The sequence below is a fragment of the Bradyrhizobium mercantei genome, assembly GCF_001982635.1.
Taxonomy (GTDB): domain Bacteria; phylum Pseudomonadota; class Alphaproteobacteria; order Rhizobiales; family Xanthobacteraceae; genus Bradyrhizobium; species Bradyrhizobium mercantei.
Genome location: NZ_MKFI01000003.1, coordinates 671,969 through 729,639 on the forward strand (window position 1 = coordinate 671,969; position 57,671 = coordinate 729,639).

46 protein-coding genes, 1 tRNA gene and 5 pseudogenes (2 of these 52 running past the window's edge) are annotated in these 57,671 nt (G+C 61.8%); 42 read left to right on the plus strand and 10 right to left on the minus strand.

Annotated elements, in window-relative coordinates; translation table 11 throughout:
* Positions 1–722, minus strand: the 5' portion of a protein-coding gene (locus BI327_RS16760; RefSeq protein ID WP_076861725.1) for a LysR substrate-binding domain-containing protein. It extends 139 nt beyond the left edge of the window; 722 of the gene's 861 nt are visible here — the first part of the coding sequence; the start codon lies at positions 720–722; the stop codon falls past the left edge of the window.
* Between the two features lie 103 nt (positions 723–825).
* On the opposite strand from BI327_RS16760, the gene mdcA reads away from it, so the two are divergent.
* The 4 genes from mdcA (at position 826) to BI327_RS16780 (ending at position 5,061) form a co-directional block, all read left to right on the plus strand.
* Positions 826–2,454, plus strand: coding sequence for a malonate decarboxylase subunit alpha (mdcA, locus tag BI327_RS16765; protein WP_076861727.1), 1,629 nt, complete (start codon positions 826–828; stop codon positions 2,452–2,454).
* A 15-nt stretch (positions 2,455–2,469) separates the two neighbouring features.
* Positions 2,470–3,729, plus strand: a complete 1,260-nt coding sequence (locus tag BI327_RS16770; protein ID WP_083742101.1) for a malonyl-CoA decarboxylase — start codon at positions 2,470–2,472, stop codon at positions 3,727–3,729.
* A 33-nt stretch (positions 3,730–3,762) separates the two neighbouring features.
* Positions 3,763–4,542: an alpha/beta fold hydrolase gene (locus BI327_RS16775; RefSeq protein ID WP_076861729.1), complete on the plus strand. Its 780-nt coding sequence runs from the start codon at positions 3,763–3,765 to the stop codon at positions 4,540–4,542.
* 231 nt (positions 4,543–4,773) lie between these two features.
* Entirely contained in the window at positions 4,774–5,061 is a 288-nt protein-coding gene (locus BI327_RS16780; RefSeq protein ID WP_076861731.1) for a hypothetical protein, read from the plus strand.
* Positions 5,062–5,389: 328 nt separating this feature from the next.
* On the opposite strand, the gene BI327_RS16785 is transcribed toward BI327_RS16780, so the two are convergent.
* Both BI327_RS16785 and BI327_RS16790 read right to left on the minus strand, forming a co-directional pair.
* Positions 5,390–6,106, minus strand: coding sequence for a flagellar hook assembly protein FlgD (locus BI327_RS16785; RefSeq protein ID WP_076861732.1), 717 nt, complete (start codon positions 6,104–6,106; stop codon positions 5,390–5,392).
* Positions 6,107–6,116: 10 nt separating this feature from the next.
* Positions 6,117–7,709, minus strand: coding sequence for a flagellar hook-length control protein FliK (locus BI327_RS16790; RefSeq protein WP_076861734.1), 1,593 nt, complete (start codon positions 7,707–7,709; stop codon positions 6,117–6,119).
* Positions 7,710–8,068: 359 nt separating this feature from the next.
* On the opposite strand from BI327_RS16790, the gene mnmA reads away from it, so the two are divergent.
* The 4 genes from mnmA (at position 8,069) to BI327_RS16810 (ending at position 10,541) form a co-directional block, all read left to right on the plus strand.
* The gene (gene mnmA, locus BI327_RS16795; protein WP_076861735.1) at positions 8,069–9,265 is read left to right on the plus strand and encodes a tRNA 2-thiouridine(34) synthase MnmA; all 1,197 of its coding nucleotides are present in this window, start codon (positions 8,069–8,071) and stop codon (positions 9,263–9,265) included.
* 25 nt (positions 9,266–9,290) lie between these two features.
* Positions 9,291–9,929 (plus strand): class I SAM-dependent methyltransferase, encoded by a 639-nt coding sequence (locus BI327_RS16800; RefSeq protein WP_076861737.1) that lies wholly within the window; start codon positions 9,291–9,293, stop codon positions 9,927–9,929.
* A gap of 53 nt (positions 9,930–9,982) precedes the next feature.
* Positions 9,983–10,348 (plus strand): hypothetical protein, encoded by a 366-nt coding sequence (locus BI327_RS16805; protein WP_076861739.1) that lies wholly within the window; start codon positions 9,983–9,985, stop codon positions 10,346–10,348.
* 116 nt (positions 10,349–10,464) lie between these two features.
* Positions 10,465–10,541: transfer RNA gene (locus tag BI327_RS16810), tRNA-Met, on the plus strand.
* On the opposite strand, the gene BI327_RS16815 is transcribed toward BI327_RS16810, so the two are convergent.
* Positions 10,498–12,186: a recombinase family protein gene (locus BI327_RS16815; protein WP_076862186.1), complete on the minus strand. Its 1,689-nt coding sequence runs from the start codon at positions 12,184–12,186 to the stop codon at positions 10,498–10,500. The two genes, BI327_RS16810 and BI327_RS16815, sit on opposite strands and share 44 nt — an antisense overlap.
* The gene (locus BI327_RS41700) at positions 12,125–12,406 is read right to left on the minus strand and encodes a hypothetical protein (protein WP_143271616.1); all 282 of its coding nucleotides are present in this window, start codon (positions 12,404–12,406) and stop codon (positions 12,125–12,127) included. The genes BI327_RS16815 and BI327_RS41700 overlap by 62 nt, the downstream gene beginning before the upstream one ends.
* Positions 12,407–12,973: 567 nt before the next feature.
* On the opposite strand from BI327_RS41700, the pseudogene BI327_RS41090 reads away from it, so the two are divergent.
* The 10 genes and pseudogenes from BI327_RS41090 to BI327_RS16890 all read left to right on the plus strand — a co-directional run bounded on the left by BI327_RS41090 (position 12,974) and on the right by BI327_RS16890 (position 25,722).
* Positions 12,974–14,146: pseudogene (locus BI327_RS41090) on the plus strand (lyase family protein).
* Positions 14,147–14,208: 62 nt separating this feature from the next.
* On the plus strand, positions 14,209–14,418 hold the full coding sequence (locus BI327_RS43170) for a hypothetical protein (protein ID WP_245334836.1): 210 nt from the start codon (positions 14,209–14,211) through the stop codon (positions 14,416–14,418).
* On the plus strand, positions 14,415–14,807 hold the full coding sequence (locus BI327_RS16845) for a hypothetical protein (RefSeq protein WP_076861749.1): 393 nt from the start codon (positions 14,415–14,417) through the stop codon (positions 14,805–14,807). The genes BI327_RS43170 and BI327_RS16845 overlap by 4 nt, the downstream gene beginning before the upstream one ends.
* Before the next feature lie 345 nt (positions 14,808–15,152).
* Positions 15,153–16,256, plus strand: a complete 1,104-nt coding sequence (locus BI327_RS16850) for an SMODS domain-containing nucleotidyltransferase (protein ID WP_083742102.1) — start codon at positions 15,153–15,155, stop codon at positions 16,254–16,256.
* On the plus strand, positions 16,253–16,762 hold the full coding sequence (locus BI327_RS16855; protein WP_076861751.1) for a hypothetical protein: 510 nt from the start codon (positions 16,253–16,255) through the stop codon (positions 16,760–16,762). Before BI327_RS16850 ends, BI327_RS16855 begins: the two co-directional genes overlap by 4 nt.
* 2,417 nt (positions 16,763–19,179) lie before the next feature.
* Entirely contained in the window at positions 19,180–19,896 is a 717-nt protein-coding gene (locus tag BI327_RS16865) for a hypothetical protein (RefSeq protein WP_143271617.1), read from the plus strand.
* Positions 19,897–20,294: 398 nt separating this feature from the next.
* A complete protein-coding gene (locus BI327_RS16870; protein ID WP_076861756.1) occupies positions 20,295–20,969 on the plus strand; it encodes a DUF6088 family protein in 675 nt (224 codons plus the stop codon).
* Positions 20,970–20,979: 10 nt separating this feature from the next.
* A pseudogene (locus BI327_RS16875) lies at positions 20,980–21,213 on the plus strand (nucleotidyl transferase AbiEii/AbiGii toxin family protein); the annotation flags it as partial.
* A 911-nt stretch (positions 21,214–22,124) separates the two neighbouring features.
* Positions 22,125–24,518, plus strand: coding sequence for a UvrD-helicase domain-containing protein (locus BI327_RS16885; protein WP_076861760.1), 2,394 nt, complete (start codon positions 22,125–22,127; stop codon positions 24,516–24,518).
* 7 nt (positions 24,519–24,525) lie between these two features.
* Complete coding sequence (locus BI327_RS16890) at positions 24,526–25,722, plus strand: PD-(D/E)XK nuclease family protein (RefSeq protein ID WP_076861762.1); 1,197 nt, start codon at positions 24,526–24,528, stop codon at positions 25,720–25,722.
* Positions 25,723–25,767: 45 nt separating this feature from the next.
* Here BI327_RS16890 and BI327_RS43760 read toward each other — a convergent pair.
* Positions 25,768–26,040 (minus strand): annotated as a pseudogene (locus BI327_RS43760) (Y-family DNA polymerase); the annotation flags it as partial.
* A gap of 110 nt (positions 26,041–26,150) precedes the next feature.
* Between BI327_RS43760 and BI327_RS16900 the strand changes: the two are divergent.
* From BI327_RS16900 to BI327_RS16935, 8 genes are all read left to right on the plus strand, one after another.
* Positions 26,151–26,648, plus strand: coding sequence for a thermonuclease family protein (locus tag BI327_RS16900; RefSeq protein ID WP_245334862.1), 498 nt, complete (start codon positions 26,151–26,153; stop codon positions 26,646–26,648).
* Positions 26,649–26,757: 109 nt separating this feature from the next.
* Entirely contained in the window at positions 26,758–26,949 is a 192-nt protein-coding gene (locus tag BI327_RS16905; RefSeq protein WP_076862188.1) for a hypothetical protein, read from the plus strand.
* Between the two features lie 552 nt (positions 26,950–27,501).
* A complete protein-coding gene (locus tag BI327_RS16910; protein ID WP_076861766.1) occupies positions 27,502–28,458 on the plus strand; it encodes an ArdC family protein in 957 nt (318 codons plus the stop codon).
* Between the two features lie 108 nt (positions 28,459–28,566).
* Entirely contained in the window at positions 28,567–30,684 is a 2,118-nt protein-coding gene (locus BI327_RS16915) for a ParB/RepB/Spo0J family partition protein (protein WP_076861767.1), read from the plus strand.
* 183 nt (positions 30,685–30,867) lie between these two features.
* Entirely contained in the window at positions 30,868–35,190 is a 4,323-nt protein-coding gene (locus BI327_RS16920; RefSeq protein ID WP_076861769.1) for a strawberry notch-like NTP hydrolase domain-containing protein, read from the plus strand.
* A complete protein-coding gene (locus BI327_RS16925; RefSeq protein ID WP_076861771.1) occupies positions 35,190–36,251 on the plus strand; it encodes a DUF7146 domain-containing protein in 1,062 nt (353 codons plus the stop codon). The genes BI327_RS16920 and BI327_RS16925 overlap by 1 nt, the downstream gene beginning before the upstream one ends.
* 342 nt (positions 36,252–36,593) lie before the next feature.
* Positions 36,594–37,517, plus strand: a complete 924-nt coding sequence (locus BI327_RS16930; protein WP_076861773.1) for a DUF2493 domain-containing protein — start codon at positions 36,594–36,596, stop codon at positions 37,515–37,517.
* 142 nt (positions 37,518–37,659) lie between these two features.
* On the plus strand, positions 37,660–38,220 hold the full coding sequence (locus tag BI327_RS16935; protein WP_245334837.1) for a hypothetical protein: 561 nt from the start codon (positions 37,660–37,662) through the stop codon (positions 38,218–38,220).
* A 55-nt stretch (positions 38,221–38,275) separates the two neighbouring features.
* On the opposite strand, the gene BI327_RS16940 is transcribed toward BI327_RS16935, so the two are convergent.
* Complete coding sequence (locus BI327_RS16940; protein WP_076861775.1) at positions 38,276–38,908, minus strand: hypothetical protein; 633 nt, start codon at positions 38,906–38,908, stop codon at positions 38,276–38,278.
* Positions 38,905–39,252, minus strand: a complete 348-nt coding sequence (locus BI327_RS16945; RefSeq protein WP_066503730.1) for a type II toxin-antitoxin system prevent-host-death family antitoxin — start codon at positions 39,250–39,252, stop codon at positions 38,905–38,907. The genes BI327_RS16940 and BI327_RS16945 overlap by 4 nt, the downstream gene beginning before the upstream one ends.
* A 1,521-nt stretch (positions 39,253–40,773) precedes the next feature.
* Here BI327_RS16945 and BI327_RS16950 point away from each other — a divergent pair.
* Positions 40,774–41,316, plus strand: coding sequence for a hypothetical protein (locus BI327_RS16950; protein WP_076861777.1), 543 nt, complete (start codon positions 40,774–40,776; stop codon positions 41,314–41,316).
* A gap of 190 nt (positions 41,317–41,506) precedes the next feature.
* Here the strand turns inward: BI327_RS16950 and BI327_RS43180 are convergent.
* Positions 41,507–41,750, minus strand: a pseudogene (locus BI327_RS43180) (DUF736 family protein); the annotation flags it as partial.
* Positions 41,751–42,148: 398 nt separating this feature from the next.
* Here BI327_RS43180 and BI327_RS16965 point away from each other — a divergent pair.
* The 6 genes and pseudogenes from BI327_RS16965 to BI327_RS16995 all read left to right on the plus strand — a co-directional run bounded on the left by BI327_RS16965 (position 42,149) and on the right by BI327_RS16995 (position 46,472).
* Positions 42,149–42,469: a DUF736 domain-containing protein gene (locus tag BI327_RS16965; RefSeq protein WP_066503735.1), complete on the plus strand. Its 321-nt coding sequence runs from the start codon at positions 42,149–42,151 to the stop codon at positions 42,467–42,469.
* 974 nt (positions 42,470–43,443) lie between these two features.
* Entirely contained in the window at positions 43,444–43,722 is a 279-nt protein-coding gene (locus BI327_RS16975; protein ID WP_076861784.1) for a helix-turn-helix transcriptional regulator, read from the plus strand.
* A 3-nt stretch (positions 43,723–43,725) separates the two neighbouring features.
* Positions 43,726–44,148: pseudogene (locus tag BI327_RS16980) on the plus strand (replication initiator protein A); the annotation flags it as partial.
* 460 nt (positions 44,149–44,608) lie between these two features.
* Positions 44,609–45,073 carry a DUF2840 domain-containing protein gene (locus BI327_RS16985; RefSeq protein ID WP_076861788.1) on the plus strand — a complete coding sequence of 155 codons (465 nt, stop codon included), beginning with the start codon at positions 44,609–44,611 and terminating at the stop codon, positions 45,071–45,073.
* Positions 45,070–45,582 carry a S26 family signal peptidase gene (locus BI327_RS16990; protein WP_083742103.1) on the plus strand — a complete coding sequence of 171 codons (513 nt, stop codon included), beginning with the start codon at positions 45,070–45,072 and terminating at the stop codon, positions 45,580–45,582. Before BI327_RS16985 ends, BI327_RS16990 begins: the two co-directional genes overlap by 4 nt.
* Positions 45,579–46,472: a lytic transglycosylase domain-containing protein gene (locus BI327_RS16995; protein WP_083742104.1), complete on the plus strand. Its 894-nt coding sequence runs from the start codon at positions 45,579–45,581 to the stop codon at positions 46,470–46,472. The genes BI327_RS16990 and BI327_RS16995 overlap by 4 nt, the downstream gene beginning before the upstream one ends.
* A 172-nt stretch (positions 46,473–46,644) precedes the next feature.
* On the opposite strand, the gene BI327_RS17000 is transcribed toward BI327_RS16995, so the two are convergent.
* Positions 46,645–46,863 (minus strand): hypothetical protein, encoded by a 219-nt coding sequence (locus BI327_RS17000; protein ID WP_076861792.1) that lies wholly within the window; start codon positions 46,861–46,863, stop codon positions 46,645–46,647.
* Between the two features lie 381 nt (positions 46,864–47,244).
* On the opposite strand from BI327_RS17000, the gene BI327_RS17005 reads away from it, so the two are divergent.
* The 9 genes from BI327_RS17005 to trbJ all read left to right on the plus strand — a co-directional run.
* Entirely contained in the window at positions 47,245–49,008 is a 1,764-nt protein-coding gene (locus BI327_RS17005) for a relaxase/mobilization nuclease domain-containing protein (protein WP_076862190.1), read from the plus strand.
* A 35-nt stretch (positions 49,009–49,043) separates the two neighbouring features.
* Complete coding sequence (locus BI327_RS17010; RefSeq protein ID WP_076861794.1) at positions 49,044–51,029, plus strand: conjugal transfer protein TraG; 1,986 nt, start codon at positions 49,044–49,046, stop codon at positions 51,027–51,029.
* 6 nt (positions 51,030–51,035) lie between these two features.
* A complete protein-coding gene (locus BI327_RS17015) occupies positions 51,036–51,461 on the plus strand; it encodes a CopG family transcriptional regulator (RefSeq protein WP_076861796.1) in 426 nt (141 codons plus the stop codon).
* A gap of 135 nt (positions 51,462–51,596) precedes the next feature.
* A complete protein-coding gene (locus BI327_RS17020) occupies positions 51,597–52,922 on the plus strand; it encodes an MFS transporter (RefSeq protein WP_076861798.1) in 1,326 nt (441 codons plus the stop codon).
* A 226-nt stretch (positions 52,923–53,148) separates the two neighbouring features.
* Positions 53,149–54,063 (plus strand): P-type conjugative transfer ATPase TrbB, encoded by a 915-nt coding sequence (gene trbB / locus BI327_RS17025; protein ID WP_174683050.1) that lies wholly within the window; start codon positions 53,149–53,151, stop codon positions 54,061–54,063.
* Position 54,064: 1 nt separating this feature from the next.
* A complete protein-coding gene (locus tag BI327_RS17030; RefSeq protein ID WP_076861800.1) occupies positions 54,065–54,391 on the plus strand; it encodes a TrbC/VirB2 family protein in 327 nt (108 codons plus the stop codon).
* Positions 54,391–54,654 (plus strand): VirB3 family type IV secretion system protein, encoded by a 264-nt coding sequence (locus tag BI327_RS17035; protein ID WP_076861802.1) that lies wholly within the window; start codon positions 54,391–54,393, stop codon positions 54,652–54,654. Before BI327_RS17030 ends, BI327_RS17035 begins: the two co-directional genes overlap by 1 nt.
* 10 nt (positions 54,655–54,664) lie before the next feature.
* Positions 54,665–57,106, plus strand: coding sequence for a conjugal transfer protein TrbE (trbE, locus tag BI327_RS17040; RefSeq protein WP_076861805.1), 2,442 nt, complete (start codon positions 54,665–54,667; stop codon positions 57,104–57,106).
* Positions 57,103–57,671 carry the 5' portion of a P-type conjugative transfer protein TrbJ gene (gene trbJ / locus BI327_RS17045; RefSeq protein ID WP_076861808.1) on the plus strand. It continues 160 nt past the right edge of the window, so 569 of the gene's 729 nt are visible here — the first part of the coding sequence; its start codon is at positions 57,103–57,105; the stop codon falls past the right edge of the window. The genes trbE and trbJ overlap by 4 nt, the downstream gene beginning before the upstream one ends.

The window sequence follows — 57,671 nt, forward strand, 5'->3', positions numbered from 1 at the left end:
AGAACCCGCAGACCGGCGGTGACGGCGCTCAGCGGCAGCGGGGTGACAGCGAGCCCGGCAACCGCCGCGGCGCGGACGCCGGTCAGGCTTGGGCTCGTGTAGACGATCTCCCAGCTCCATTCACCGTCACGCAGTGCGGAGAGCGCGGCGTCGCGCGACACCGATCGTTCGCGGTACAGCGCGAGCGGCAGCGGCGCGCCGGGAATGAGTTCGAACCCATCGGCTGCCGTCCACACCAGCGGCTCGCGCCACACCAGGCGTCCCTTCGACGTGCCGAGCGGCCGCTTGGCAAACACCAGATCGAGCCGGCCGGCATTGAGCTGTTCGATCAGTTCGGCGCTGACGCCGATCTGCACCTCGAGCTTGACGCCGCGATGCAGCGCGGCAAAGCGGCCGAGCGCCGACGGCAATGATCCGCCGGCGACTTCCTCGACCACGCCGAGGCGGACCGAGCCGGACAGCCGCGGCGCCACCAGCCGCTGCCGCGCCGCCTCCTCGAGTTGCAGCAGACGCCGCGCGTCGCCGAGCAGCATCTCGCCCTCGTCGGTCAGCGCGACGCTGCGCGTCGTGCGCCGGAACAGCGGCCGTTTGGCTTCGAGCTCGAGCCGCTTGATCTGCTGGCTGATGGTCGACTGCGTCAGATGCAATTGCTCGGCGGCACGGTGGAAGCCGCCGCAATCGGCGACCGCGACGAAGGCCCGCAGCAGTTCGAGGTCGAGCATCGATTAATCCATATTCGTAATCAATCATATTATAGAATATCGTTTCTATTATCAATGGCGGCCTTTTACCTTCGCTTCAGAGACGAAACGCGAGGAGGCCATCATGTCGAACACCACCCAGCCAACGGACCGCGCGGCACGGCTGGCCCGCGCACAAGCCATCTGCGGCACAGGCGGCAAGGTCTGCCCGCCCGAGCGCGCGACCGAACTGCTCGAGGCGGTCATCGTCTCGGGCGACCGGGTGGCGCTCGAAGGCGACAACCAGAAGCAGGCCGACTTCCTGGCCGCGTGCCTCGCCAAGCTGGACCCGGCACGCGTGCATGATCTGCACATGGTGCAGTCGGTGCTCGCGCTGCCCGATCACCTCAAGGTGTTCGAGCGCGGCATCGCCAACCGGCTGGACTTTGCCTTTGCCGGTCCGCAGAGCCGCCGTCTTGCCGAACTCGTCGCGGCAAAAGCGCTCAAGATCGGTGCGATCCATACCTATCTCGAGCTTTACGCGCGGATGCTGGTCGATCTGACGCCGCAGGTTGCGCTTGTCGTTGCCGACAAGGCCGACCGCAACGGCAATCTGTACACCGGTCCGAACACCGAGGACACGCCGACCATTGTTGAGGCTGCAGCCTTCCGCGGTGGCGTCGTTGTGGCGCAGGTCAACGAGATCGTCGATCGCCTGCCGCGGGTCGACATTCCCGGCGACTGGGTCGACGTCGTGGTGCCCGGTCCGAAGCCTTACGCGATCGATCCGCTGTTCACGCGCGATCCCGCCAAGGTGAGGGACGAGAACGTGCTGATGGCGATGATGGCGATCGCTGCGGTGTACGAGCCCTATTCTGTGACGCGGCTCAATCACGGCATCGGCTATGCCACCGCGGCGATCGAGCTGATCCTGCCGACCTTCGCGGCAAAGCGCGGACTGAAGGGCAAGGTCGCACGGAATTTCGTGCTCAACCCGCATCCGACGCTGATCCCGGCCATCGAGGCCGGCTTCGTCGACGGCGTCTATTGCTTCGGCTCCGAGCTCGGCATGGAACGCTATGTCGCCAGCCGTCCGGGCGTGTTTCCGGTCGGCGCCGACGGCAATCTGCGCTCCAACCGTGCGCTTGCCCAGGTCGCCGGGCAGTATGCCTGCGACCTCTTCATCGGCGGCACGTTGCAGATCGATCCGCAAGGCAACAGCTCCACTGCCACCAAGGATCGGATCACCGGCTTCGGCGGCGCGCCGAACATGGGTGCGGATCCGCGCGGCCGTCGTCACGACAGCCCGGCCTGGCTGCGCGCCGGCGAGGAGGCCGGCGAGCGCCTGCGTGGCCGCAAGCTGGTGGTGCAGATGGTGCAGACCCGGCAGCCGAACGGCGCGCCGAGCTTCGTCGAACGTCTCGACGCGTTCGACCTCGCGGCGTCGGCCGGTTTCGCGCTGCCGCCGGTCATGATCCATGGCGACGACGTCACCCACGTCATCACCGAGCACGGCGTCTGCAATCTGTTGCGCTGCCGCTCGCTCGGGGAGCGCGAAGCCGCTCTGCGCGCAGTCGCCGGCGATACCGATTTCGGCAAGCGCCAGGATGCCGCCACGACCGAGGCGCTGCGCCGCGGCGGCATCGTGATGCTGCCCGGCGATCTCGGCATCGACGCGAGGACTGCAACCCGCGACTGGCTCGCCGCGAAATCCATCGACGATCTCGTCACCGCATCGGGCGGCCTCTACGTGCCGCCGGCGAAATTCCGTTAGCTGAAGGAGGCTTCCATGACCCGGACAGAGCAGACATCTAGCAGCACGCAAGGCTCGCTCGATTCCGCAAGACAACTTGCCGCGGCATTGCTGTCGGAGCGCGGCGAAGCATCGGGCGCTTCGATCGCACGCGAGTTGCAGCAGACGCTGCGCAGGCTGGATACCGACGGCCGGCACGGTTTTCAGCGCTATCTCGCCACCACGTTCCAGCCCGACGCGACGAAGCTGCGCGACGCGGCAACGCGCTATCTCGCCGACGGCACCGCGGCGGCTGCGGCCGCGCTCGCGGAGGCCGCCGATCCGCCGCGCCAGGAGGTGCTGCGGCGGATGAACACGGCGCCGGGCGGCACTGCGACGCTGGTCGCAATGCGCAGCGAGATCGCAAGGCGCCTCGGCGCCGAGCCGGAGTTGAAGCTGCTCGATGCCGATCTCAAGCATCTGTTCGCCTCCTGGTTCAATCGCGGCTTCCTCGAGCTTCGCCGCATCGACTGGGACTCGCCGGCCGCCGTGCTCGAGAAGCTGATCGCCTATGAGGCGGTGCATGAGATCAAGGGCTGGGACGATCTGCGGCGGCGCCTCGCGCCGGACCGGCGCTGCTTTGCCTTCTTCCATCCCGCGCTGCCCGGCGAGCCCCTGATCTTCGTCGAGGTCGCGCTGGTCGACGGGCTTGCCACCGCCGTTCCGCCGCTCTTGGTGCAGGATGCGGATGAAGAGGCCGCGCGCAGCCGGGCCGCACGGGCCGACACCGCGATCTTCTATTCGATCTCGAACTGCCAGGACGGGCTGCGCGGAGTCTCGTTCGGAAACTTTCTCATCAAGCAGGTGGTCGAGGAGCTGCAGACGGAATTTCCGCAGCTGAAGCGCTTCTCCACGCTGTCGCCGATACCGGGCTTCCGGCGCTGGCTCGGCCAGCAGCAGGATCTTTCCGCCGACGACACCGCGATGCTGCATGCGCTCGACGGCAATGGCTGGTGGCGCGATGCGGCGACGCAGGACAGAGTGCGGTCTTTGCTGATGAAGCAGTGTGCGCTCTATCTGACGCGCTCGCCAGTGTCGGGAATGCGCGTCGATCCCGTTGCGCGCTTCCATCTCGGCAATGGCGCGCGGCTCGAGCGGATCAACTGGCTCGGCAACACGGCCGACCGTGCAATGGCAGAGTCCTTCGGCATCATGGTCAACTATCTTTACGATCACGACAGCATCGAACGTAACCATGAGGCCTTCGCGCGCGAAGGAGAGATTGTCCGTTCACCGCAGGTGGACGCGCTCCTGTAACGATCCAGCCCTCACAATGATGGAGTAGATGTCATGATGATGAATAGACGCACGTTCTCGACCGCCTTGCTTGCCGGCGCCGCGGCTTCACTGGTGTCCTCGCGCGGCATGGCCGCGACCACGCCGCCGGTCAAGGCGCGCAACGTTGTGCTGGTGCACGGCCTGTTCGCCGACGGCTCGTGCTGGACCGAGGTCATTCCGCGCTTGCAGGCGGCCGGGCTCAATGTGACATCGGTGCAAAATCCGCTGACCACGCTGCCGGAAGCCGTCGCCTCGGCGCAGCGTGTGCTCGATCGCCAGGATGGTCCGACGGTGCTGGTCGGCCATTCCTTCTCCGGTATGATCGTCACCGAGGCCGGCGTGCATCCGAACGTCTCAGCGCTGGTCTATGTCGCCGCGCGCGCCCCCGATGCCGACGAGGACTACACGGCGCTGGCAAAAACCTATCCGACGCCGCCGGCGAGCGCCGGCATCGTGTTCGATGGTGACGAAGGCCGGCTGAGCGAAGAAGCCTTCCTGCGCGATTTCGCCGGCGATTTGCCGGAAGCCAAGGCCAAGGTGCTCTATGCCGTGCAGCAGCCGTTCCACAAGCAACTGCTTGCCGGCAAGACCAGCCATGCGGCCTGGCGCAGCAAGCCGAGCTTCTACGCCGTCTCGACCGAGGACCGCACCATCAATCCGGATCTCGAACGCTTCATGGCGAAGCGGATGGGCGCCACCACGATCGAGGTGAAGGCCAGCCATCTCGCGCTGATCTCGCAGCCCCAGGCGATTGCGCAACTGATCCTCGACGCCGCCGGACAGTCGAAGTGAGCACCGGCGGCAATCGCTCCTCCTCGCGATAATGAAACGGCCCCGGAACGTAGAAACGTCCCCGGGGCCGCATTGCGTATTCCGCCGTAGGAGCGCCCCCGGGGCACGCTGCCGGCGCGGTTGCGCCGGTTGCAAGGCAGAGTGAGCTAGCTCACGGCGTGTGTAGGCGTCACGCATCAAAGTTGGGGCGTCGCATGGTGCGACGAATGGAAAACGAAGGACCCCAACGTCATGGCCAATATCGACCACAAGCAAGGAACCTACACGATCGCTGCCAATTCGAGCCAGCCCTTCACCTTCTGGTGGGGACGGGATTCGAAGGCGCCGAACGAGTTCTTCGACGTCTCGATCGCGCCGCATCTCGACACCAAGCATGCCTCGATGGAGCCCCTGCAGGAAACGGGCAAGGCCGTGTACTGGGATCATCGCGGCGGTGTCGGCGTCGTGCTGATCCTGACCTTGCAGAACCGCAACAATTTCCCGGTCACGTTCGAGGCCAATCACGTCCGCATCTATTGATGCGGCGAGGAGACGGAGCAGGCCGCGTCGGTTGCGCGGCCGGCGCCGGGCTTTCCCTGCGTCCTCTGCTTTCAGAGCGGCGAAACGAAAATGCGAAGCTCGGACGGTTCATGTGCGAGAATGAGGATGCGTGGCCACAAGCCGCGCCACATATTCAGTGTCGTCCCTGCGAAAGCACGGACCCATAACCACCGATGGTCATCGTCGTGCAATGCTGGAACGACGAGTCCTGTTTCACGACACCGGCCGCGGCGTATGGGGACAGGTGTATATGCGACGCACTCGCGATCAGCGACGCGCACGCGCGTAGAGCGCCGGCAGGCCGAGGTTAGCTCGAGCTCGTCGACCCGCGCACCACGCGCTTGATCTTGTCGGTGGTGTAGGTCTGGCCGCCGATCGAGAGCAGCGGCGGGGAGGCGGTGAGGTCGACGGAATCGACGACGCCCTGAATCTCGGTCGAGATCGCGAGGTCGTTGCCCTTGGAGTCCTTGCCGGTGGCGGTCAGCGTGTAGGTGCCGGCGGGCCATTGCGTGCCGTCATTGCCCTTGCCGTCCCAGACAAAGCTGGCGTTGCCCTGCTTCAGGTTGAAATTGCCGGAATAGGCGGTCTGGCCGGTCGAGCTCGTGATCGTGATCGTAGCGCTGGTGGCTTGCGGGGACACCAGATTCCAGGTCGCCGACTTGTCGAACTGCGTCTTGCTGCCGTCGACCGCGACCGTGTTGCCGACATAGACCAGCGCCTGGGTCGACTGCGCGCTCTTCTCGATCTCGATCAGCGACTTCAGCTGGTCGTTGGATTTCAGCTGCTGCTCGACGCCAGCGAACTGCACGAGCTGCTGGGTGAACTGGTTGGTGTCGAGCGGGTCGAGCGGGTTCTGGTTCTGCAACTGCGTGGTCAGCAGCGTCAGGAAGGTCTGGAAGTTGTCGGCGATGCCCTGCGACGAGGTGGTCATGCCGGTGCCGCTGGTGCTGCTCCCGGAGTTCGTTCCGCTGTTGGTGCCCGGTGCTGAGACGACGGGCGTCGGCATGGTTGCATCGACTGCCATGGTGAACTCCTTACACTCTGATATCGACGCCGCCGAGGGCGCCGGTTGCGCGGCCGTAGGAGCGGCCCGCCGCTGCGGCGGGAACGCTGTCCTCCTCGGTGACGATCAAACGATGGGCGTTCGGATTGGACTGGCCATTATTGTTCTGGCCCGACTGCGACTGGTCGCGCAGGCTGAACTGCAAGCCGCCATTGCCGGTCGACAGGCCGGCATTGTCGAGCGCGCGCTGCAACTGGTTGGCGTCCTGGCGCAGCATCGACAGCGTTTCCGGCCGCTCGACGGTGAGATGCGAGGTCACCTGGCCGTTGCGGTCGACGTCGATGCGGACATCGATGCGGCCGAGCTCGGCGGGGTCGAGCCGAATCTCGAAGCGGCTCTTGCCGCTCTTGGCGGAGGCCGCGATCTGCATCGCAAGGCCGCTGAGCGGCACGGCGGCGGCTTGCGCGGCGTTGGTCACGGTCAATTGCGCGGTCGCAGACGGCGTCGTCTGGCTGGTCGCGAGTTGGGCCTGGAATGTATTGGCCGCCTGCGCGCTGGGATCGGGCGTCGTGAGCTGAGGCTGCGCGGCCGCCTGGCCGCCGACTGCCGGCGCGACGTTGCCGTCGCCCTTCGCATCGGACTTGATGGCATCGGCTGCACCGTCGGTGGCGGCCTTCGCCTTGCCGGCAACCGCGGCCGACTGCGAGACGGCGGGAACGATGTTGGTCGGAGCCGCCTGCGCGGCGTTGTTGCTGCCCTGGACAGCGCCGTCCGGGTCCGCCGGCGCTGTCGCAGCCGCGTCGGTCGTGGCGACCTGTGCCTTGGCTTGCGTCGTCGTCTTGGTGGCGGGCGTTCCGGCGGCAACCGTCGCGGCGAGCGTCGCATCGCCGGTCGCTGTCGCTGCGCCCGGCACCGTTGTCGCATCGGCCGTGGTGACGATCTGCGCCTCGGTCTTGACGCCGGCGGCCTTGGCGACCTTGTCGGCATTCGCCGTGGTGGTCGCCGCCGTTGCGGTGTCAGTGCCGGCCGGCGCACCGGTGCCGGCAGCGGCACCCGTGCCGGCGATGGCCGAGCTTGCCGCGATGGCCGCAGCGGCGATCGCCAGCGGTGCGGCGGGCTGGTCGGACGGCGCGGTGGCTGTCGCGGCCGGGGCCGTCGCCGGTGCAGTGGCCGCGGTCGCGATCACGGCACTGACCGTTGCCGCGCCGGTCGGGTCCGGTTGCGGAGCGGCCTGGGTCGAGGCCGTCTTGTCATCGGTGGATTGCGCATCGGTGCTGGACTTGGAGTCGTCCGACTTCGATTTCGACTTGGTCTTGCGCGGCGCGCCGGTGTCGCTGTCGTCATCGACCGTCTTGTCGTCCCGCGAACTGCTGGACGTCCGGTCGGGAGCCGTGCTGCTGTCGCGGGAGCGCGTGTCGGTGGTCGAGGACGAATCGTCGGCACGGCGCGCGGGCGCCGGCTGGGAGTCGTAGCGGCTGCTGTCGCTGGTGGACGCAGTGTTGCTGTCGACCAGCGCGGCAAAGCCGTCGTTCCCCGGCTGCGAAGCGGGATCGGGCCGCGCCGACCGCTGGGTCGCGCCCTGAAAAGACCGGCCTGCCAATGCTTCCGACGTGACGCTGACCACTGCCAACCCTCGCAAATGAGACTTCCGGCGTTTTGTCAGCAAGGAGCGGGCCAATCAGGACGTGCAATAAATGGTGAGTTATTTCAGTCGGTTACGTGCGGTCCTCGCGGCCGGCAACGGGTTCCCGACAGGTCTCCTTTTTGCCCGGCGGCAAGATTTGCCGTCCGCGCGCAGCTGAGCCCGGCTTCGGCCGGATTGCCTCGCCGGAATACGGCCTATATTAAGAGTGGCCTCCGACGCGTCCGGAACCGACCGACCCGGCCTTGGACGCGTTCTAAGGCTTTCTGGACAAAGGCTTTTTCCAATTTCGTCGCGGAGCGCATAAGCTCGCCGCGACAGTGACCAATGACCGCTTAGAGATGCTCAACAGTCTGGATCTTGAAGGCCGCCCTGAAGACACACGGATCGTCGTTGCCATGTCCGGCGGCGTCGACTCGTCGGTGACGGCTGCGCTGTTGAAGTCGCAGGGCTACGACGTGGTCGGGATCACGCTGCAGCTCTACGACCATGGCGCCGCGACCCATCGCAAGGGTGCCTGCTGCGCCGGCCGCGACATCCATGACGCGCGCAATGTCGCCGAGCGGATCGGTATCCCGCATTACGTGCTCGATTACGAAAGCCGCTTCAAGCAGTCCGTGATCGACAATTTCGCCGACAGCTACGCGCTCGGCGAGACGCCGGTGCCGTGCATCGAGTGCAACCGTTCGGTCAAGTTTCGCGATCTGCTGGCAACCGCGCGCGAGCTCGGCGCGCAGGCGCTCGCCACCGGACACTATGTCGCCTCGCGCCGACTTGCCGACGGATCGCGCTCGCTGGTCTGCGCCGCGGATGCCGATCGCGACCAGAGCTATTTCCTGTTCGCGACCACGCCCGAGCAGCTCGACTTCCTGCGCTTCCCGCTCGGCGACATGACCAAGCCGCAGACCCGCGAGCTGGCGCGGCGCTTCGATCTCGAGGTCGCCGACAAGCAGGACAGCCAGGACATCTGCTTCGTGCCGACCGGCCGCTACACCGACATCATCGGACGGTTGAAGCCGAATGCGATCGCGCCGGGCGAGATCGTCGATCTCGCCGGCAATGTGATCGGCCAGCACCAGGGCATCGTCCATTTCACCGTCGGCCAGCGCAAGGGCCTCGGCATTGCGTCCGGCCACCCGCTCTATGTGGTCAAGCTCGATGCGGCGACGCGCCGGGTCGTGGTCGGGCCGCGCGAGGCGCTGCGGATGGATCGCATCGCGCTGCGCGACGTCAACTGGATCGGCGACGGTGCGCTGGATCGCGTGATCGGCGACGGCATCGAGATCTATGTCCGGGTGCGTTCGACGCGCGCGCCGCAGCCGGCATGGTTGCGCGCCACTGACGGCGGCTACGAGGTCGAGCTCGTCGCGGGTGAGGAGGGCGTGTCGCCCGGCCAGGCCTGCGTGTTCTACGATGCGGCGTCCGGACAGGCGCGTGTGCTCGGCGGCGGCTTCATCAAGAGCGCGACCGCAAGCCGCGCGACGCGTGGCGTGGCGCGCGATACAGTGGCGCCGCTCGCGGAAGCGGTGCGCGGCTAGGGATTAAGAGGCTTCGGGGCAGGGAATGGCTGGGGACATCGACCGCGAGGGGGTCGAAAAGGCGTATGGCCGCTGGGCACCGATCTACGATCTCGTGTTCGGCAAGGTGTTCGATCACGGCCGTCAGTCGACGATCGCGGAAGCCGACCGGATCGGCGGACGCGTGCTCGATGTCGGCGTCGGCACCGGATTGTCGCTGTCGGAATATGCGCGCACGACAAGACTGTGCGGCGTCGATATTTCCGAGCCGATGCTGCGGCGGGCGCTGAAGCGCGTGCGCGCGCAGGGCCTCTCCAATGTCGAGGCGCTGGCGGTGATGGACGCCAAGAACCTCGCATTCCCGGATTCGTTCTTCGACGCGGTGGTCGCGCAATACGTCATCACCGCGGTGCCGGATCCCGAGGCGACGCTCGACGACTTCATTCGCGTGCTGAAGCCGGGCGGCGAGTTGATCCTGGTCAATCACATCGGCGCCGAGAGCGGCCCGCGCCGCGTCTTCGAGCTCGCCTTCGCGCCGCTGGCGCGGCGGCTCGGCTGGCGGCCGGAATTTCCCTGGGAGCGGCTGACCAATTGGGCGGCGAAGCATGGTGGCGTCAGCCTTGCGGAACGCAGGCCGATGCCGCCGATGGGACATTTCTCGCTGATCCGCTTCCGCAAATCGTGAGGCTTGCTGCGATTTGAGCGGGAACATCGGCGCGTCGTTGCGGTTTTCTCCCCATGACGATGAACCGAACCCTCGCTTTATCCTGTGCCCTGATGCTGGCGCCGGTTGCGGCCGCGGCACAGGCGCCGCCGGCGCCCGCCACGCCGCCGGCACAGACGGCGCCGCCGGCGGCCTCGCGCACCGCCGCGAATTGCGCGCCGCAGCAGCCTTCGCATCCCGGCGTGGTGGTTCCGGAGGGAACCACCACCGGGCAGGCCGGCCGGCCGCTGAGCGACAAGCTCGCCAGATCGGACGGGGTGCTGTGCCCGCCGGCCGGCGTCGATCCCGAAATGCGTGCGCCGACCCCGCAAGGCGGCAACACGCCGGTGATTCCACCGCCCGGCAGCCCCGGCGGCGACCCATCGATCAGGCCGAAATAGCCTCTCGCTGCAATAAGTTGCAGCCCCGTCCGCGTTTGCTTGACAGGCGCGCATGCCACTCTTTATATGCCGCGCGTTCGCAAGTTGCGGCTCTACGCCGCCGATCGCGAACCCATGGCGGGGTAGCTCAGCTGGTTAGAGCACGGGAATCATAATCCTGGGGTCGGGGGTTCGAGTCCCTCCCCCGCTACCATGCGTGACCCACTATCCTCAAAAGTGGGTTTCGCGCTGTAGCGGTCTCCCGCTACCATGTATGACCCACTATCGCGGTGGGCCTGCGGAAAAGCGTCCCCGCCGATTAGTGCGGCGAGCTTGCCTTTCACTTCGACCTCGAACCTTTCCCGTGATCCCTTCGGATGTACCGTGACGCTGTGAACAAGCGCCCGAAAGTCGTCGATCAGGGAACCGCGGTCGTCCTTCGCCTCAGTGTGGCTGGCCATTGTCTCCGCAAGTGCGTTGACCGTGCTGATGTAGCGGTCCAGGGTCGCCGGATGGAGCGCGACGGGGACTGGAGCTTCTTCGAGTGCGGCCAGTTCGGCTTCGACGCGCAATCGTTCTTCCTCCAGTTCCGCAATCCGTTGCTTGGCGTCCTTCTCGGAAATTACGTACTTGATCACGAGGTCAATGTTGCGTTGCCGCTCGCCTTCGATCCGGTCACGCTTCGCCTCCAGTCGCGCGCGCACTGCGACCGCGTCCCCGGCAAGCCGCTCCCGTTCACTGTTGTAGTTCCGTACATAAGTCTCGATCAGCTGCGGGTCTTTCAGTTCTTCCGCCATGCCGCTGAGCACGAGTCTTTCGATGTCGCGCAGGTAGATGACCCTTCGATTCGAACAACTCCCGCTCTCTCGGACCACTGAACAGCGAATCCTGGTCTTTCCGGTCTTGTCGCGGTCATGAACGGACATCCCCGATCCGCAACAACCGCAGCGAAGGAGACCGGAGAGGAGATGCGGAGCCCGTCGCTTCACGTGGCTGGCCAAGTGGCTCTTCTCGGTTTTCAGAGCGCGAGCTTGCTCCCAAACGAGCTGTTCGACGATCCGTAGCTGAGGCGCCTCGATGCTCTGCCAATCATCGCGAGGGTTCGGTCGAGATAGTCGTTTGCCGGTATCAGGGTCCTTCACCATCCGGACTTTGTTCCAGACAATCCGACCAACATAAAGTTCGTTGAAGATGAGCCCAGCTCCACGTTGGGCGTTACCGTTGATCGTCGACGCGTTCCATCGCCGGCCCCTCGGTGGGCGAACGTTTTCTCGGTTGAGATCGTGTGCGATTTCCCGTGGCGTTCGTCCGGCGGCGTATGCCGTAAAAATACGTCGGACGATCGCAGCTTCGTCTTCGACTATTTCGAGTTCACCGGCTTTACCGGGAACAGCTCGATATCCGTAGGCACATCCCCCCGCGTGTCGACCGTCACGTATTACGCCGGCCATGCCGCGACGGACCTTCTTCGCTCCATCTTCGCGCTGCATCTGTCCAACGAGGCCGCGAATTCCAATCAAGATCGAGTCTGCGGTGCCGTCATGAACGGCTTGGATTTCGATGCCCTGGAAAGATAATCTTTTGTGGATGCCGGCCAGGTCTTCCATGTCACGAGAAAGCCGATCCAAAGCTTCCACAATGACAACCGTGAAGCGCTGTTGGCGCGCCGCATCCATCAGCTGCATCAAACCATCGCGGCCGAATACAGACGCCCCAGAACGGGCCTTGTCCTCGAAGGTTGCAACGACGTTGAGTTGATGACGGGCCGCATAGGCCCTACACAGAGCAATCTGATCTTCAGTCGACTTTTCGTTTTGAAGCTCGGTCGAGAACCGAGCATAAATTGCTGCTGGCTTCATTTTGAACACCACCGCTGATGCGCTTCTCGCTGGCGGCGTCAATATGAGTTTTCATCAGCCGCTCATTCTCGAAGAGATGATCGCGCCTCGCGTCGGCGATTGCAAGCGCTTCAACAAATTTGAACAAAGCAGGATCTATTTCAGGTTGGTTTGCACACTGTGGTGCATGATGAAAAACGCCTCTCGTCTTCGCACGCGTCATAACAGCAAGATGTTGCATGCAGTCCAAAAGGGGCAGGTCGCTTAAACATCGATCGCAAAATTGGATATGATTGAAAACAAAACGGATGGATTCTTTTTGGTCCGAAGCTCGTGCGGTCCGTGGTCATTTGTGGAAGCCGTAGGCGGACAAGATACCAGCCGGCTTGCCTTAAACCTGAGCGATGTGCTCCGCGGGGCTGATGATCTCTGAGGCGGTGTGGCCTTAATGTCCGCCTGGCGCGACCGAGCGCCACCTGAATGACGTAGACGTCGATGGTCTGCTCGAGCAGACCCGACGAGACCGTGGCGTTACTGTCCTTCGCCTTCTTATCGACGCAACTGATCATGCGCTCGCCTCGCGACGGAGAGGACCATCCGCTCCATGCCTCATCAGTACGGTTCGCCAAATGCTGATCAGCCGGCTCACGGGAATGTGCTGCAAGAAGATAAGCGTAGCTTATACAGTGCTTAAATTTGACTAATTCATTGATAAGTCGATTAATCTTCCTTTTTGATCTGCTTACTCTGACGGCGCGAATTGAGTTCGCGCAAATCACCCAAATAGCAAATCGAAAGTTGCGTCGTCATGAGTCAGACACGGATCGAGAAAGACAGTCTCGGCCAACGAGAACTGCCTGTGGACGCGCTCTACGGCATCAATACCGTTCGGGCTTTAGAGAACTTTCCGCTAACCGGCCGCACGATCGCGACACTGCCCGGATTTGCCGCGGCAATGGCGATGGTCAAGGAAGCGGCGGCGCGTGCCAATCGGGAGATAGGCGCGCTCTCGGCGGACCGAGCAGAAGCCATCATCAAAGCTTGCCAGGAGATTCTTGCCGGAAAGCACGATGCTCATCTTGTTGTCGACGTTCTCGAAGGATCGGGTGGCACCTCATGAAACATGAACGTCAATGAGGTGGTCGCAAATTTGGCTGCGAGGCTGGCCGGCAAGCCGGCGGGTGACTACGCGTTCGTCCATCCAAATGAGCACGTCAATCTCGGTCAATCGACCAATGACGTGGTCCCCACGGCCATGAAGCTTGCTGTCTTTCGTGCGCTGGAGGGGGCTTCCCTTGCCTTGACGCAATTGGCGGACGGCTTCTCGGAAAAGAAGAAGGAGTACTCCGAAACACTTCGCCTTGGGCGGACATGTTTGCAGGATGCCGTGCCAATGCTGCTCGGTCAGACCTTCGGGGGTATCAGCCCTCATAGAACGCCATGCCAAACATTTGGAGGATCTGCGCCGTAAACTGTTGACAGTCCCGCTCGGAGGAACCGCGGTTGGAACAGGACTGAATTCGAGACCGGGTACAAACAGGCGGTCTTCCGCCACCTATCGGTTCTGGTCGGCCATGAGGTCAGACCGACGCCCGATGCGTTCGACGGAATGCCGAACCTCGACACGTGCGCCCGTCTGTCAGCCGAGCTGCGAAATTCCGCAAATTCTCTCTGGAAGATCGCCAATGACCTCATTGTGCTCTCGTCAGGTCCAGGCGGCGGTATCGGAGAAATCGCGTTACCGGCCGTTCAGGCCGGGTCCTCGATAATGCCTGGCAAGGTCAATCCCGTTATTCCTATGGCGGTTTGCCAAGCTGCATTTGCCATCTGCGGGAACGATGCTGCGATCGCAATGGCGTGCCAGCAGGGAATGCTGGAGATCAACCATTACGAACTACTGATCTGCGATCGCCTGATCGATTCGATCACTCTCCTCCAGCGTTCGGCGACGATCTTCCTCGAACGGTGCGTGCGCGGCTGACGGCAAACGAAGAGCGATCCTGGCAGAACCTGCTGGGGTCGAGTGCGCTGGCGACTGCGCTAGTGTCCGAACTCGGCTATGAGCCCGTCGCCACGATCGTACGCGCGGCACTGGCTGAGCATCGATCATTTCTCGATGTCGCTGTCGAGCGCGGATTGCTGCGTCAGGAAGACGTGCGCTCGGCCATGCGCCGAGCCGCCGTTGAGCCGCCAGGCGCGTCGGGTGATGCTTTTCTGAAAGAGAAAAATCAAAATTCTGGGAGGAAGCGATGAGCGAGGTCCAAGAGGGCTCGGGGATTCGGTTTGAAGATGCTCCCCTGCGACAGTTCCATCTTCACGCCGGGTTTGGCGCCTGTAGAGGACGGTTTGCCGACGGCTTTGAACTCGGCATTATCGGGATCGCTGTTGCGATCGCGGCGACTCAGCTGCACTTGTCGGCGACCTGGATGGGCTTGCTGGGCGCCGGCGCCTTGGCCGGATTGTTCTTCGGCAGCTTGCTCACCGGCGTGATTGCGGCTAGTCGCATTTGCAGTTACACCACTTACCGGAACAGTCCCGTTCAAGACCGTTCGCGCGCTCTTGGGCGCTCGTCAGCACTCGTTCCTGTGGCGACTGACACGCGCGAAGAAAGAGACGTTTGCGGCAGATTTCTGCGCTTTTAGAAATTGGCACCGAGCTTGGGAGGTGCCGCTGCTGCCGGCGTGCCGGCAGTGAGAAGGGGGCCTTCCCGCGCCCATCCACCGGCCGCTTAGGGCTGCGCCTCCCAGCGGCCGGTGGAGCTCATGCGCTGCGCTCCACACCTCTTCGCGGCCATGGACATCCTGGCGACCCGATGCCGTCGGCACGATTCGGACGCCGACTCGCCAGCCGCGAAGCCCCAGCGTTGCCGAGTCAATTGGAAATTGCACGGTTTGCCTCGTTTGATTCTGGACGCGATGCCCTGGGTCGGCTTGCGGCAGCTATAGGCAATCACCATCTTTTGCCGAATTTAACCCGAAGGCGATCGCATGCCGTTGCCGACCGACAACCCGTTCAATGTTCTGCTGAGCCTTAGTACGGCTTCGTCTTCGCCGCTTGGAAGCCTCTACGGCGCGTCGGAGCAGTCCGCCAACGCCGGTATCTTCGGCTCAGGGCTCAACGGCCCGTTCGGCTTGCCGGCACCGACCAGTCACGTCAATGCCCTGACGCCGTTCCTCACGCCGCCATCCATTCCGCCGCACCTCTGGTTTTATGTGGTCCGTCGGTTTCAGCGGATCTTGAACAACATCGCCATCACCACCGCGCAGCGCGAGGACGGCGAGAAGAAACATGCCGGCGTGCGGTCTGCGCTGAACCGCCACTACTGGAACGTCGCGTCGGATACTGCGAATAGCTTGCTCATCGGGTCATGGGGCAAGGACACACGCGTTCGGCCCTCGCGCGACGTCGACATCCTCTTTCTGCTGCCTCCCAGCGTCTACCGTCAGTATCAGTCCCGCGCTGGCAATCGCCAATCGGCCCTGCTGCAGGAGGTCAAAGAAGTCCTGCGCACGACCTACAGTCAGACTGCGACCTTGCGTGCCGACGGGCAGGTGGTCCTCCTGCCGTTCAACACGATGCCGGTCGAGGTGGCGGTGGGGTTCCGCTGCACTGACGGCAGCATCATCTACTGCGATACGAATGACGGCGGCAGTTACAAGACCTCCACGGCCGAGGCCGAGGTGGCTGACCTGCGCACCGCCGATCTGACCTGCAATGCCAACGTGCTGCCATTGGCGAGGTTGATGAAGCAGTGGCAGCGCGAGTGCAACGTGCCGCTGAAGTCGTTCCAGATCGAGAGGCTGGCGGTCGAATTCCTCCGGAGCTGGAGTTATCGCCATCATTCGCTCTTCTACTACGACTGGATGGTGCGCGACTTCCTCGGCTTCATCATCGGTCGTGCCAACACCACGCTGTTCATGCCGGGCACCTTCGAAGCGGTGCCCCTCGGCGACGCCTGGCTCAGCCGAGCGCAGACGGCCTACAAGAACGCTGTCAGTGCGGCGGACAACGAGTACGGCAACTACGAGGCCCCTGCCGGTCAGGATTGGCAGAAGATTTTCGGCGCGGCGGCGCCGGTGTTGGTGTCATGACCGACCCTGCGCAGGCCTTGATTGACGAATGCCGGCGGCAAGAGGAGAACTGCTCCTACACGGCGACTAGCTTCATCATCTGGCTGCGCGGGCTTCGGTGGATGAGGACCTTCTGCCTTGCGGCGCCCGTGGTTTTCGGTGCGCTGGCGACCTGGAAGGTGCTTGAGCAGTCCTCCGTCTGGGCTGCGGTGTTCACGCTGCTGGCAACGGTGATACCGCCGACCTACAAAGCTTCCCGCCTCGATGACACTATCAAGGACTACGAGTTGATGTCGGGCGAGTTCACGAACATCAGGGATGGCTTCCGTCAAGCGGCGCTTGTCCATTCGCAGAAGCCCTACCCCGAGTTTGAGGCCATCACCAATCAACTGATTGGCCGCCTTGAGAAGGCACGGGCCCGCAGCCTCGCGCCGCCGCAGTGGTGCTTTAAGCTGGCGCAGAGGCAGATCCAGGCCGGTCATTACGTTCACGACTACGACCAACGTCGGCAAGGGGATGGCGCCTAGGGGAATGGCGCGCCGAACAGGCCGGGCTTTAGGCTGTGCCCGGAGCCGTTATTCGTCTCCGCCCATTCGGGCAACAATCCCTCACGCGAGCGCTGTTGAACTTCTCGCCGGAGACACTCGGTCAAGCATCTGCCTGCGGCACCGCTATCACTGATGCATCCGCCGGGTGCCGTTCCAGCCTGGCCTCGTCGTTGCAGTCGGTCCCGCATCCCGTTTCGCGGCGCCATGTTGGTGCTCTTGCGGCTGCATTTCCGCCGACCTTCGCTTTGCTTCGGCCTACTGGCCACACCAACCCGGCAGCCTCAAGGCCAAGCCCTGCGGGCGTTCCGTGGCCTTGACCCGTCAGGCTCGGTGCAGCAGGGGGCTTATCATTCGCCAGGCCGGAAACCGCCTAGCGAGATTAAAGCCGACAAGCAATAATCGGTTCGCCCACTAGCATTCGACGCGAGCATAGCTAGATATAACCCTTTAAGTTGTTGGAGGTTTTATGCCGCATAAGTTGAAAGGGCGCGACGGGGTCTCGGTCACCATTCCGGACGGGGGCCACGGGCTACAGGGCAACGACGGGCACATGGTGGCGATTCCGAAAGGTTATCACGGTCTACAGGGGCGCGACGGGCGGATGGCTGCCATCCCTCAGGGTGGGCACGGTTTACAGGGTCGGGATGGTCGGATGGTGGCGATCCCGAAAGGTTATCACGGTCTACAAGGGCGCGATGGACGGATGGCCGCCATCCCAGCCGGTGGTCACGGTCTTCAAGGACGAGACGGACGGATGGTGGCAATTCCGAAGGGCTGTCACGGATTGCAGGGGCCTGACGGGCGAATGGTGGCGATCCACCCAGGCAAGCACGGCGTGCCAGACGCGAACGGCAGAATGCGGAACAAGTAGCGTTCCGGGCTGGATTCTGTAGTCAGATCGCACGGTCGTCACGATCCAACGGTGGACGATCGCGTTTCTCGGCATTCACTCGCCGCAGAAACTTTATCGCGTCGCGGACTCAAGATTCCTAGTCTCAAGCTCTTCGCCGTTACCCTTTAGGCCCATGGATGCGCAAGGGTTACCGCACTTCTGCTTGATGACTTCTGCGATGCGCTCAGGAGGATCGTATCGGAAACGCATCTGCGTACCCAGGCACGTGCCGAAGGCTTGCGCTGTAAGCAAATAGGCTTCTTCCGCAAATGAAGCTGTTGCTGTGGCGTAGAGGAAAGCCACTGCTAAAATGTACCGCATCATCCCCTGCGGTCAATGGGGACACTAATGACAACCGATGTGGTCCTCAACGGTAGACTTCTCGTCGTAACGCTGCTGCCGTAAGTCTGGCGGCGGTGGCTCCCTTTAAGCTCGCTGAGTGAAGCCGGGGCCGGGCAAGGCGGGGAAATAGGGCCCGGTGTCGAATTAAAGGACCAATTAGGATTTGTACGACGTCTCTTTTCGAATCCCTGCGATTCCGTTTTGCATAGCTCGTCACGACGGTTGATAAGTGAGGGAGCCCTACTGCGGCGAATCGGGCTGACCGTCCTCGTGCCCGGGTGATCAGAATGAAGAGCTTGAGCGAGCGCTATAAGACAGACCAGCTCACCCTAGCCGCCGTGGCGCAAAGGGGTAGGCGCGCCGATACAGTACCAAGGCGATTCAGCCAGCGAGGATGAATATGGCTGCTGAAGGCGATCAAACACCGAGCTTGGGGATCGAGGTGCCCTTTCAAGTCGGCATCGCGGGTTCCGACATCGACCTCAGCAATGCTGACGAGCGTGAGCGATGGCTACACGGGCAGCCCATTGAAGTCGCGATGGTGATCGCGGCACGTGCGGCGCTGAGAGCAGTGCCAGGCCTTTCGTTAGCCCGAGGCTCAAGCGGAAGCCGATTGACGAGACGCAGGGTGATCTTACGTGTCTTTCGAGCGGTTGCTGCTGCTTGGGCCGTATCAGCGTTCCCGGGACGGCGAGATGTCTTAGCTAGTGCCGCGAGAAAAGCGGTGTCAAGGCTTGGAGATGTTCAGGCCCCACCGCCCGAACGTGCCGCAGCGTATGCAATAGCTACTCTGCTGGCTTCGAATATCGATGCTCCGGCACGAGCGACAACCTGTATCAGCTATGCTTTAGATATGGCGGGGGAGAGAGGACAACTGGCCTTCGATAGCATGTTGAACGCTATTGTGACTGACGCAAATCTGCTCCGAGAGAGGTACAGCTCCGTAACGATAGCCACTTCGAAGCTTTGGCCTAGTCGGCCGCCCGAGTGGGTGCGAGAGCCGTGGGAAGAACTAAAAAATTCGCTTATCGCAGAGAACGAAGGTTGGCATGTTTGGTCGCTCTGGTACGAGGCTCGACTATTTGGGCATGTGATACGGGAGCCGCTCGAAATCGCCCGCGCTTTGATCCCCGACGAGCTTTGGAACCAAGAGCCCCGCATCTTGAACACGCGCATTCAAGAACTGGTCGATGAGAATGGGGCCACAGGAGGCGAACCAAGATTACAAGGCGTGAAAGCTGTGGGCGCGGCGGGCACAATCAGGCCATTGGCGTCTAGTTCGACAAGTGCGGAGCGTTCGGACGCTGAGGTGGGCACGATCCGTAGCCAACTTGAAATTGCAGCGGCGGCAGAGGTCGTACCAAATCCGGCAGTCGAGGCGGTGGCTCTACAAATCAAGAGCAATCCGCGGATGTTCGAGGAGGCCGCTCGTTTCGCAGCTAAGTCGATAGAGCGGGAATTAGAGACTTTAGCTGCAAAGATTCCCAATGAGCCCGGTGCCCTTGAAGGATACCACGAGGTTAGAGATGCTCTACAAAGGCTTCAGAGTGGATTCGAGGACCTTGCGTCGTCCGTTGGGGAAGCCAGAGAGGTGGCGGACGCGTCTGAGCAGACGGCCTTATTAAGAAAGGTTGTGCGCACGGCTAGGGCAATGTGCGAAGGTTTTGTTGATTGGTTTGTTGAACACGGCAATAGGTCCGGGCGCGTCATCGCTGAACTCGGTCTCGCCGGTGTAATCTCGGGGACGCTCAGTTATTACACGGGTGTTCCGCCAATGATGACCTTTCCGGTTACGATAGCCGCAATGTCTGGGCAAAGTGTTTGGGAGGCGATCAAGGCCTTCGCTCCGAACAAGGACAAGACAGGCAAGAGCGACTAAACGGCCCTGCTTCGATTTCCTTTTCCATGCCGACTACTTTGACGTGCTGACGACCTATATGTCCGAACGGTCTTCTGCCATTACTTAAATCGTTCCTCGGCCCATCCACCTCCCTTGCGCCGATCGGCGAACCACGCGTTCCCCATCTTGGCGGGAGACCGAATTCCACGACTGCCCGTGAATTCAGGGAAATAGTGTGTTCCGTGCGCTTTGATTCCATCTCTGAAATGTTTTTGAACGGTTGGAACTGTATAAGTATTTGCAACGTATGTACTTTTGCCTTTCGTAAGAAATTTGCTGCCTTTTTCTTACGCGTGTAAGAAATTTACCGTATTTTTCTTGCACGCTATCGACATGTAAGAATTAAATTGCATATTTCTTACGGAAGGAGGGCCCCGATGGCCAGCGTTGCAAATCGCATCTACGACCGGATGAGCCAAAGCGAACAGTCCACCAAAGTGTGGACCGCACGCGATTTCGCGGACACCGGAACGCGGTCGGCGATCGACGTTGCCCTTCACCGCCTCCGGCACGACAACCGAATACGTCGCATCGATCAGGGTCTTTACGATCTTCCGCGCAAGAACCAACTCACGAAGAAGGTCTCACCACCAGACTACAGGTCAGTGATCCAAGCGGTCGCCAGACGGGATGGCGCCAAGGTCTTGGTCGACGGAATAACCGCAGCCAATAATTTGGGCCTCACCAACGCCGTACCGGCGAACGTCGTCGTATGGACGGACGCTCGCGTGAAACCGATAAAGCTCGATCAAATGGTTATCGACTTCAAGCAAGTCGCACCAAGCCGCCTTTTGTGGGCCGACCGACCCGCCGCTCAAGTCGTACAAGCTCTCATCTGGCTGCGCGATGTCCTCCCATCAGATGGGGCCAACATCATGAAGCGCCTGAAGTCCATTCTGAACCAGGGCGATACCGGCGACCAAATTCGCAAGGATCTGCAAGACCACCTAGGTGATCTGCCAGACTGGCTCGTGCCTGTCGTCAAAGACGCGCTAAAGCCAGACGATAAAACCCAGATCAGCGATCCATCTCAGTCTTCAGGCAGCCCTTAGAAAGTCGATCATGAACGACCTGTCGCAGATCACCCGTGCGAGTGCCGAGGATCGACGAGGACTGTTCCAACAGGCAGGACAGCGCTTGGCGTGCGCACCCGAGAACATCGAGAAAGACTTCTAGGTCTGCTGGACCCTCGACGCCCTCTACAACAAAGCTGGCATCAAGCCCCGATTGCTCTTCAAGGGCGGTACGTCCCTATCCAAGGCTTTCGATCTGATCCAGCGATTCTCGGAAGACCTCGGTGCGCCGAGACGGCGTGGGGGGACGATCATGAGTTAGATGGTCCTCTCTCAACTTGCTGATTTTCGACCGGCGGCTGCAATGCCGCCCGTCTACCGAGAGCAGTAGACAGAAGGGGGCTGCAAAGCTCGACCGGGTGTCGCCGGTGGGGTGTCATAAGCAGAGCAACCTCAACTGTAACCCTGAGCCCTCGTAGCACAGCCGGCATCGCGGACGACTTCAATATGATCCGTCGGCGACAGCCTTACCTGATCGGCCGGCGTGTCGCAGACGGAATGCCAAGCATCGAGTCCATATCCTGGTGGAGCGAGTTCTGTTCGAAACGCCGCGACGCTGGAGCGCAAAGAGCGAAATCTGTTGCGCCGGACCGGGAGGACCCGGGGGAGCGAGGAGCCACTGCGGAGGCCGTGGAGACAAAGGTCCAGCAGGAACTGCTGGAGAGACCGGCGGCACAGGCAGCGCGGGTGCTCCCGGATCATATGGAGATGTTCGCGGGTCTCCTCCAGGATGGTTGCGCAGATGAATATGGGCCTTCGACGGGTTCACCGTTTCTTGCCTGGAGCCGGACTAGGCGCCGGTGGGATTGCGGCTGGTGCGGTTGGAGGCGCCGCCTTGGGCGCGCCGGCGATCGAGGATTTGACGATGATCACGCTCGCGCCAGCCAGAAGGAAGAACCCCAACAAGACCCACATCGCGGCCTGCAGGACGTCCACACCCGGCTCCTAGAGGCGAAGTTTGACCGCTGGCTAATTGCGCAAGGCGCGTCCATCTGCAAATTTCATTTGCAGTTTTCGAGGCCATTTTCTCATTTCTTCCCGCAGTTTTCCGGGGACATAAACGACTGATGGATAAGGGACAACTTCGGATTGATTCGGTTATATTCTCCCTGAGAGAATCGGGGGAAATTGCACTTGGAAGTCGGGGATTTCGTTGACCTGATTGCACGGGTTCTGGGAGCGCGGCGGCGTCCGAATCAGGAGCAGCGCGCCTGCATCGTGGACGATGGCGCGTCTCCGCTGCTGATCGTGGCCGGTCCCGGATCGGGAAAGACGACGGTGCTGGTGCTGCGGGCGCTTCGACACGTCGTGGTCGACAGGATCTCTCCCGAGAACATCATGATCACGACATTCACCCGAAAAGCCGCGAAGGAAATCCGCACGCGGCTGATCGAGTGGGGCATCCCGCTTCTCGAGGCCGCCGCGTCCGATCCGCGTGCCGATGCTAGCCTGCGGGATTTCTTGGGCGATGTCGACATCAACAGGTTCGTCACGGGCACACTCGACAGTATCTGCGAAGAGGCGCTATCGGAGGCGAGAGGGCCGGCGGAGCGTCCTCCGGTCGTTGTCGAGGCCTTCGTCGCTAATCAGATTCTCGCGAGAAGGGGCGAGATCTACGACGCCTTCCAGACCATGGGGACAGAATTCCAAGATTATCTCGGCAAATATAGCAGTTCGGGCGACGCTCCCAACACGCTCGGCGACATGACGCGCGTGGTCAGAACGCTCGTCGACCGTTTCGTGCAGGACGAAGTGGACGAGCGCGGCTACGTGGCGCGCGGTCGCGATCTGAACGCGCGGCGTGCGGTTGCCGAAATCTATCGAAAGTACAGGGACTATCTGCAGTCGACCAATCAGATGGACTTCCCGACCCTCGAACGGGTCTTTCTGGATCGGATCCGCGGGGCGTCTCCGCCCGGCCTGGTCGGCAACCTCCGGGCCATGCTCGTCGACGAATACCAGGACACCAATCCCTTGCAGGAGCGCATCTATCTGGAGTTGGCCGCCCGATCGGGGGCGGCGCTCACGGTGGTCGGCGACGATGATCAGTCGTTGTACCGTTTCCGGGGAGCGACCATCGAATTGTTCAGAGACTTCTGCGCCCGTGCAGGGCAGGCTCTTCCGAACACCGCGCCTCGCATGCTCTACCTGATCCAGAACTACCGCTCGACGCCCGAGATCGTTGCGTTCTTCAACGCCTTCGTTCAAAACGATCCGGACTTCGCCGGCGCCAGAATTCAGCCGCCCAAGCCCGGCATCGTGGCGAACAGGCCATCGGAGAATGTACCGGTTCTGGGCATGTTCCGAGACGATGCGGCGACGCTCGCCACGGATCTGGCCGATCTTCTCCAGGCGGTCTTCCGCGGCGGTGGCCGGCCCGGCGATGCGCAGCTTGCGGAAGCGATCAGGGCCGCGCCGAATGGCGGCGATCTCGGAGACGCGGTATTCGTCGCCCATACCGTCAACGAGTATCGACGCGCGTTCATGGGAAATCCGGCGTCGGAGCGGCTGCCGTTCCGCCTTCGTGGAGAGCTGGAAAGCCGCGGGATGTTCTGCTTCAACCCGCGCGGTCGGGCGTTGAAGGACATCGACGAAGTCCAGCGCATACTGGGCCTCTCCCTCGAGGCGCTCGACCCCTCCGACCAAGCAAATCCCGACGGCAGGATCGTCGGAGCGATGCGGATCACGAATTCCGCGAAGGACGTCCTGCGGCGTTGGCGCAGCGCCGCGCGGGCGTTCGTCGCCACGAACCCACGCGCCGCCATCCAGGGAGGCGACAGCCTGCGTCGCGTCATGCAGCGCTGGCAGGAGCGGTTTTCGATCGGCACGCGCGAGGCAACGGAATGGCCGGTGCTAGACATCCTCTACAGCTTCCTGCCCTGGATGCCCGCGTTCCAGGATGACCCGGAACATCAGGTCTATCTGGAAGCGGTTTCCCGGGCCGCCGCGCAGGCCGCCACCTTCTCGCCCTACCGGTCGCTCGTCTTGATCGATGAGCCGCACCGGACACGCAGCATCGAGTCCACCATCCGCGACATCATCGCTCCGATCGCCGACGATCTCGTCGAGGTGGACGAGGACATCATGGCCAGCGTCCCACGCGACCGGCTGAACATCATGACCATCCATCAGGCCAAAGGGCTCGAATATCCGTTGGTCATCGTCGACGTGGCGTCCGACTTCAAAACCAATCACCCGAAGCAGCGCTTCCGGAGGTTTCCGGATTCGCCCTCGTCGGTCACCGAGATGGAGGATGATCTGGCGCGATGCACGCCGATCGGAAATCTGCGGATGGCAAGGACCGCCATCCAGCGGAGCTTCGAGGATCTGATCCGCCTGTATTACGTGGCCTACAGCAGGCCGCAAAGCGTTCTCCTTCTGGTGGGATGTCTGCCTTGCCTCCGCTACAATACGACCATCAAGAACATCGCCACCTTCTGGACGCGCGGCAGCGATTGGGACTGGCGACGACCGGTGCGCGGCAGCGCTCCGTCGATGGCGAACAACATTCCTCTTACTTTGATTTGAGCAGAGCATGGAGCTTCCGATCAAACCGCCCGACCGGGTCGTCCCGGAATACAGCCTGACGGGAGACCTCCTGTCCTACCGACGCTGTGCCATGCAGTACCGCTACTACAATGGCAGCGCATTGCCGCCATCCCGTCCGGTCCAGATGTGGTACGGCGAGTTCATCCACGGTGTTCTGGAAGGTGCTTTTGGGATGTGGCGGGCGAATCCCGGGCGATATCCATTTCCTTGGCCGTCCACACCGATTCCGGATACGGGCGCGCCGGCGCCTCCTCCCGATGGTCTTGAGCCGAACGACCTTCGTGTCATCGGATGGCCGATCGAACAAGCGCTCGCCTACGAGGGAAAGCGCGCGCGAAGCCGCCGGGCGCGCGTCTCGGCATATCGGCGCGCGGAGGCGGCGGTCAACATGCTCGGGCCCCACCTGTTTCCGTTGATCGCCGATGCTGAACAGAAGGTGATCGGCACGCGTCCGCTTCCGAGCCCGACGCCGGGCACGATGCTCCGATCCGAGCGATATGCGCTTCACGGAGTCATCGATGTGCTGACGAATGTCGAGTTGGCGAGCGTCGGCGAGGGAAACATCATCCGGGATGCCGTGAGAGCGGCCTGTCCCGACTTGCAGGGGATGTTCGAAGTCATTGTCGACTACAAGGGGTCCCACCGGCCGGGGCTTGCCGAAGACTACTGGCAACTCGGCGAATGGCAGGTCCAGACCTACGCCTGGCTGCGCCAACGGCAGCAGTTGGGTTATCCGGTCGCTGCCGGGATACTCATCTACGTCAACGAACTCGCGCCCGGGTCAGACGACATCAGAAGGATGAGGAGCGCGATCCAGAACCGGCAGACCGACGTCGCTCCGACCCGCGGCGACCCGGACTACTATGCATTGAACACGTGGACGGCGGGCGCAGCACCCCGCCTGAGCGCCGCCTTCCGGTACAGGCGCGCGATCCGGGTCATTCCGGTGACTCAACAGAGCATCGACAACGCCACGCAGCAGTTTGACCAGATCGTCGCGGAAATCGAAGGACGCGTCCGGGACGAGGAGATCAGAGGAAGCATTCGCAATACATGGCCGCCGACATGCGACTCGCTTGAGACTTGCATCGCATGCGACTTCCGGCATTTCTGCCCCAGGCCGGCGGGAACACGGCAACAACTCGCCACGGCAGAGGCCGCCGGGGACGATGACGACGTCTGATCAAGCCTTTTGCTTCTTCGCCTTCGTGGCCCCTCGGGCGGAGGAGCAAAGTCGGTCCTTCGTTCGGCTAGGTCGATCAAGCTGACGTGTTCCCACCATTGCCAACCGAACCCCGAACTTGCGCGCCTCGTAGCTTGCAGCGGCAACCACGCCGCGCTCCTTGGATTCGCACACAGCGACCGGTTTGCCGCGCAAGTCCGGATTGCCCCGCTGCTCGACTGACGCGTAGAAGGCATCCATATCGATATGGATGATCTTGCGGTCTCGAACCTCCGCGGTCTTTTGATCCCGATCCGACGATCTCTGCGCTAATTGTATGACCAATCCGCTGGCGCTTCGGAGGACAGGAGCGAAAACAAGTACTGGTCTTCGCCGGATGGTCAGCTTGCTGCAAGGTCCTTAGCATGCGTCGAATCCCCGTGGCATTGATGCTCGTCCATCTTTCGAGCATGGCGTTGGCCGATCAGTTCGTCGGGCAGGCCAGCGTTATTGACGGCGACACCCTGGAAGTACATGGAACGCGCGTCCGGCTTTGGGGCATCGATGCGCCGGAGAGCAGCCAGCTGTGCCGCGGCGAAGACAGTTTAGAGTATCGTTGCGGTGCGCGGGCTGCGAATGACCTGAATTCCTTCATTGCGCGGCGTGTCGTCCACTGCGTCCCCATCAACCTCGACCAATATGGCCGCACGGTCGCGACCTGTTCAGTCGGTGGGGTGGACCTTGGCAAATGGTTAGTGCTTAACGGCCTTGCGCTGGATTGGCCTCAATACTCGAAAGGCAGATATGGGGCAGTTCAGCGCGACGCCGAGCGAGCCGGCCGCGGGATTTGGAAGGGCAGCCACGTCGAGCCTTGGCTCTATCGCGCCTGCATCCGCTTGAACGGAAACCCGTCTGCCTGCTCAGATGACACAAACTCGCGTCCCTGATGGATGGAGGCGGACAATCCGGTCGCTACCAGAAGTGACGCTAGCTTGGTTGGGGCGACTCACGCTACCAAATTGCTCTCGATTGCCTTCACTGCACGACGGGGACGACATGGTTGCAGCCACTCCTAGATTGCCAGCTTCGGGTTATGCACTTGAAGTGGATGGCCGGCTGAAAGTTGAATTTACCACCAGGGACGGCGCCATGGCGGGTGGAGAAGAGCTCAAGAAGCGTTTTCCAAGGCTGCAGATTAGAATCTATGACGCGGAAACCAAGGCTCGGGAGGAAATCCGGATTCCCTGAACTTGCGTGTTTGTGCGGGTGCGGCTGACGCCGCACTCGGGCTCTCGTGAACCGAGCCGCTTTGCGTCTCGGCCATCCGGCGTCGATCCCTCGCGCAGAGACTGCGGAGTTCCTCGCCGGGGGCACTCGGGAAAGGGTCCCGCCGTCATGAAGTATGCCGGCGTCGCTATCACTGCCCCGTTCCCGGGTGCCCTCTTGACCGGTCTCGTCACTGCACTCGGTCCCGCGTGCCGCCTTCGGCGTCGCTATGCTCACGCTCCTACGGGTGCCATTTTCCGTTGAAGCGATGCGCCATTGGCGCACGCCTGATCGGGGCCTGCGGCCTGCATCTCAAGGCCAAGTCCCATGAAGAAATGGGACCGAAGCGGCCCGCGTCGCAGATCTCTCATTCTCACCGCTGTGTGCGTGCGGCGAGGGCCAAGCCGGGCTCTCGTTCGTCCACGCCGTCGTATCCTTCCGTAAGAGACCGAGAGTAAGAGTGCTGCCCGGGTTTTGCCGTGACGGGTTACAGGCTGCGAGAGAGGCTCGCGGCGCCCGTCGTGGAGAACCGCGATGTCCAGACGTTATCCTCGGGCGCGCTCCGGTGAAGACCGGGCGAACCTTTATGACGAAATCACCAACAAGATCATCAGCGAACTTGAGGCCGGCCGAGTGCCATGGGTGCAGCCTTGGGGTACCGAGGCGGCGAAGGCTTCTTTGGCCATGCCGAAAAGCGCCGCGACCGGCCGTCAATACAGCGGCATCAACATTCTGATCCTCTGGGGTTCTGCCACCGAACGCGCATTCACAGGCCAGAGCTGGCTTACCTTCCGCCAGGCGTTGTCGCTCGGTGGCCACGTCCGCAAGGGCGAGCGCGGGACTACCGTGGTCTATGCCGATCGCTTTGTACCGGTCGACGAAAAGCGGCGCGCGAGCGAAACCGGAGACGAAGCGCAGGCCATCCCGTTCCTCAAGCGCTTCACGGTGTTTAATACCGATCAGTGCGACGACTTGCCTGCGGAGATCGCAACGACGGCGCCGCCCCCGCCGCCAGGCCTGATCGAGCCAAAGGTCGAATCCCTGATCAAGGCGACCGGTATCAACTTCCGCATCGGCGGCAACCGCGCATTCTACGTGCCGGCGGAAGACTATGTGCAGGTGCCGCCGCCGCAAGCCTATTTCGAGCCGATCAATTGGCATCGAACGGCTTTGCATGAGTTGGGGCACGCCAGTGGCCACCCGTCACGTCTCAACCGTGACTTGTCCGGCGGCTACGGTACCAAGAAATACGCCTTCGAGGAACTCATCGCCGAGATCTCGGCTGCGTTCAGTTGCGCTTCGCTCGGTATAGTGCCGACGGTGCGCCACGCCGACTATATTGGCTCCTGGCTTGAAGTGCTCCGCGAGGACAATCGCGCGATTGTGCGAGCTGCTTCGCAAGCCAGCAAGGCCGCGGACTATCTCCTCGGATTCCTGCCGGAACGTGATGTCGACATGACGACCGAGAGCGCGGACCAGGAGGCTGCGTGAAGCTTTCGCCGGCCGGGTCGAAAAGAGAGTGAGAGGGAAGCTGTGGTTTTTCGCGACGGGTTGGAGGCCGAGAGAGAGGCTCCCGGCCGCCCGTCGTGGAGATCAGACATGACGAAGGCAGTCCAAAAGATCACGCTGTCGCCCTCACGCGACATTCCCTTCAACAAGCTGGTGCTCAGCCAATCCAACGTCCGGCGCGTCAAGGCTGGAGTTTCCATCGAGCAACTCGCTGAAAGTATCGCCCAGCGTACGCTTCTGCAAAGTCTCAATGTGCGGGCGATTGTGGACGTCGAAGGCAATGAGACCGGCATGTTCGAGGTGCCGGCAGGCGGCCGGCGCTATCGGGCGCTGGAACTTCTCGTGAAGCAGAAGCGCATGGCGAAGACGCAGGCCGTTCCTTGCGTCGTGCGCGAAGGCGGAATCGCTGAAGACGACTCGCTTGCCGAGAACGACGAGCGGGTGGGGCTTCATCCGCTCGATCAGTTCCGAGCCTTCCAGACCTTGAGTGGCGCCGGCTTGTCAGAGGAGGATATCGCGGCTCGGCACTTTGTGACACCGGGCGTCGTGAAGCAACGGCTCCGGCTGGCGTCCGTGTCGCCAAAGCTGCACGACGTCTATGCCGAAGACGGCATGACACTCGAGCAGCTCATGGCCTTCTCTGTCACAGCCGACCACTCCAGACAGGAGCAGGTCTGGGAGAACGTCAGCCGATCCGGCTATGATGAGCCATATCAGATCCGTCGAATGCTCACGGAAAATACCGTGCGAGCGTCCGATCGCCGCGTGCAATTCATTGGGCTCAATGCTTACGAGCAGGCAGGCGGCGGTGTTTTGCGGGACTTGTTCGAGCACGATGATGGCGGCTGGCTTCAAGACATCGCTTTGCTCGATCGCCTCGTGACGGAAAAACTCAAGGCCGAAGCCGAAACGATTGCTGCCGAGGGATGGAAATGGATCTTGGTGGCGGTCGATTTCCCTTATGGCCACACCAACGGCTTGCGCGAACTCGACGGCACGCCGGCCGACCTTACGGCCGACGAGCAGGCCGCCATCGACGCTCTCAACGTCGAGCAGGCTAGGCTTGAATCCGAGTATCAGGATGCGGATGAACTTCCCGAAGAGGTCGATCAGCGTCTCGGCGAGATCGAGGCGGCGCTGGCCGCGTTCGAGAACCGGTCGGAAACTTACGATCCCGCCGGGATTGCCCAAGCCGGCGTCTTCGTCAGCATCGATTCCGAAGGACGGCTTTCCGTCGATCGAGGCTATGTTCGGCCTGAGGATGAGGCGCCTGCGGCCGATTTCGATGTCGAACGGGGCACCGATGCGTCGACGACTGAAGGGCAGGAGGCCGGTGCTTCCGCAACACCCACAGCGATCTCGGTCGCCGGCGCATCGACCGAACCGGAGGATGATGATGAAGACCCGGCAAGGCCGTTGCCTGATCGGCTCATCATCGAACTGTCGGCGCACCGTACGCTGGCATTGCGGGATGCGCTGGCGGAAAATCCCGCGATCGCGTTCCAGGCGGTGCTGCACAACTTCGTGCTGACGGCCTTGTACCGGTTCGCGTCGGCCGGGAGCTGCCTTGAGATCGGGCTGCGCACGCCAACCTTTCCCGCTCAAGCCCCAGGCCTAAGGGAAAGCGTGTCTGCCAAGGCCGTCGAGGCGCGACATGAGTCATGGAAAGCACGGTTGCCGAAGAGCGAGAACGATCTCTGGGACGCGCTCACGGCCCTCGACGGCGCAGCGCAGGCGTCCCTGTTCGCTCATTGCGCATCTTTTGCAGTCAACGCCGTCTATGAGCCGGCAAACCGCTACAATCAGGGCCGCGTCTCCGCCCACGGCGTTCGCACACGGCTCGACCAGGCCGATGTCGTGGCGCGCGCCGTCGGGCTCGACATGGTGGAGGCTGGCTGGAGACCGACCGTTGACAACTATCTCGGCCGGGTCACCAAGCCTCGCATTCTGGAGGCGGTGCGGGAAGCCAAGGGCGAGTCTTCCGCGCAACTGATCGACCACCTGAAGAAGGCCGACATGGCCAAGGAGGCCGAGCGCCTTCTCGATGGCTCGGGCTGGTTGCCAGAGCCGCTGCGTTTCCTCGACGCCAGTGCTGCGTCGGTGGGGCAGGAGGGTGAAGCGGGCCCGCTGCCAGAATTCCTGGCCGACGAGGAGGATCCGCAAAACGCCCGCAGCGATGATCCGCAACAGCTCGACGCGGCTGAATAACGTCGTGCAGCGGGGTGGCCGCGGCCGTCCCGCAGCTACGTGGGGACCGGTGTGCAGCACCGGTCCCCATTTTTATTGGGAACGGTTGAGAGGGAGAGTGGGGCCGGGAAGGGTTTGAGCCGTCGGGGTCAGAGGAGAGCGCCTGATGGTTCGACCCGTTCCTGCTCTCCGAAAGAAATCCCCATGACCGAATCTCTCGCCGGCGGCGCTGGCGCTGCGCCGCTCTCGATGCATGCAGCTGCAACTATCACCTCCGCTGTGGTGAGGGCTGCGCGACAACTCTTGACCGATCTCGAATGCGGCCATCGCATCGATGCCGCGGTCCTGCGTGGAGCCATGGAGGCTGCCTTTGGTGCCTCCGACGCGGTAGGCGCCTGGAACTGGAAGACCGCCTATGATGCCTGCGAGGCCGCCACCGTTCTCTTCCTTCGCAAATTCGGTCCGGCCATGCGGACCAAGTCCGGTTCACCGCCCGCGATGCTGCCGATGCTCGGGAAAATCGCGAGCTGTCTGCCGACCCATACACTGCGTTCCGACGACAGTCAGGCGCTTCAACAGTTCTCGACGCCGATCCCGCTGGGGCTGGCCGCATGTACCGCAGCCGCCATTAGACCCGCCGACCGCGTTCTGGAGCCCTCCGCCGGGACTGGCTTGCTCGCCATCTTTGCCGAGCTCGCCGGCGGCGCTCTGGTGCTGAACGAGTTAGCCGAGTCCCGTGCATCGCTGCTCGATCATCTGTTCGCCGACGTTAAGACAACGCGTATCGACGCTGCCCAGATCGATGATCATCTCGAAGCAGGCGTCCTGCCGAGTGTCGTCTTGATGAACCCGCCGTTCTCGGCGCTGGCGAACGTTGACCGACGAATGGCGGATGCCGCGCTCCGGCACATCGCTTCGGCCTTGGCGCGTCTTTGCGACGGTGGACGTTTGGTTGCCATCACCGGCGCAAGCTTCGGGCCGGACAATCCGGCATGGCGAGATGCCTTCGTTCGCCTTCAGGAACGCGGGCGAGTTGTTTTCTCTGCCGCAGTCGACGGAGCCGTTTACGCGAAACACGGAACACAAATCGATACTAGGCTGCTTGTCATCGACAAACAGCCCGCGGCAGACCCGACGGTCTTTCCGGCCTCTCCCGGCATGGCGGGCGATGTCGTTATCCTGCTCGACTGGGTGACCCGGCATGTGCCTCCGAGGCTGCCTGTTGCAGCCCCGGTCGTGATCGACGTCGGCAGAAGCCCCTTGAAGTCACGATCCCGCGGCGCTTCCGCGCCACGCCTAACCTCTGCTTCGGGAGTCGCCGCGCCAGAAGGCGTAGAGCTCGCATACGAAATAATCGAATGGTCGCTGCCGGAGGGCGCCCGGCTCACAGATGCACTTTATGAGGAATACGGATTGCAGTCGATCCGCATTCCGGGCGCGCACGCGCATCCAACCAAACTCGTGCAGTCCGCCGCAATGGCGTCCGTCGCGCCGCCAAGACCTTCCTATCGACCCCACCTGGCGGCCAATCTGGTGGCGGATGGCACCCTGTCGGACGCCCAGCTTGAGAGCGTCATCTACGCCGGTGAAGCGCATTCCGAGTTGCTCGCGGGCTCCTGGACCGTGGACGCGACCTTCGATGTTGTCGCGGCCGCGTGCGACGACGCGGGAAACGCCGTCCAGTTTCGCTGCGGCTGGTTCTTGGGCGATGGCACCGGCGCGGGCAAGGGGCGGCAGGTCGCTGGCATCCTGCTCGACAACTGGCTCAAGGGTCGTCGTCGGGCAGTCTGGATCAGCAAGTCCGACAAGCTGCTCGAGGATGCACAGCGCGACTGGTCCGCGCTCGGCATGGAGCGGCTGCTCGTGACGCCGCTGTCGCGCTTCCGTCAGGGCACCCCGATCAGGCTCTCGGAAGGCATCCTATTTACCACCTACGCTACGCTGCGTACCGATGAGCGCGGCGAAAAGCTTTCGCGCGTCAGGCAGATCGTCGAATGGTTGGGCTCCGACTTCGACGGAGTGATCGTCTTCGACGAAAGCCACGCCATGCAGAATGCGGTCGGGGGCAAGGGCGAACGCGGTGACCACGCAGCCTCTCAGCAAGGGCGTGCGGGCCTGAGGCTCCAGCACGCTCTGCCGAATGCGCGCGTGGTCTATGTATCGGCGACGGGTGCTACTACGGTCCATAACCTCGCTTATGCACAGCGGTTGGGATTGTGGGGTGGGCATGATTTCCCGTTCGCCACCAGGGCCGAATTCGTCGAGGCGATCGAGGAGGGCGGAGTCGCCGCGATGGAGGTGCTGGCGCGCGACCTCAAGGCGCTCGGTCTCTACGCGGCCCGTTCGCTCTCCTACGAGGGCGTGGAGTACGAACTCGTCGAGCACCAACTTTCGCCGGAGCAGGTTCGCATCTACGACGCCTATGCCGATGCGTTCAGCATCATTCACAACAACCTCGACGCGGCGATGCGGGCCGCCAACATCACCGGCGAGACCGGAACGCTGAACGGGCAGGCCAAATCTGCGGCACGATCCGCTTTCGAAAGCGCCAAGCAGCGCTTCTTCGGACACTTGCTAACCTCGATGAAGACGCCGTCGCTGATCTGCTCGATCGAGCGCGATCTCGACGCGGGACACGCAGCCGTCATCCAGATTGTCTCGACCGGTGAAGCGCTGATGGAGCGCCGGCTGGCCGAGATCCCGACCGAGGAGTGGGGCGACGTCCGCGTCGACATCACGCCGCGCGAATATGTCCTCGACTATCTCGCCCATTCCTTCCCGGTCCAGCTCTACGAGCCGTTCACCGACCAGGAGGGCAATCTCTGCTCCCGACCTGTCTACCGCGACGGCCAAGCGGTCGAGAGCCGGGAGGCAGTCGCCCGCCGCGACCGCTTGATCGAGAAGCTCGCCTCGCTCCCTCCCGTACCTGGCGCGCTGGACCAGGTCGTCCAGCGCTTCGGCACCGACATGGTCGCCGAAGTGACCGGCCGATCACGCCGCATCGTTCGCCAGGGCGATCGGCTGGTGGTCGAAAACCGCGCCGGTTCGGCCAACCTCGCCGAGACCTCGGCCTTCATGGACGACGTCAAGCGGATCCTCGTGTTCTCGGACGCCGGCGGCACCGGGAGGAGTTATCATGCCGAGCTATCGGCCCGGAATCGCCGCTTGCGGGTCCATTATCTGCTCGAGCCCGGCTGGAAGGCCGACGCCGCGATCCAGGGCCTCGGCCGGACAAATCGGACCAACCAGGCGCGGCCGCCGCTGTTTCGCCCCATCGCGACGGACGTGAAGGCTGAAAAGCGCTTCCTGAGCACCATCGCCCGCCGGCTCGACACCTTGGGCGCCATCACGCGCGGCCAGCGCCAGACCGGAGGGCAGGGCCTGTTCCGGCCCGAGGACAACCTCGAGAGTCAGTATGGGCGTGACGCATTGCGTCAACTCTACACGCTGCTGGCGCGAGGCAAGGTCGACGGCTGCTCGCTCGAGAGGTTCGAGCATGCGACCGGCCTGAAGCTGACCGATACCAACGGGCTCAGGGATGACCTGCCGCCAATCACGACCTTCCTGAACAGGTTATTGGCGCTCACTATCGAGCTACAGAATGTCCTGTTCACCGCGTTCGAGCAGCTCTTGACCGCTCGGATCGAGGGCGCCGTCGCCTCTAGCACCTATGACGTCGGACTGGAAACGCTTCGTGCCGAGAGCTTTGTCGTCACCGACCGGCGGACCATTTATGCGCATCCAGGCACTGGCGCCGAGACCCGGCTTCTCACGATTACCCAGCGCCTGCGCAACCATCCTGTGGGGCTGGATGAGGCTCTCGCTCGTCTTTCCGATCCTCATGCCGTCCTGCTGATGAATGAGCGCTCGGGACGAGCCGCCGTGCAGGTGCCGGCGGCGAGCTTCATGCTCGACGACGGCGAGATCGAGCGGCGCGTTCGCCTGATCCGACCGATGGAGCAACACAGCGTCTCCCTCGACATGATGGCGGAAAGCCATTGGGTGGAAGCCGATCGAGAACCCTTTGCCGCTGCCTGGCTGGCGGAGCTCGCCGAGGTACCCGAGTTCACCGAGAGTACGATCCATGTTGTAGCGGGCCTGCTGTTGCCCATCTGGAAGCGGCTGCCGAACGAATCGACCCGGGTCTATCGGCTGCAGACCGACGCGGGCGAACGGATCATCGGCCGCAAGGTTTCTGCCGCCTGGGTCGCGAACGTCCTTGCCGCTGATGCGCCTACGTTGACGCCGGACGCTGCCTTTGCCGCGCTGATGGAGGGGCGGACCGTCCTCGATCTTGCCGAGGACCTCCAGCTTCGCCGTGTCCGGGTGATGGGCGCATACCGCATCGAGCTGTCGGGATTCAACGACACGATGCGCGATCGACTGCGCGCTTATGGCCTGTTCGGGGAGATCATTTCCTGGAAGCTGCGCATGTTCGTGCCCACGGACGCATGCGGCGTCGAGATCCTGTCGAAGGTGCTTGAGCACTATCCGGTTGCGCGCATCAGCGGGCGGGAGGCCGCGTGATGCCCCGCGATGCCTCCGAACTGGCATGCCGCCTCGCGCGCGAGGCCGAGGCGGTATGCCGACACTATCTCTCCAATGGCAAGCGGGAGGGGCGCTACTGGCTGGTCGGCGACGTCCACAATACGCCGGGCCGCTCGATGTTCGTGCGGCTCCGGGAATCGCGGAAGGGACCCGCCGGCAAGTGGACCGATGCTGCGACTGGAGAACATGGCGATCTCCTCGATATCATCCGCGAAAGTCTTGGTCTGCGCGACTTCCGCGACGTGGCCAAGGAGGCGAGGCGCTTTCTGGGGCTGTCTCGTACCGAGTCGGAATTCGTCTCGAAGCCCGATCGTCCAGCGGTACCAGCCGGATCGCAAGCGGCCGCCCGCCGCCTCTTTGCGATATCCAGCCCGATCCAAGGAACCGTGGTTGAGACATATCTGCAGCGGCGCGGGATAGCCTGCGTGCACCACGGCGGCGACCTGCGCTTTCACCCACGCTGCTACTACCGATCGGACGAGCGCTTGCCGACCGAGACCTGGCCAGCGATGATCGCCTGCGTCACCGATCTCGATGGACGGATCACCGGTGTACATCGCACCTGGCTCGACCCCGACGGATTTGATCGCATTCGTCTGGGCAAGGCTCCGATCGATACGCCACGGCGGGCGATGGGCGACCTCCTCGGCAACGCCGTTCGCTTCGGCGTGGTGGACGACGTGCTCGCTGCCGGCGAGGGTATCGAGACCATGCTGTCCTTACGCTGCGCGCTACCGACGATGCCGATGGCCGCTGCGCTTTCGGCCAATCACCTCTCAGCCATGTTGCTCCCATCTGGCCTTCGCCGGCTCTACATCGCGCGCGATGCCGATGCCGCCGGAGATGTGGTGCAGACAGTTCTGACCCGGCGCGCAGCAGACGCCGGCATTGAAGCGATCGCACTGTCGCCCCGGCTCGGAGACTTCAACGAAGATCTACACGTCTTCGGTCTCGAGGCCCTACGAGCGGCCTTACGCATTCAGCTCGCACCGGAGGATGTCATCCGCTTCCTGCATGCGTCAACGGTGGCCGCGGGATAAGCCGCCGTCATTCGCTCGATCGTGATAGGTCTGTCATAGACGAGGCCAATGCGGGAAGAGGACGCGACCTCGGCCTTCTAGAGGGCGATCGGGCGGCATGCGGCCCGGGCCGGCAATGGCTGCGGCCGGCTATTTTCCGCCGCGCGCCAGCTATGAGATGACACTTTAGCCATCTGGACGGCGCGCTTTGCATCGCGAGGCAAAATAGCCGGCCTTCGCCATCCTCCGCTGTCGCTTCGGCCCTCCGCTCCGCTCCGGGTTCTGGTCCGTTCCGCCCGCCGTCTGAGTGATCGCCACGAAGGCCGCGATGGGCGCGGCCGATCCGGCAAAGGGCCTCTTCCCATGACTGACTATGACAACATCGAGCCACCGCACGCCTCGTCTCCAACCGACCACGTCCTGAGTGAATTGCAGCTCTTCGGCTATCGTCCGTTCGACGACCAGCCTGATCCAAGACCGCTTCCCGAGAGCAGAATGATCACCGGTGCGGTTGCCGATATCTTCGACGCCTTGGTTGCGACCTTGAGCGACACGCGGCTTGAGCCGGATCTCAACGAGCTACTTTGGTCGACCGTCAACCTGTTTCACCGTGCCGTCGATCGCATCGAACGGCAGCTCGACGACAACGAACAGATGCAGCACAAGAGCCAGCGCGAGCAGAACGGCTCGGAGGTGCGATCGGTCGAACTCGAGCGTCTGACGGCCGAAGGCATCACGTTCATGGAGCGCCGCAATTGCCTGGAACTCTTCCGCGACCAGGCGATCGAACGATTTGAGGCCCACACCGGTTCGTCCTGGCGTCCTCGGTCAGGATCTCTGGTCAACCATCGCACACTCACGGCAGCGATGATCGACTCCCGCGACTTCATCGCCGCCAAGCGTCGCTCCGAGACCGAGGTCATGTTGCCGCCAGGGCCGAAGATCGCACTCACCGGTGGGCTCGACTTCAATGACCATCACCTCATCTGGGATCGTCTCGACAAGGTTCATGCCAAGCATCCCGACATGGTTCTGCTCCATGGCGGCTCGCCCAAGGGCGCCGAACTGATCGCCTCCAAATGGGCGACCACTCGGAAGGTGCCACAGATTGCCTTCAGGCCGGACTGGACAAAGTATGCCAAGGCGGCGCCATTCAAGCGCAACGACGTTATGCTCGAACTCCTGCCGATCGGCGTCATGCACTTCCCGGGCACGGGAATCCAGGACAACCTCGCCGACAAGGCGAAGCGCCTCGGTATCCCCGTTTGGAAATTCGGCGGCGCGTGAGCGCCGTCTAGCTCGCTCGAACGCAACCGAGGCGGAGTTGCAGGCGCCGCAACTCCGCCTCGGTTCGACAATATATCGACTGTTGCGCCGTGGTGGTGGTGGAAGGCGCGACCCTTACACCTTTGCACATGGAGCCACCACCATGCTTGCCCTTGGGCTTGTCCTCAACACGGTTGGCATTGGCTTGTTCTGCTGGCTGGTCTTTGCGCTGGCGGCATATGCCTTGCCGTTTTTCGTCGCACTGAATATCGGAATGATGGCGTTTCATGGCGGCGCCGGCGTCGTCGGCGCGCTGCTCATCGGAATTGCCGTCGGCGCACTGACACTTGCCTTTGGTCAGACTGCCGTCGCTGTTACTCGATCCGGGCGCTTGCGCGTCGCGATCGCGATCGCATTCGCTGTTCCAGCCGCCATCGCCGGCTACAATGTGATGCTTGCGCTTTCGCAGATCGGGATGCCTTCGCTGGCTTGGCGTGAGGTGTTGGCTTGCCTCGGCGCGGTTTGCATTGGCGGCACGGCGTGGACCCGCTTGTCCGTTTTCATGAATGGCCGTCCGCCTCGAGCCGGCCGGGCTGGTGGAGCAACCATCCCAACCGGTTCTCGTGGCTGCCACGCGAGAGATGATCCTTCGTCGCCTTCCTCGCCGAACAGGTTCCTTCAGAGCGGTACTTCTGAGGTCGAAAGCGCGATGAGCTGGGGTTGAATCGCTTCCCATTCGGCGCCCGAAGTTCGGCGCAAGCTCGTGATGCCCGTGCCCGTCACTTCCTCAGGTATATTGGATCAGCATCATTGGTGACCGGAGCATTGCCGCCGGCAGCGATCTTGATCGCCGCCCAGGCGTTCTGGGCATCAGCGATCTTGAACTTCTCGTGCATCCACGTGATGAAACTTTCGGTGCCCATCAGATCAATGTCGAATTCGTTCTCAAGCTGAATGGCGATTCGTGCCTTGTTATCGTCGATAAGAACGACGGCGGCCTCGCCGTCGGCCAGCAAAGTTTCGACGACGTCAAGTACTTGAAGGATGCTCTTTTCCCCGCGTCCTTTCCACGATGGCTTCAACTCGGGCTTCGAGCCGGCGAGTATCCATGTCTCCATTGCTTTCGCATACTCTACGCCTTCATGCGTCTCGACGATGTGGATGCGATTCTCGTTCCGCTTGAACCAATCCGAGATAGTCGCGCGATGTTCAAGCCGCTGATCGTCGCCAGGATCAGGGGCCCGCGTCGCCTCCGCCTTGACCATGTCGGGAACCCAGACATCCGCATTCGGTACAAATAGCCAATCCAGTGCATCGCTTCCGATCATTGCCAGAAGGGACAGCGGGCTTGTATCCGGAATCAAGATGCGTGACCGACGCTCGTGATCGGCTGCGGGCTCATCGATCGTCATTTCATCCCGAGCCTCCGTTCGACGGCGGCAATCTCGGCGCGGACAGCCTCCTTGTTACGGCCGCTCAACGCCGCATCGGCCATCGACAGCGCTAGGCTCTTGAGGTCGGAGGTCGCATAGCCAAGCGGGTCCCGCATCGGCACCCGCCTGACAACAGGACGGGGGCGCTCCAGTTCTGGCGCCACTTCTTCGCCAGCCTTCTGTTTGATCCGACGATATTCGTCGACCGACATCACAATCGATCTCGGTTTGCCGTGATTCATGATTATCACGGGGCCGGACACGGCAGCCCGCTGGATTTCTCCGGATTGCTGTTGCAAATCTTGGGAGGAAAAGGTCCGCATAGATCCTCCTTTAACTTTACATATTTTATGTATTTTTGGGGGTTTTTCAAGCGGATTGCGAGCCTCCATTCGAGGCTACATCATGAAGCCGTTGGAAGACGATGATGCTACTTCTCTTCGGTCCCAAGGAAAGTCATGCCCGCGCTCGCAAAGCGTAGGACCTGGATTGGGCAGACCTATGTAGCCCTCCCGATCGGGGGCCATCTACGTGAGGGAGGCCCGCCGGGTGAGCATCTCGAAGAAGGCGTCCTGATTTCCCGCGGATATTGGGCTTCTTCGTTACGCTCGCTGCCGGCACAGCGCTCTTGATTGTAGCGGCCCTCTATATTCGGAAAGCAAAGAGGAAGGGCGAACGCTAGCTACTTCCACCAAACGCGACATTCGAGGAAAAGACGCGCAGTCCATTGATCTCGCGCGACACCGCAATCTTATTCGCGCCCTCGGTCCCGCTGGCGTTGATCCTTCTCGGTGAGCGCTACGCGACAGCCTCGGGACGCGACGAGCAAACGCTCTGCTTTCTGCGATCAATCCATCGAGTAATTGCTTGAGCAAGCCGAGATTTGTCATCTGTTGCCTGCTCAGTGGGCGGCGGCAGTCAGGGTGAGCACTCAACTACAACGAGGGATTGCCGCGATTGGAGCGGGGAGGACGCAGCCCTCGTCGGCGTGCTTCGACCAGGCTGGGCCATTCCAATCCAGTACACATAGCTGTGGTGGCCTGGTGCACCGCTCGCGGTCGTTCTTTCCCAGACGATACCGCACATTGCGGCAAATTGTTTCTCTTTCTGCGCCGAACCTTCCCAGCTCTTGTGCGGCTCAACCGAGATTCGCCAAGTTCTCTCTCGAGATTTGGTCCTGTCCTGGTTAGGACACTCGCCACGGGAAATTTAGGACAGTAAGTTCTGATGGTCTCTCGCACGGCCTCGCCCAGACCACCGCAGCATTTTGTACGTCCAGTTCGGACCTCCCATGTGGTCACGACGGAGGGACACTAGGTGGCTTGCGGGACCATTTTTTCACTAAGGAACGTTCGACCAAGTTTCAGATTAACCTTCGGTTTAGATGTCGCAGCAATCCCTTCCCGCAAACGGTTGATTCGGTTGTTGACCTGTGGAAAACAAATGTCAGGTTGAACCGGATCGGCTCAAGCCACACTCAATTTGAGGATCAAAAATCTAGATTTGGGTTGACTATGTGGTAAAAAAACCACATTTCCTGTCGAAAGCGGCCCGGAAAGCCGACAAGTGCAATGAAATTTCAACCAGCGGTGATACACCACCCCAGCCACTAGGGGACCAAGGCGATGTCAGAGACAAAAGGAAATCAAGGGAAAACCGCCGAGTATCTCGACCAGTTTGAGAGCTCTCCGTATTCTTATCCGGCAAACGACCGGCAGGTCGTTGCTGGCACCTCCAAGAAAAAGGGTTCTTGGCGTCCCGGTAACTAACTTTTAGTTGCAATTTGTCCGGCAAAGGCGCAGCAGGGCTGCGCCTTTTTCTTTAGAGAATCCAACAGGGACAGCATGGCTATTACGGGGGATTTCTTCGAGCGCATTCAGGACAAAGCGACCTTTCTGGAGGAAGTACACTCAGACTTCTACGCTCGGTCCGAAGAGATGGGCGCACATCCTCACTGGAACAAAGCGAAAGCTCTGGACGCATATTTCCAGTGGAAACAGGACCTCGAACGGATCCAACTGGTAGAAAAGAATGTCAAAACGCCAGATCACATTAAGTGCGCGGCGCACTTAATCTATTGGCTGCGGCGATACTCTCCCGTGAATGACTTCGCTTTTGACGGGCCGACGGACGAAGCTCGCGAATTTCTTATGAAGTACGGGCGCGAATACCTCGCTTTTGATCTCGGATATCGGGCCGCGCAGTTCTATGAGTGCAAGATATTCGAGCGCAACTTACCCGAGGAAATGTCGTTCTCTCTTGATTCGAAGCTCGCGGGTGTTCGTCGAAATGACTTCATTAATTGTGTAACGCATGTTTTAAAGCTCAAGATGGTGTCGCCCCATGCGCTCACCATTGTATTGAAGGCTGTTTTCTTGCGTCCCTGAGCACGATCACGGTACGGGGATCAGCCAGGAGGTTGCCTTCGAGGCTGATGGATACGTCGCTACACCAGTGTCCTTCTTCTGGTAGATCGACGGCGTATGGGGCTCCCGCCGTCTCGAGCTTTTCCACCGCGGTTATAGGCAGCGGTATCACGACAATGGCGACTGGCCGATAGAGCCACGCAGTTGACCGCTACTGTCGTTTTTCATGGATGGCGGCCCGCTGGAGTCGGCCGGGGTGGCGGGGCAATCGCTCCAACCCATTCTCGCGGCTGCCACGCGCGAGAGAGAATCCTTCGTCGTCCAACAGGTTGGCGTAGATCGGTACATTAAACGAGGATTGCCGCAATTTGAGCAGGGAGGGGGCGGCCCTCATCGGCATGCTTCGACCAGGCTGCGCCGATCTCGGCCCGGCCCACGCAAATGTGGTGGCGTGGTACGCCGCTCTCGATCGTTCTTTCCTGGACGATACCGCCCTTTGCGGCAAATTGTTTCTCTTTCTGCGCCAAACCGTTCCGACCTCTTGTGCAGCTCAACCGAGATTCGCCAAGTCTTCTCCCGAGATTGCGGTTCAGCACGCGGACGCACGTGGCCTCTTTGATGGCTTGATCTGGCCGAAGACCGGCTTCGCCTCGATCGTCTGAGCCGCAACGCCGTTGATGCGACTTTCTTCCCCTGGGCTACGCCCATTCCTCGCGAGGCAAGAAAGTCGCAACAACGGCGTCCTCCGCTTCGCTCCGGCCCGCAAGCGGGTGCGTCGCCGATCGTCCTCGGCCTTTAGATCGCCATCGAGGCCGCGGTGGTCGCGGGCTCGAAACACAACAGGAGAAGTGACATGGCTAACATCGGTTCTTTCAAGAAGGTGGGCAACGATTTCCAGGGCGAGATCGTCACCCTGAGCCTGCAAGCCAAGGGCGTACGCATCGTCGCCGAGAGCAACCGCTCCAACGACAACGCTCCCAGCCACCGTATCTACGTGGGCCGAGCCGAGATCGGCGCAGCCTGGTCGAAGCGCTCCGAAGAGGGCCGCGATTACCTCTCGCTCAAGCTCGATGACCCCTCGTTCAACGCACCGATCTACGCCAACCTGTTCGACGACGAAGGCGGCGAGGGCTACACGCTCCTCTGGTCGCGCCCGCGCAAGAACGGCGAGTAGATCGCTGCACTACACCCCGCCCGGTCCGCCGGGCGGGGCCTCTCATTCTTCCGCACAGCGAAGCCGTCGCCGCCGGATCGAGCGATTCGCATCCACGATTCGACAGGCCCCCGAGGCCTTCGCTTGCCGCTTGTTGTGGGCGGGAGAGTAAGCAGATCGGCTGCCTCAACACGCGCGATACGCGCCAGCGCATCGACAACGTCGATACCCGCCGCGTGGACGCTTCGCTCGAGTGCACTGCTATAGGTGCGGCCAATTTTCCGCTCGGTGAGCTAATTCTTTCTGCGACCGAGGGGGCTGCCGCAGCGCCTGAGTTTCTGGCGGCGTCGTTCCGGTCGCGGCAGTCGCCTCAGCTGTTTCTTGCAAGTCAGGGTCTCCGCCACAACTCGATGTTGCAGCTGGCCAGTTCTGTCGCTCGCCCGATGGCTGGCATGTCGTGCTCAGCATCGGTTGGGTGGAACACCGCATCTGGTCCGATGAGTCGCCGTTGGTCATGCACGTCATACGCAGCCGAATTGCTGTTTGATGGCCGTTTCGACGCTCGCCATGCAGCACGCTGGCTGCGCCGCGATGATCGAACGCGCGCCAGGTCCCGCCTTTCATCCAATTATCCAAATAGCGGCGCGAACGCCTGAGCGCCGCTATCCGGGTGCCCACTGCAGTTTGCCGGTGGCAGCTATCGCATCGTCGCCGAAGCGCTGTTCGCCCAGAAGCGCATTCCCGATCGCGCCTGGAAGACGCACGATCTGCGCAAATCGAACGATCCGACTAGGACAGAGCGGCCTCGCGTTGATTGCGGGCGCTATCGCAAGCCACTGCGGCCCAAGCGCAAGGGCGACTAGCTCCTCCGTGGGGGGTATCGGAAAATCATCCCGGCATCTTCGGCATCCCCCCAAGCGCTTCTACTACGCGATTGTGACCGTCGACGCGCGGCGACCCTCGCTTGCACCCAAGACGATCACAGAGCTTTTCAAATGCCCGACCGTAGCGCGGATCAGCCGCAGCGATACCTGCGCACACCCGAAGCAGCGCGCTTCCTGAGCTTGTCCGGCCGCACGCTGGAGAAACACCGAACGTACGGCACCGGTCCGGAATATCATAAGATTGGCGGGCGCGTAGTCTACTCAGTAGCTGACCTGACAGCATGGGCCAAACAGGGCAAGAAGAAATCGACCTCGGACCCGGGAGTCGGAACTGTGCTGCCCGCAAAGCGGCATGCGCCTATTCCCTATGCGGGCAAAGAGCGGCGCTAAGCCATGTCCGCAAACAAATCCTCAGCGCACCACCGCCGCCCCGAGCGCGAGCAGTTTGACCTGTTTTGTGCACTTCCTGGAGATCTCGCGCTGCGCGATGCTCAGGATCTCATGGCCTATCCATTCGTTTCGCTCGCGAAAACGAAGCGGGTTGTGCCAATCGATTTCCGTTCCGCTGCAATCTCAATTCGTGCCGAAGCCAGGCCGGAACGCAGCATGGCGGGCATTTTGGGTGGGGACGTTCTGATCTGGGCGGCGTCCCAGATCGTCGAATCCGGTGACGCCGTATCGAAGATGTCGCGCCTGATGGCTGCGACGGCTTACGAGATTCTAGCGTTTGTCGGGCGCGTCACCAGCGTGGGTGACTATGACGGGCTGAATGCGGCTCTTAACAGGCTGCAGTCAACGACAGTGCAGACCTCGATCATCCTCTCGCCGCTCAAGCATCTTGCATGCGACGTACCACAAACGGTCCAGTCGCCAGACTTTGGCCGGCTATCAGTCAAACTCACGTGCGAACTGGGACCCAACCGAGGCATGAGCGTCGCATTAGCGCCTCTTGATCGCTTAACGGCACGCCTGCGTTGGCGCGGTCTCATTCCACATTCGGAGGACAATCTGTGAATCAGCTCGTGCTATCGGGGACCGCAACCCCCGGGCTATCGGGGAGCCGATCCTCGTGCTATCGGGGACCGAAATCGGGCCTAAACGGTTGCTTCTTGGCGTTTGCCTGCCACCGCAACATTATTGATCAGCAGATCACAAGCCGCATTGGAGGTGACTGCCAAAGGCAGGCCGGCTGTCCTGCTTGCCCGCAGAAGCCACACACGCTCTTTACCGAACTCCGAGCTCACGGCTTCCTGTCTCAGCCTCAGGGAGCGGCGGCATGAGCGACCTCACCGAAGTGGAAGTGTTGTGGCTCGAGAAGCGTATCGAAAACCGCATTCGGTTCGGTCGCATCGTCGAGGAACGGAAGATTGATCGCCACCGGCGTGTCCTGTCATTTGCACCCGGCAGTATTTTTGCTTTCGTTCGCTGGACATCCAACGACTTTGGAACTGTCATTTCGCGGATTGACATTTTGCGCGCGGCTGCACCGGGGCAGCGCTGCTCGACTGTGCCGTATGTAAAGCCCGGCGGAGAGATTTTGCTGCGACTCTCCGGCTGGTCGAAGGTCGAACGAGTGTTGCAGATGGCCGATGCTATTGAGGCGCTCGGCATCAATCCCGCTGATGTCGCGCCTGATCATTGGCATCACGTTCATAACCGTCTGTCCGTCAACGAAAACCCGCGTTTCTACACGAAAGCGCGCCATCAGGCTTGGCTCCGTCGTCAGAGAGTGATGCGATGATAGGTCGCCTGAAGACGCTGACTGCAACGTTTGGGGCTGTTGCTGCGCTCGTCGCGACAATCGCCATGGAACCGCTTCCACTCTACGTTTGGAATGCATCGACGAGCGTGCCAATCGGTCTCTATCGCTTACGACCGGCGAAGGGCTTCCATGTCACCGAGCTGGTCGCCGTTCGGCCGCCGGAGCCGCTCGCAACCTTCCTCGATCTTAACGGATATCTGCCCATTGGCATCCCCATGCTCAAGCGCGTGCTGGCGCTGCCAGGGCAGAGCGTCTGCAGAATTGGGCTCACGATTTCGGTCGATAAAATTGCAGTCGGCGAGGCGCGCGATAGCGACCGGCGCGGCCGCCCGCTGCCGAAATGGCAGGGCTGCCACGTCGTCGGCGATGGCGTGCTCTTTCTCATGAACTGGCAGTCGGACGATTCCCTTGACGGGCGGTATTTTGGATTTCTTCCGGTATCGGCCGTGATCGGTCGTGCTCTCCCAGTGTGGACATGGGAGGAATGATCGTGCGTGTTCCACGTGTCTACCCCGCCATTCCTCTGTTCGATCGATTGCGGGACCATTCCTCCGTCCCGGCCGATATTTGCAAGGCTGGCGCGCGCAGCGGCGATCCAGGGCGGCCGAATGGCCGGCGCGAAGCAGCTTTACCCTGGACCGGCGTGAGCACGACAGCATGCTCAGCTCGGTCGGACGTGCGTGTTTGGGCTGTCGTGCCACTGCTGCTTATTCTGACCGCGTCGCATAGTGTTGCTTTGGCCGAGAACGGACCGGCGGCTCGAGCGGTCCATCAAGCGCAAATCCCGTTCGCCGCTTTTATGGAAGAGGCGTCACGACGCTTTGCAATCCCGGTGGACTGGATCAGGTTTGTGCTGGACAGCGAAAGTTCTGGGCAAGTGCGCGCCAGATCGCCCAAAGGCGCGATGGGCCTTATGCAAGTCATGCCCACGACTTGGGCCGAACTGCGCCTGCGCTATGACCTAGGCAACGATCCGTTCGATCCGCGCGACAACATTCTGGCAGGCACGGCATATCTGCGTGAATTGCTCAGTCGCTATGGCTCGCCTGGCGTGTTTGCCGCGTACAACGCGGGACCAACTCGCTACGAAGAGTTTCTCACGGGCCATTCCCTGCCTGATGAGACGCGAGCCTACCTGATCAAGCTTGCAAGCCGGCTGGGCATCGAACTACCTCCGACGTGGATCGCCGACCGGCAGTCGTCGGCAGCGGCAATGTTGTTCATTGCACGATCTGATCTCATGCATAGGGGCGATCGGCCAGCGTTCGTACCTTCGAGCGACACAAGGACTGCATTCCCGTCGCGGGATATTTTGCAGATGGGCCCCAAGTCCACCGGGGTGTTTGTCGCCCGATCAGGTTCGGGAGCATCGCGATGATCAGGCGCAGGTCAGCAAGCGGTGGTGAGCTTCAAGGAACGATTGGCGAAACGGCAAGACCAGTGCGCAAACACGACGTATGTGTCCGAGGCCTGCACATGAGGTCGGATCTCGACAAGCCTGATGCCCTCGCGCTGGGCATATGCTGGCAATACGCCTACCGCACGAGCTCCTATTCCGTGCGGGGAACACCTTTGGGAGCTTTCGCGATCACTGCTTCGGCACGTTCGATCGCGGCACTGAACTCTGCGCTCTTCCACGTATCGACGGAATGGCCGTCATCGAACGACTCATCGGAAGCTTCCCGCGCCCGTGCGACCAACTCACGAAGCGCGGCAAAGGCTTCCGAGAGCAGTTTGGCATCCGCTCCGTTTCGGGAAGATTGCGTCACCTCTCTATCTCCATCACATCGCGATTATGGACCGTCAGGCAGTTTCGTTACAATAGATCACCGTCGCTATTGCGCCGGGTTTGATCTTCTGCGCTTCGCAAACCTCTGCTCAGGCGGCGGCAGCACCGGGTTCTGCGCATGTTCAGTTCCACGGCAGCAGTTCGTCAATTCGGCTTACGGGATGCCGGAAAGGCGGAAAGCGAGCACGACAGGCCGACGGCGAGATAAAAGGGGCTCGCCGGTCGAACCGCAAGCCATTGACATGACTTGGGTTCTACCGTGCCGGTCGGTCGGGGCGCGTGCCGCGCCTTGCATTTTGACGAATGCAATCAAAGGCTTTTTCGGCACGGCGTGCGCTCTTGAATGCTGGGAAGTCCGGTCATGACCGCAGGCGACAGCGATCTGCATGTTCGGCCCGGGCGCATCCGCAGCACGCGCGCGCCGAAGCAAAAGAGCTTCATCAACCAGGTGTTGCGCGCAGCGAAGAAAGCCGGACACACCTCGGGACAGGCCGCGGCTGGCAGGCGTTCTGCGGCCTATGGGCGCTCGACGTTTGGCCGCGGCCGGCTCGCCTTTAGTCGCTGCCGGTTGTTCAGCCCGACAAGGCGCGTCGTGGTGAAAGCGCGCGTTGTTCGCCACAAAGGGCGAGCCTTCCGCTCTGCGCCACTGACCGCCCATCTATCATATTTGAAGCGCGATGGCGTGACTCGAAGCGGCGGGAGGGCCGAGATGTTCGATGCCAGCAGCGACCGTGCTGACGGCGCGACGTTCGCGGAACGCTGCAAGGACGACCGCCACCATTTCCGGTTCATTGTCTCGCCCGAAGACGCTGGCGACATGACCGATCTCAAGGCCTTCACCCGCGACCTTGCTAAGCAGATGGAGACCGATATCGGCACGCGGCTGGATTGGGTGGCCGTCGATCACTGGAACACGGACAACCCTCACGTCCATCTTCTCGTTCGGGGCGTAGATGAGGAAGGAGCCGATCTGGTGATCTCCCGCGACTACATAAGCCGGGGTCTACGTTCGCGCGCCGAGGAACTTGCCGCCATTGAACTAGGTCCGAAACCGGAGCATGAAATCCGCATTTCGCTGGAGAAGGAAGTCACGGCAGAGCGATGGACGCGGCTCGATCAGGAGATACGACTGGCAGCCGACGAAACCGGCTATATCGATCTGCGTCCTGAGAAGCCCGGCAGGTCCGATCCCGAGATCCGCCGCCTGATGGTCGGCCGCCTTCAGCATCTGGAGAAGACCGGCCTCGCTGCACCCGCGGCACCAGGGGAATGGACGGTCGGGCTTGAGGCTGAGCGTAGTCTGCGCGACCTCGGTATGCGCGGCGACATCATCAAGACGATGCACCGCGCCTTTACCGAGCGTGGGGAACCGCGCGGTGTTGCCGACTTCGTCATCGAAAGTGGACAGCCGACGTCCCAGATCATCGGACGGTTGGTCGATCGGGGATTGCATGACGAACTGACTGGCGAGGCCTTCGTCCTGATCGACGGAACGGATGGACGTGCACACCACGTCCGCTTCCGTGGAATCGAGGCCTTCGAATATGCACCACCGACCGGTGGTATCGTCGAAGTCCGGCGCTTCGGTCCTGCCAGTGATCCGCGCCCCACCTTGGTCCTCGCGACCCGTTCCGATCTCGATCTTGCTGAGCAGGTCGCCGCGAAAGGCGCGACCTGGCTCGACCACCGCCTGGTCGAACGCGAGCCCATGCCGCTCGCCATGGGTGGTTTCGGCCGCGAAACCCGCGACGCCATGGAAGCCCGCACCGAGCGTCTGATTCAGGAGGGGCTGGCGCGGCGGCAGGGCCAGCGCATCTTCTTGCAGCGTGACCTGCTGAACACGCTCCGCCGACGCGAACTGGACGAGTTGGCAGCAAAAGTCTCGGCCGACACCGGCCTGCCTCATATGAAGGCTGCTTCCGGAGAGCATGTATCGGGCGTCTATCGCCAACGCATCACAGTCGCCTCGGGTCGCTTCGCCATGGTCGATAACGGACTTGGCTTTCAGCTCGTGCCTTGGTCTCGCGAACTTGAAAAGCGGCTGGGCAAGCACGTCACCGGCGTCGTGAAGGACGGCGGCGGCATCGAATGGGGTTTTGGTCGGAAACGCGACCTCGGCCTCTAGCTATCTCACCATTTCAGCTCGGAAAGGCGTTCGGGATGTCCGGAACCAAAATCCTTTGGGGACAGGTGATCGTGGTCGGCCTGATCGTTTTGCTCGCAATCTGGGGAGCAACCGAGTGGACGGCTTGGCGGCTCGCATACCAACCGGAGCTCGGGCGGCCCTGGTTCGAGCTATCAGGCTTCAAAGTCTATTACCCGCCCATCTTCTTCTGGTGGTGGTTCGTCTACGATGCCTATGCACCACAGGTCTTTGTCGAGGGTGCCTTCATGGCAGCCTCGGGAACCTTCGTTTCGATTGCGGTTGCGATCGGCATGTCGGTTTGGCGAGCGCGCGAAGCCAAGAACGTCGAGACCTATGGTTCGGCGCGCTGGGCCGATGTGCGCGAGGTGAAAGCGGCGGGACTTCTCGGTCCGGATGGCGTGGTGCTGGGCAAGCTCGACCGCGACTACCTTCGTCATGATGGACCAGAACACGTGTTGTGTTTTGCGCCCACCCGGTCGGGTAAAGGTGTCGGCCTTGTCGTTCCATCGTTGCTGGCTTGGCCCGGCTCGGCCATCGTCCACGACATCAAGGGCGAGAACTGGCAGCTGACCGCGGGCTTTCGTTCGCGGCACGGCCGTGTCCTGTTGTTCGATCCCACCAACCCAAAATCCTCGGCCTACAACCCGCTGCTCGAGGTCCGGCGCGGCGAGTGGGAAGTTCGTGACGTGCAGAACGTGGCTGACGTCCTGGTCGACCCCGAAGGATCCCTCGATAAGCGCAACCATTGGGAAAAGACCAGCCATTCGCTGCTGGTCGGCGCCATCCTCCACGTCCTCTATGCTGAGGCGGACAAGACTTTGGCAGGTGTGGCCGCCTTTCTGTCCGACCCGAAGCGGCCGATTGAGGCGACGTTGAAGGCGATGATGACCACGCCGCACCTTGGTGAGCAGGGGTCTCACCCCGTGGTCGCCTCGACTGCGCGCGAACTCCTCAATAAATCCGAGAACGAACGCTCAGGGGTCCTATCCACGGCGATGTCGTTCCTCGGGCTTTACCGAGATCCGGTCGTGGCTCAGGTGACCCGCCGTTGCGACTGGCGAATCGCCGACCTGATTACGGATGCCAGCCCGACGACGCTTTACCTCGTAGTGCCGCCCTCCGATATCTCACGGACCAAACCATTGATCCGCCTGGTGCTGAACCAGATTGGCCGTCGCCTGACCGAGGACCTGCATGCCCACGACCGCCGGCATCGCATCCTGATGATGCTTGATGAGTTCCCGGCGCTGGGGCGACTTGATTTCTTCGAGTCTGCACTCGCCTTCATGGCGGGGTATGGCATCAAGAGTTTCTTGATCGCGCAATCGCTCAATCAGATCGAGAAGGCCTACGGGCCCAATAACGCGATCCTCGACAACTGCCACGTGCGCGTCAGCTTCGCAACCAATGACGAGCGGACCGCCAAGCGGGTGTCCGACGCGCTCGGCACGGCGACTGAGATGCGGGCGATGAAGAATTATGCTGGGCACAGATTGAACCCCTGGCTGGGGCACCTCATGGTCTCGCGGCAGGAGACGGCGAGGCCGCTCTTGACGCCTGGCGAGGTCATGCAGCTTCCGTCGATGGACGAGATCGTCATGGTGGCGGGCGCGCCGCCGATCCGGGCAAGGAAGGTCCGCTATTATGAGGATCGGCGGTTTACTGAGCGTGTCTTGCCGCCACCCGATCCGCCGGCATCCGGGCGATCATCGCGAACGGACGGATGGTCAACGCTCGAAAAGCTGGAGCCGGCGCCGCTTCCAGGTGACAGGGGGAAAGGAGAGGAAGACACCGCGAATAGCGGTCTCCGTCGCGAGCCCGAACTCCCCGATCACGTCGCGATCGTCAAGGAGACAACCGAACCGACGCCGGCAGAAGAATTTGCCCTCGTTCTTGACGATAACGAAGATGCGGTTCGTCAGTCCCGGCTCATACGCCAACAGATGCCTGGTGTCGCGCGTCAGGTCGCCATGGATCCGAATGACGGTATGGAGCTCTGAGGCAATATGCGCGATCGGATGAACGTATATTTTCCGCCAGAGCTTCTGAAACAGATCTCGGATCTGGCGGACCGCAAGAACCTTTCCAGGTCTTCGATCGTGGAAGCGGCTGTCGCCTCATTTCTGTCGCCGGACGGAGCGGATAGGCGGGAGGCAGCGTTCACTCGGCGTCTGGACCGGCTGTCACGTCAGATGCAGAGGCTGGAGCGTGACGTTGGTTTGACGGCCGAGACCTTGGCCCTCTTCATTCGCTTCTGGTTGACGGTCACGCCACCGTTACCCAACGACGCGCAGACAGCCGCGCAGCTTAAGGGCAGGGAACGTTTTGAAGGATTCGTCGAGGCGCTCGGCCGCCGGCTGCAAAAAGGGCAGAGCTTCCTGCGTGAGATTCCAGAAGAGATCGTCCGTCAGGAACCAGTCGGCGAAAGCTGACTGAGGCCCTCGGCACCTTATCGCGCCGGCCCCTCCTTTTTCTACGCCAGCCTACGACCGCAGCAATTTAGCCGAGCCTACAAAAAGCTGGACGCGCTATCGGCCCGAATGAGCTGAGAGCAAAAAGGGGCCAGCATGCAAATCTCAATAGCATGGCGTCGAACTGCGCGCGTTTTTCTGCCTTTTGCTGCTGGATACTATCTTTCGTACCTGTTTCGAACAATCAACGCTTTGATCGCCGACCACCTCAGCTCGGATACCGGGCTTGGGACTGCTGATCTCGGGTTGCTAACGTCAGTTCATTTCCTCATTTTCGCGGTGGCTCAGATCCCCATCGGCATATTGTTGGACCGCTTTGGTCCGCGTCGCGTCCAGAGTACTCTGCTCTTGCTCGCCGCGATGGGGGCCGGACTTTTCGCGGTATCGACAGGTTTCCTGTCACTTTTGATTGCGCGTGCAATGATCGGGCTCGGTGTGGCGGCGTCGCTCGCAGCAGGGCTGAAGTCTATCGTTCTTTGGTTTCCCAGAGAACGAGTTGCCTTGCTTAACGGCTACATGATCATGCTGGGATCGCTCGGAGCGGTGACCGCTACGGCTCCTGTCGAACACCTACTCGCTTGGATGGGTTGGCGGCAGCTCTTTGAGATCCTGGCGGCCGCTACCGGTGCGACGGCCATCCTCATCTATGTCGTGGTTCCTGAACGAGGCATTGTCCCATCGACAGCGTCAAGTCCAATCACCCTTAGCTCCGTTTTCGCCGATAGGCGTTTCTGGCGTATCGCTCCGTTGTCGGCGACCTGCATTGGATCGGCCTGGTTCCTGCAGGGGTTATGGGCATCGCCGTGGCTGTCAGACGTAGAGGGGCTCGATCGCGCAAACCTCGTCAGACAGCTCTTCCTAATATCGATAGGACTTTGTGGCGGTGCCTGGTTGTTCGGTACGACGGTCCATCATATCAAACGAAGAGAAATCGGGGCGGAGACGATTTTAGCGATGGTTGCGGTGCTGTTTATCGCAGCCGAGTTGGCCTTGATCCTGCGAGTGCCTCTGCCGTCCATCTTGCCCTGGTCCATTGTCGCAATTGTCGGAACGGCAACCGTGGTCAGCTTTGCGGTGATAGCGGATTACTTTCCGCTAGAGTTTGCCGGTCGTGCCAACGGCGCCTTGAACGTTCTGCATTTCGGTTGGGCATTTCTCGCACAGTACGCAACGGGCCTTATCCTGGAGCAATGGTTCACGATCGATGGACATAGGCCCATCATCGCCTATCAAGTCGCGTTCGGTCTCAACGTGGCAGTGCAGGTCGTGGCATTAGTCTGGTTCGCGCTTCCCTGGATCAGATGCTCCGCTTCGTGGATGAGACCGTTCCTGCCGGCTAACATTTCGGATGCCGCCGAGCCGGTTGGTTTGTATGAGAGCTCAGTCGTACTAATTCCTGCGGATGACGATGGGGAGTGGTGAGCAGCGACTCACGGCGAGCAATCCGATCGCGTAGGTCTCAAATTTTAGTTCGGAGACTTTCTTTTTCTACGCCAGTCTACGATCACCGAAAGCGCTTGTTGCACCAAGTCCATTGGTGCCTTTGTAGTTATCCCATCTGAGGGGGCTCTGTGGACGCCCTCGCGCGGTGGGGGCGGCGGTGGCAATCCATTCCTTTCAATCGGAAGCGAATTCGCGCGGTGCGAGAATGCTGCGTAGCGCACTTGGCGCGGCGATTGCCGGCTACCTCGAAGATGAATCGATTATCGAGGTCATGCTCAATCCGGATGGGCGGCTGTGGATTGACCGGTTGTCGAATGGCCTGATCGATACCGGCGAAACTCTATCCGCAGCGGACGGCGAGCGCATTGTTCGTCTGGTGGCACACCACGTCGGTGCCGAGGTGCATGCCGGCGCGCCACGGGTTTCGGCCGAACTGCCTGGCACCGGCGAGCGCTTCGAGGGTCTGTTGCCTCCGGTCGTTGCTGCACCGGCTTTTGCTATCCGCAAGCCTGCGGTCGCGGTGTTTACGCTCGACGATTACGTCGCCAAGGAGATCATGACCTCGGAGCAGGCCAGGATTCTCAAGAGCGCGGTCGCCGCGCGCAAGAACATCCTCGTCGCCGGCGGGACATCGACGGGCAAGACAACGTTGACAAATGCGCTCTTGGCCGAGGTGGCAAAGACGTCGGATCGGGTCGTGCTGATCGAAGATACTCGAGAACTCCAGTGCAAAGCGCCAAATCTCGTGGCTTTGCGGACCAAAGATGGTGTCGCCACACTATCAGATCTCGTTCGGTCCTCGCTGCGGCTGCGCCCGGATCGTATCCCGATCGGCGAGGTCCGCGGTGCCGAGGCACTCGATCTGCTCAAGGCCTGGGGCACCGGGCACCCCGGCGGCATCGGCACGATTCATGCGGGCAGCGCGCTCGGTGCACTGCGCCGGCTCGAGCAACTCATCCAGGAAGCGGTCATCACGGTTCCGCGCGCCCTCATAGCCGAGACTATCAATCTCGTCGTCGTCCTTGCGGGTCGCGGTGCCGATCGCCGCGTCGCCGAGCTCGCCGTCGTCTCAGGTCTTGGGGCCGCTGGCGACTACAGCCTTTCATCAGCAGGAGACTGACATGCGTCAGAAATTTCGATTTCTTCGGGATGCGGCCTCGCTTACCGCATCCGGCACGGTTCTTTTGGCGACGGCACCGGCATGGGCGGCTGGCTCGAACATGCCGTGGGAGCAGCCGCTCAATCAGATCTTGCAATCGGTAGAAGGCCCGGTCGCCAAGATCATCGCCGTCATCATCATCGTTGTGACCGGGCTGACGCTCGCGTTCGGGGATTCGTCGGGCGGCTTCCGCAGACTGATCCAGATCGTGTTCGGTCTGTCGATTGCGTTCGCCGCCTCGAGCTTCTTCCTGTCGTTCTTCTCCTTCGGCGGCGGCGTGGTGATCTGATGGATGAACCGGTCGTCGGCTTCGTCGTGCCTGTTCACCGTGCTCTGACCGAACCAATCCTCATGGGTGGAGCACCGCGGTCGGTCGCGATTGTCAACGGCACGCTTGCAGCGGCCCTTGGGCTTGGATTGCGGCTCTGGATCGCGGGCCTCGTCCTCTGGTTCCTCGGCCACATGGCCGCTGTCTGGGCCGCCAAGCGCGATTCCGCCTTTGTCGATGTGGTCCGCCGACACCTGCGCATTCCTGGTCATCTCAACGCCTGAGCCCTCGGTCATGATGAATCTCGCTGAATATCGCCATTCCAACTCCCGGCTCGCCGACTTCCTGCCTTGGGCAGCCCTCGTCGACGAGGGAATCGTCTTAAACAAGGACGGCTCGTTCCAGCGGACAGCTAAATTCCGGGGACCTGACCTCGACAGCGCAGTGCCGGCCGAACTTGTCGCCGTCGCCGGCCGTTTGAACAACGCTTTGCGGCGGCTGGGATCAGGCTGGGCGGTATTCGTTGAAGCACAGCGTCACTTTGCGGGCGCTTACCCACCGAACACCTTTCCGGATGTCGCGTCAGCGCTGGTCGATGCCGAACGCAAAGCTCAGTTTGAAGAAGCGGGCGTCCACTACGAGTCCAGCTATTTCCTGACCTTCCTCTATCTACCGCCTGAGGAAGGGGCCGCAAGGGCAGAACGATTGCTCTATGAGGGGCGCGATCGCGCCATTGGAGCCGACGCTCGCGAGCCGCTTCGTGGATTTATCGATCAGACCAATCGCGTGCTGCAGCTCGTTGAAGGGTTCATGCCCGAATGCGTCTGGCTCGATGATCAGGACACGCTGACTTACCTGCACTCAACGATTTCGACCAAGCGTCATCGCGTTCGAGTACCGGAAATTCCCATGTACATCGATGCGCTGTTGGCCGATCAACCGCTGACCGGCGGGCTCGAGCCGATGTTGGGGTCGGCCAACGTCCGGGTTCTGACGATCGTCGGCTTTCCGGGCGCGACGACGCCGGGGATTCTGGACGACCTGAATCGCCTCGCATTCTCGTATCGCTGGTCGACTCGCGCGATCATGCTCGACAAGACTGATGCCACGAAGCTGCTGACCAAGATTCGCCGCCAGTGGTTCGCCAAGAGAAAGTCCATCGGCGCCATTCTCAAGGAGGTCATGACCAACGAGGCGTCCACGCTGCTTGATACCGACGCCCACAACAAGGCGCTGGACGCCGATGCGGCGTTGCAGGAACTCGGTTCGGATCAGATTGGGCAAGCCTTCGTCACAGCTACCATCACCGTGTGGGACTGCAATCCCCTTGCGGCAGATGAAAAGCTCCGCCTGGTCGAAAAGGTCATTCAGGGGCGCGACTTTACCTGCATGATCGAGTCGGTGAACGCAGTCGAGGCCTGGCTTGGCAGTCTACCCGGCCATGTCTACGCCAATGTGCGGCAGCCGCCGATTTCGACCCTCAACCTCGCCCATATGATTCCGATGTCAGCCGTATGGGCCGGCGAGACGAGGGATTTGCACTTCAAGGGGCCGCCCCTCCTGTTCGGCAAGACCGAGGGATCGACCCCGTTCCGATTCTCCCTCCACGTCGGTGATGTCGGGCATACTCTCGTGGTGGGGCCGACGGGGGCTGGCAAGTCCGTGTTGCTGGCACTGATGGCGCTGCAGTTCCGCCGCTACCCGAATGCTCAGGTCTTTGCGTTCGATTTCGGTGGTTCGATCCGGGCGGCCGCGCTCGCGATGGGCGGCGACTGGCATGATCTCGGCGGCGCATCGCCGGACGGAGACGCCCAACCGGTTGCGTTGCAGCCGCTGGCCTGGATCGACGATCCTTCCGAGCGTGGGTGGGCCACGGAGTGGATCGGCGCGATCCTTGCGCGGGAAAAAATCGAGATCACGCCGGAGGTCAAGGATCATCTGTGGTCGGCTCTGACGTCGCTCGCCTCGGCACCGATGCAGGAGCGCACCCTGACGGGCCTGTCGGTCCTGCTGCAATCGAATTCCCTCAAACGTGCCCTGCAACCCTATTGCCTGGGTGGCTCCTCCGGGCGCCTGCTTGATGCCGAAATCGAACGGTTGGGCGAGGCCTCGGTCCAGGCGTTTGAGACTGAAGGATTGATTGGGACGAGCGCAGCGCCTGCCGTGCTCGCGTATCTCTTCCATCGTATCGGGGACCGCCTCGATGGCCGGCCGACCCTCCTGATTGTCGATGAAGGTTGGCTTGCGCTCGACGACGAAGATTTTTCCGGCCAACTCCGCGAATGGTTGAAGACGCTGCGGAAGAAGAACGCATCCGTCATTTTCGCCACCCAGTCGCTTTCGGACATCGATGGCTCCGCGATCGCGCCAGCGATCATCGAAAGCTGTCCGACGCGCCTCTTGCTTCCGAACGAACGGGCGATCGAGCCGCAGATCACCGCCATTTACCGCCGCTTCGGCCTCAATGACCGCCAGATCGAGCTTCTGAGCCGGGCAACGCCGAAGCGCGACTACTACTGTCAATCGCGTCGCGGCAACCGGATGTTCGAACTTGGCCTTGGAGAGATTGCGCTCGCATTCACCGCCGCCTCTTCCAAGACAGACCAGGCTGCGATCGCGCAACTCCTCGCCGAACGCGGGCCTGACGGCTTCGTGCCGGCCTGGCTTCAGCACCGTGGCGTCGCCTGGGCCTCCGACCTGATCCCCAATCTCGTCAACCTGGAGAAATCGTTATGAGGCGTCTTCGCCTATTGGCGGCCGCTGGCACCATTGCGCTGGTGCTTGGCGTCGCGGTGCCCGCACGGGCGCTCATCGTCTTTGATCCCAGCAACTATGTTCAGAATGTCCTGACCGCCGCGCGGGAGCTCCAGCAGATCAACAACCAGATCACCTCGTTGCAGAACGAGGCGCAGATGTTGATCAACCAGGCAAGGAATCTGGCAAACCTGCCGTATTCGTCGCTGCAGCAATTGCAATCTTCGATCCAGCGCACTCAGCAATTGTTGGCCCAGGCCCAGCGGATCGCCTACGACGTTCAGCAGATCGATCGCGCGTTCTCGACAAGCTACGCGCCGGTCACCGGAAGCCAGTCCAGCCAATTGCTGATCACAAACGCTCAATCGCGATGGCAAAATACTTATGCGGCAACGCAAGACGCGCTCCGGGTTCAGGCCGGCATCGTCGGCAACCTCGACACCAATCGCATCCAAACGTCCGCGCTCGTAACCTCAAGCCAAGGGGCCAGCGGTGCCTTGCAGGCAACGCAGGCAGGCAATCAGATTCTCGCGCTGAACGCGCAGCA

Coding starts and splice junctions, on each gene's coding strand:
- BI327_RS16785 (WP_076861732.1), bottom strand. CDS start 6,106: ATGGCAGTCGATGCAACCATGCCGACGCCCGTCGTCTCAGCACCGGGC.
- BI327_RS16780 (WP_076861731.1), top strand. CDS start 4,774: ATGGCCAATATCGACCACAAGCAAGGAACCTACACGATCGCTGCCAAT.
- BI327_RS16910 (WP_076861766.1), top strand. CDS start 27,502: ATGTCCAGACGTTATCCTCGGGCGCGCTCCGGTGAAGACCGGGCGAAC.
- BI327_RS16965 (WP_066503735.1), top strand. CDS start 42,149: ATGGCTAACATCGGTTCTTTCAAGAAGGTGGGCAACGATTTCCAGGGC.
- BI327_RS17020 (WP_076861798.1), top strand. CDS start 51,597: ATGCAAATCTCAATAGCATGGCGTCGAACTGCGCGCGTTTTTCTGCCT.
- BI327_RS16805 (WP_076861739.1), top strand. CDS start 9,983: ATGACGATGAACCGAACCCTCGCTTTATCCTGTGCCCTGATGCTGGCG.
- BI327_RS16930 (WP_076861773.1), top strand. CDS start 36,594: ATGACTGACTATGACAACATCGAGCCACCGCACGCCTCGTCTCCAACC.
- BI327_RS16850 (WP_083742102.1), top strand. CDS start 15,153: ATGCCGTTGCCGACCGACAACCCGTTCAATGTTCTGCTGAGCCTTAGT.
- BI327_RS17015 (WP_076861796.1), top strand. CDS start 51,036: ATGCGCGATCGGATGAACGTATATTTTCCGCCAGAGCTTCTGAAACAG.
- BI327_RS17035 (WP_076861802.1), top strand. CDS start 54,391: ATGGATGAACCGGTCGTCGGCTTCGTCGTGCCTGTTCACCGTGCTCTG.
- BI327_RS16935 (WP_245334837.1), top strand. CDS start 37,660: ATGCTTGCCCTTGGGCTTGTCCTCAACACGGTTGGCATTGGCTTGTTC.
- BI327_RS16920 (WP_076861769.1), top strand. CDS start 30,868: ATGACCGAATCTCTCGCCGGCGGCGCTGGCGCTGCGCCGCTCTCGATG.
- BI327_RS16815 (WP_076862186.1), bottom strand. CDS start 12,186: ATGAAGCCAGCAGCAATTTATGCTCGGTTCTCGACCGAGCTTCAAAAC.
- BI327_RS17010 (WP_076861794.1), top strand. CDS start 49,044: ATGTCCGGAACCAAAATCCTTTGGGGACAGGTGATCGTGGTCGGCCTG.
- BI327_RS16975 (WP_076861784.1), top strand. CDS start 43,444: ATGCCCGACCGTAGCGCGGATCAGCCGCAGCGATACCTGCGCACACCC.
- BI327_RS16775 (WP_076861729.1), top strand. CDS start 3,763: ATGATGATGAATAGACGCACGTTCTCGACCGCCTTGCTTGCCGGCGCC.
- BI327_RS16845 (WP_076861749.1), top strand. CDS start 14,415: ATGAGCGAGGTCCAAGAGGGCTCGGGGATTCGGTTTGAAGATGCTCCC.
- BI327_RS16995 (WP_083742104.1), top strand. CDS start 45,579: ATGATCGTGCGTGTTCCACGTGTCTACCCCGCCATTCCTCTGTTCGAT.
- mnmA (WP_076861735.1), top strand. CDS start 8,069: ATGCTCAACAGTCTGGATCTTGAAGGCCGCCCTGAAGACACACGGATC.
- BI327_RS16770 (WP_083742101.1), top strand. CDS start 2,470: ATGACCCGGACAGAGCAGACATCTAGCAGCACGCAAGGCTCGCTCGAT.
- BI327_RS16950 (WP_076861777.1), top strand. CDS start 40,774: ATGGCTATTACGGGGGATTTCTTCGAGCGCATTCAGGACAAAGCGACC.
- BI327_RS17030 (WP_076861800.1), top strand. CDS start 54,065: ATGCGTCAGAAATTTCGATTTCTTCGGGATGCGGCCTCGCTTACCGCA.
- BI327_RS41700 (WP_143271616.1), bottom strand. CDS start 12,406: ATGCAACATCTTGCTGTTATGACGCGTGCGAAGACGAGAGGCGTTTTT.
- BI327_RS16940 (WP_076861775.1), bottom strand. CDS start 38,908: ATGACGATCGATGAGCCCGCAGCCGATCACGAGCGTCGGTCACGCATC.
- BI327_RS17005 (WP_076862190.1), top strand. CDS start 47,245: ATGACCGCAGGCGACAGCGATCTGCATGTTCGGCCCGGGCGCATCCGC.
- BI327_RS16900 (WP_245334862.1), top strand. CDS start 26,151: ATGCTCGTCCATCTTTCGAGCATGGCGTTGGCCGATCAGTTCGTCGGG.
- BI327_RS16855 (WP_076861751.1), top strand. CDS start 16,253: ATGACCGACCCTGCGCAGGCCTTGATTGACGAATGCCGGCGGCAAGAG.
- BI327_RS16990 (WP_083742103.1), top strand. CDS start 45,070: ATGATAGGTCGCCTGAAGACGCTGACTGCAACGTTTGGGGCTGTTGCT.
- mdcA (WP_076861727.1), top strand. CDS start 826: ATGTCGAACACCACCCAGCCAACGGACCGCGCGGCACGGCTGGCCCGC.
- BI327_RS16915 (WP_076861767.1), top strand. CDS start 28,567: ATGACGAAGGCAGTCCAAAAGATCACGCTGTCGCCCTCACGCGACATT.
- trbB (WP_174683050.1), top strand. CDS start 53,149: ATGCTGCGTAGCGCACTTGGCGCGGCGATTGCCGGCTACCTCGAAGAT.
- BI327_RS16985 (WP_076861788.1), top strand. CDS start 44,609: ATGAGCGACCTCACCGAAGTGGAAGTGTTGTGGCTCGAGAAGCGTATC.
- BI327_RS16905 (WP_076862188.1), top strand. CDS start 26,758: ATGGTTGCAGCCACTCCTAGATTGCCAGCTTCGGGTTATGCACTTGAA.
- BI327_RS16870 (WP_076861756.1), top strand. CDS start 20,295: ATGGCCAGCGTTGCAAATCGCATCTACGACCGGATGAGCCAAAGCGAA.
- BI327_RS16890 (WP_076861762.1), top strand. CDS start 24,526: ATGGAGCTTCCGATCAAACCGCCCGACCGGGTCGTCCCGGAATACAGC.
- BI327_RS16925 (WP_076861771.1), top strand. CDS start 35,190: ATGCCCCGCGATGCCTCCGAACTGGCATGCCGCCTCGCGCGCGAGGCC.
- trbE (WP_076861805.1), top strand. CDS start 54,665: ATGATGAATCTCGCTGAATATCGCCATTCCAACTCCCGGCTCGCCGAC.
- BI327_RS16800 (WP_076861737.1), top strand. CDS start 9,291: ATGGCTGGGGACATCGACCGCGAGGGGGTCGAAAAGGCGTATGGCCGC.
- BI327_RS16945 (WP_066503730.1), bottom strand. CDS start 39,252: ATGCGGACCTTTTCCTCCCAAGATTTGCAACAGCAATCCGGAGAAATC.